The 57,671-nt window shown below is 41.0% G+C and carries 52 protein-coding genes and 2 pseudogenes (1 of these 54 running past the window's edge); 23 read left to right on the forward strand and 31 right to left on the reverse strand.

Annotation, left to right across the window (positions count from 1 at the left end):
* A partial coding sequence (locus V7K32_RS04120) for a Uma2 family endonuclease (RefSeq protein WP_334990585.1) occupies window positions 1–582 on the forward strand: 582 nt, incomplete at its 5' end.
* 284 nt (window positions 583–866) lie between these two features.
* Window positions 867–2,258: a malic enzyme-like NAD(P)-binding protein gene (locus V7K32_RS04125; RefSeq protein ID WP_334990587.1), complete on the forward strand. Its 1,392-nt coding sequence runs from the start codon at window positions 867–869 to the stop codon at window positions 2,256–2,258.
* 216 nt (window positions 2,259–2,474) lie between these two features.
* On the opposite strand, the gene V7K32_RS04130 is transcribed toward V7K32_RS04125, so the two are convergent.
* From V7K32_RS04130 to V7K32_RS04175, 10 genes are all read right to left on the reverse strand, one after another.
* A complete protein-coding gene (locus tag V7K32_RS04130) occupies window positions 2,475–3,221 on the reverse strand; it encodes a creatininase family protein (protein WP_334990589.1) in 747 nt (248 codons plus the stop codon).
* Window positions 3,222–3,654: 433 nt separating this feature from the next.
* A complete protein-coding gene (locus V7K32_RS04135; RefSeq protein WP_334990591.1) occupies window positions 3,655–3,927 on the reverse strand; it encodes a cupin domain-containing protein in 273 nt (90 codons plus the stop codon).
* Between the two features lie 22 nt (window positions 3,928–3,949).
* Window positions 3,950–4,309 (reverse strand): Mo-dependent nitrogenase C-terminal domain-containing protein, encoded by a 360-nt coding sequence (locus tag V7K32_RS04140; protein ID WP_334990593.1) that lies wholly within the window; start codon window positions 4,307–4,309, stop codon window positions 3,950–3,952.
* A 1,238-nt stretch (window positions 4,310–5,547) separates the two neighbouring features.
* Window positions 5,548–6,102, reverse strand: a complete 555-nt coding sequence (locus tag V7K32_RS04145) for a GIY-YIG nuclease family protein (protein WP_334990595.1) — start codon at window positions 6,100–6,102, stop codon at window positions 5,548–5,550.
* Window positions 6,103–6,287: 185 nt separating this feature from the next.
* The gene (locus tag V7K32_RS04150; protein WP_334990597.1) at window positions 6,288–6,617 is read right to left on the reverse strand and encodes a hypothetical protein; all 330 of its coding nucleotides are present in this window, start codon (window positions 6,615–6,617) and stop codon (window positions 6,288–6,290) included.
* A gap of 696 nt (window positions 6,618–7,313) precedes the next feature.
* Window positions 7,314–8,669 carry a hypothetical protein gene (locus V7K32_RS04155; protein ID WP_334990599.1) on the reverse strand — a complete coding sequence of 452 codons (1,356 nt, stop codon included), beginning with the start codon at window positions 8,667–8,669 and terminating at the stop codon, window positions 7,314–7,316.
* A 361-nt stretch (window positions 8,670–9,030) separates the two neighbouring features.
* On the reverse strand, window positions 9,031–9,909 hold the full coding sequence (locus V7K32_RS04160) for a hypothetical protein (protein ID WP_334990601.1): 879 nt from the start codon (window positions 9,907–9,909) through the stop codon (window positions 9,031–9,033).
* 533 nt (window positions 9,910–10,442) lie between these two features.
* Complete coding sequence (locus V7K32_RS04165) at window positions 10,443–12,698, reverse strand: pentapeptide repeat-containing protein (protein WP_334990603.1); 2,256 nt, start codon at window positions 12,696–12,698, stop codon at window positions 10,443–10,445.
* A gap of 9 nt (window positions 12,699–12,707) precedes the next feature.
* Complete coding sequence (locus tag V7K32_RS04170; protein ID WP_334990605.1) at window positions 12,708–13,712, reverse strand: zinc-dependent alcohol dehydrogenase family protein; 1,005 nt, start codon at window positions 13,710–13,712, stop codon at window positions 12,708–12,710.
* A gap of 42 nt (window positions 13,713–13,754) precedes the next feature.
* Window positions 13,755–13,907: a hypothetical protein gene (locus V7K32_RS04175; protein WP_334990607.1), complete on the reverse strand. Its 153-nt coding sequence runs from the start codon at window positions 13,905–13,907 to the stop codon at window positions 13,755–13,757.
* 20 nt (window positions 13,908–13,927) lie between these two features.
* Between V7K32_RS04175 and V7K32_RS04180 the strand changes: the two genes are divergently transcribed.
* The 4 genes from V7K32_RS04180 to V7K32_RS04195 all read left to right on the forward strand — a co-directional run bounded on the left by V7K32_RS04180 (window position 13,928) and on the right by V7K32_RS04195 (window position 17,280).
* Entirely contained in the window at window positions 13,928–14,191 is a 264-nt protein-coding gene (locus V7K32_RS04180) for a type II toxin-antitoxin system Phd/YefM family antitoxin (RefSeq protein ID WP_334990609.1), read from the forward strand.
* Between the two features lie 194 nt (window positions 14,192–14,385).
* A complete protein-coding gene (locus tag V7K32_RS04185) occupies window positions 14,386–14,640 on the forward strand; it encodes a type II toxin-antitoxin system RelE/ParE family toxin (RefSeq protein WP_334990785.1) in 255 nt (84 codons plus the stop codon).
* Between the two features lie 321 nt (window positions 14,641–14,961).
* Complete coding sequence (locus tag V7K32_RS04190; RefSeq protein WP_334990611.1) at window positions 14,962–15,540, forward strand: hypothetical protein; 579 nt, start codon at window positions 14,962–14,964, stop codon at window positions 15,538–15,540.
* 3 nt (window positions 15,541–15,543) lie between these two features.
* On the forward strand, window positions 15,544–17,280 hold the full coding sequence (locus V7K32_RS04195; RefSeq protein WP_334990613.1) for a hypothetical protein: 1,737 nt from the start codon (window positions 15,544–15,546) through the stop codon (window positions 17,278–17,280).
* A 334-nt stretch (window positions 17,281–17,614) separates the two neighbouring features.
* Here V7K32_RS04195 and arsS read toward each other — a convergent pair whose 3' ends face one another.
* From arsS to V7K32_RS04220, 5 genes are all read right to left on the reverse strand, one after another.
* Entirely contained in the window at window positions 17,615–18,604 is a 990-nt protein-coding gene (gene arsS / locus V7K32_RS04200; protein ID WP_334990615.1) for an arsenosugar biosynthesis radical SAM (seleno)protein ArsS, read from the reverse strand.
* A 49-nt stretch (window positions 18,605–18,653) separates the two neighbouring features.
* On the reverse strand, window positions 18,654–19,613 hold the full coding sequence (locus tag V7K32_RS04205) for an inorganic phosphate transporter (protein ID WP_334990617.1): 960 nt from the start codon (window positions 19,611–19,613) through the stop codon (window positions 18,654–18,656).
* Between the two features lie 15 nt (window positions 19,614–19,628).
* On the reverse strand, window positions 19,629–20,597 hold the full coding sequence (gene arsM, locus V7K32_RS04210) for an arsenosugar biosynthesis arsenite methyltransferase ArsM (protein ID WP_334990619.1): 969 nt from the start codon (window positions 20,595–20,597) through the stop codon (window positions 19,629–19,631).
* A 218-nt stretch (window positions 20,598–20,815) separates the two neighbouring features.
* Window positions 20,816–21,490 carry a response regulator transcription factor gene (locus tag V7K32_RS04215; protein WP_334990621.1) on the reverse strand — a complete coding sequence of 225 codons (675 nt, stop codon included), beginning with the start codon at window positions 21,488–21,490 and terminating at the stop codon, window positions 20,816–20,818.
* 196 nt (window positions 21,491–21,686) lie between these two features.
* Window positions 21,687–21,974 (reverse strand): Mo-dependent nitrogenase C-terminal domain-containing protein, encoded by a 288-nt coding sequence (locus V7K32_RS04220; RefSeq protein WP_334990623.1) that lies wholly within the window; start codon window positions 21,972–21,974, stop codon window positions 21,687–21,689.
* Between the two features lie 166 nt (window positions 21,975–22,140).
* Between V7K32_RS04220 and V7K32_RS04225 the strand changes: the two are divergent.
* Window positions 22,141–22,353, forward strand: a pseudogene (locus tag V7K32_RS04225) (SAM-dependent methyltransferase); the annotation flags it as partial.
* Window positions 22,354–22,607: 254 nt separating this feature from the next.
* On the opposite strand, the gene V7K32_RS04230 reads toward V7K32_RS04225, so the two are convergent.
* A complete protein-coding gene (locus V7K32_RS04230; protein ID WP_334990625.1) occupies window positions 22,608–23,129 on the reverse strand; it encodes a GNAT family N-acetyltransferase in 522 nt (173 codons plus the stop codon).
* A 328-nt stretch (window positions 23,130–23,457) separates the two neighbouring features.
* On the opposite strand from V7K32_RS04230, the gene V7K32_RS04235 reads away from it, so the two are divergent.
* Window positions 23,458–23,652 (forward strand): hypothetical protein, encoded by a 195-nt coding sequence (locus tag V7K32_RS04235; protein WP_334990627.1) that lies wholly within the window; start codon window positions 23,458–23,460, stop codon window positions 23,650–23,652.
* A gap of 427 nt (window positions 23,653–24,079) precedes the next feature.
* Here V7K32_RS04235 and ilvN read toward each other — a convergent pair whose 3' ends face one another.
* On the reverse strand, window positions 24,080–24,598 hold the full coding sequence (gene ilvN, locus V7K32_RS04240) for an acetolactate synthase small subunit (protein WP_109010042.1): 519 nt from the start codon (window positions 24,596–24,598) through the stop codon (window positions 24,080–24,082).
* 345 nt (window positions 24,599–24,943) lie between these two features.
* Here ilvN and V7K32_RS04245 point away from each other — a divergent pair, with 345 nt between their 5' ends.
* A complete protein-coding gene (locus tag V7K32_RS04245; RefSeq protein ID WP_334990629.1) occupies window positions 24,944–25,312 on the forward strand; it encodes a BON domain-containing protein in 369 nt (122 codons plus the stop codon).
* An 88-nt stretch (window positions 25,313–25,400) separates the two neighbouring features.
* Here the strand turns inward: V7K32_RS04245 and V7K32_RS04250 are convergent, their stop codons facing one another.
* Both V7K32_RS04250 and V7K32_RS04255 read right to left on the reverse strand, forming a co-directional pair.
* The gene (locus V7K32_RS04250; protein WP_334990631.1) at window positions 25,401–26,315 is read right to left on the reverse strand and encodes an alpha/beta fold hydrolase; all 915 of its coding nucleotides are present in this window, start codon (window positions 26,313–26,315) and stop codon (window positions 25,401–25,403) included.
* A 419-nt stretch (window positions 26,316–26,734) separates the two neighbouring features.
* Window positions 26,735–26,881 carry a hypothetical protein gene (locus V7K32_RS04255; RefSeq protein ID WP_334990633.1) on the reverse strand — a complete coding sequence of 49 codons (147 nt, stop codon included), beginning with the start codon at window positions 26,879–26,881 and terminating at the stop codon, window positions 26,735–26,737.
* A 213-nt stretch (window positions 26,882–27,094) separates the two neighbouring features.
* Between V7K32_RS04255 and infC the strand changes: the two genes are divergently transcribed.
* The 3 genes from infC to V7K32_RS04270 all read left to right on the forward strand — a co-directional run bounded on the left by infC (window position 27,095) and on the right by V7K32_RS04270 (window position 32,535).
* Complete coding sequence (gene infC, locus V7K32_RS04260) at window positions 27,095–27,628, forward strand: translation initiation factor IF-3 (RefSeq protein WP_334990635.1); 534 nt, start codon at window positions 27,095–27,097, stop codon at window positions 27,626–27,628.
* Window positions 27,629–27,929: 301 nt separating this feature from the next.
* A complete protein-coding gene (locus tag V7K32_RS04265; protein ID WP_334990637.1) occupies window positions 27,930–30,965 on the forward strand; it encodes an MFS transporter in 3,036 nt (1,011 codons plus the stop codon).
* Window positions 30,931–32,535 (forward strand): glycosyltransferase family 39 protein, encoded by a 1,605-nt coding sequence (locus V7K32_RS04270; protein WP_334990639.1) that lies wholly within the window; start codon window positions 30,931–30,933, stop codon window positions 32,533–32,535. Before V7K32_RS04265 ends, V7K32_RS04270 begins: the two co-directional genes overlap by 35 nt.
* A gap of 136 nt (window positions 32,536–32,671) precedes the next feature.
* Here the strand turns inward: V7K32_RS04270 and radC are convergent, their stop codons facing one another.
* On the reverse strand, window positions 32,672–33,403 hold the full coding sequence (gene radC / locus V7K32_RS04275) for a RadC family protein (RefSeq protein WP_334990641.1): 732 nt from the start codon (window positions 33,401–33,403) through the stop codon (window positions 32,672–32,674).
* An 821-nt stretch (window positions 33,404–34,224) separates the two neighbouring features.
* On the opposite strand from radC, the pseudogene V7K32_RS28660 reads away from it, so the two are divergent.
* Window positions 34,225–34,402 (forward strand): annotated as a pseudogene (locus tag V7K32_RS28660) (phosphopantetheine-binding protein); the annotation flags it as partial.
* Between the two features lie 235 nt (window positions 34,403–34,637).
* Here the strand turns inward: V7K32_RS28660 and V7K32_RS04285 are convergent.
* Window positions 34,638–35,576: a phosphoribulokinase gene (locus tag V7K32_RS04285; protein WP_334990787.1), complete on the reverse strand. Its 939-nt coding sequence runs from the start codon at window positions 35,574–35,576 to the stop codon at window positions 34,638–34,640.
* A 539-nt stretch (window positions 35,577–36,115) separates the two neighbouring features.
* On the opposite strand from V7K32_RS04285, the gene V7K32_RS04290 reads away from it, so the two are divergent.
* The 3 genes from V7K32_RS04290 to V7K32_RS04300 all read left to right on the forward strand — a co-directional run bounded on the left by V7K32_RS04290 (window position 36,116) and on the right by V7K32_RS04300 (window position 40,176).
* Window positions 36,116–36,778: a class I SAM-dependent methyltransferase gene (locus V7K32_RS04290; RefSeq protein WP_334990645.1), complete on the forward strand. Its 663-nt coding sequence runs from the start codon at window positions 36,116–36,118 to the stop codon at window positions 36,776–36,778.
* 154 nt (window positions 36,779–36,932) lie between these two features.
* Entirely contained in the window at window positions 36,933–38,303 is a 1,371-nt protein-coding gene (locus V7K32_RS04295; RefSeq protein ID WP_334990647.1) for an AAA-like domain-containing protein, read from the forward strand.
* 310 nt (window positions 38,304–38,613) lie between these two features.
* A complete protein-coding gene (locus tag V7K32_RS04300) occupies window positions 38,614–40,176 on the forward strand; it encodes an AAA-like domain-containing protein (RefSeq protein WP_334990649.1) in 1,563 nt (520 codons plus the stop codon).
* 189 nt (window positions 40,177–40,365) lie between these two features.
* Here V7K32_RS04300 and V7K32_RS04305 read toward each other — a convergent pair whose 3' ends face one another.
* Window positions 40,366–40,779 (reverse strand): helix-turn-helix domain-containing protein, encoded by a 414-nt coding sequence (locus V7K32_RS04305; protein ID WP_334990651.1) that lies wholly within the window; start codon window positions 40,777–40,779, stop codon window positions 40,366–40,368.
* Window positions 40,763–41,062: a type II toxin-antitoxin system HigB family toxin gene (locus V7K32_RS04310; protein WP_334990653.1), complete on the reverse strand. Its 300-nt coding sequence runs from the start codon at window positions 41,060–41,062 to the stop codon at window positions 40,763–40,765. The genes V7K32_RS04305 and V7K32_RS04310 overlap by 17 nt, the downstream gene beginning before the upstream one ends.
* 183 nt (window positions 41,063–41,245) lie before the next feature.
* Here V7K32_RS04310 and recQ point away from each other — a divergent pair, with 183 nt between their 5' ends.
* Entirely contained in the window at window positions 41,246–43,408 is a 2,163-nt protein-coding gene (gene recQ, locus V7K32_RS04315; protein WP_334990655.1) for a DNA helicase RecQ, read from the forward strand.
* A 321-nt stretch (window positions 43,409–43,729) separates the two neighbouring features.
* Here recQ and V7K32_RS04320 read toward each other — a convergent pair whose 3' ends face one another.
* Complete coding sequence (locus V7K32_RS04320) at window positions 43,730–44,254, reverse strand: pentapeptide repeat-containing protein (protein WP_334990657.1); 525 nt, start codon at window positions 44,252–44,254, stop codon at window positions 43,730–43,732.
* Window positions 44,255–44,414: 160 nt separating this feature from the next.
* Here V7K32_RS04320 and V7K32_RS04325 point away from each other — a divergent pair, with 160 nt between their 5' ends.
* The gene (locus V7K32_RS04325) at window positions 44,415–44,987 is read left to right on the forward strand and encodes a Uma2 family endonuclease (protein WP_334990659.1); all 573 of its coding nucleotides are present in this window, start codon (window positions 44,415–44,417) and stop codon (window positions 44,985–44,987) included.
* A gap of 12 nt (window positions 44,988–44,999) precedes the next feature.
* Window positions 45,000–46,190: an MFS transporter gene (locus V7K32_RS04330; RefSeq protein WP_334990661.1), complete on the forward strand. Its 1,191-nt coding sequence runs from the start codon at window positions 45,000–45,002 to the stop codon at window positions 46,188–46,190.
* 371 nt (window positions 46,191–46,561) lie between these two features.
* Here V7K32_RS04330 and V7K32_RS04335 read toward each other — a convergent pair whose 3' ends face one another.
* Window positions 46,562–46,993 carry an NUDIX hydrolase gene (locus V7K32_RS04335; protein WP_334990663.1) on the reverse strand — a complete coding sequence of 144 codons (432 nt, stop codon included), beginning with the start codon at window positions 46,991–46,993 and terminating at the stop codon, window positions 46,562–46,564.
* A 194-nt stretch (window positions 46,994–47,187) separates the two neighbouring features.
* On the opposite strand from V7K32_RS04335, the gene malQ reads away from it, so the two are divergent.
* Entirely contained in the window at window positions 47,188–48,696 is a 1,509-nt protein-coding gene (gene malQ, locus V7K32_RS04340; RefSeq protein WP_334990665.1) for a 4-alpha-glucanotransferase, read from the forward strand.
* Window positions 48,697–48,748: 52 nt separating this feature from the next.
* Here the strand turns inward: malQ and V7K32_RS04345 are convergent, their stop codons facing one another.
* Complete coding sequence (locus V7K32_RS04345) at window positions 48,749–49,567, reverse strand: helix-turn-helix domain-containing protein (RefSeq protein ID WP_334990667.1); 819 nt, start codon at window positions 49,565–49,567, stop codon at window positions 48,749–48,751.
* A 29-nt stretch (window positions 49,568–49,596) separates the two neighbouring features.
* Window positions 49,597–50,355, reverse strand: coding sequence for a pseudouridine synthase (locus V7K32_RS04350; protein ID WP_334990669.1), 759 nt, complete (start codon window positions 50,353–50,355; stop codon window positions 49,597–49,599).
* 133 nt (window positions 50,356–50,488) lie between these two features.
* On the opposite strand from V7K32_RS04350, the gene V7K32_RS04355 reads away from it, so the two are divergent.
* Window positions 50,489–51,199 carry an LmeA family phospholipid-binding protein gene (locus V7K32_RS04355; protein WP_334990671.1) on the forward strand — a complete coding sequence of 237 codons (711 nt, stop codon included), beginning with the start codon at window positions 50,489–50,491 and terminating at the stop codon, window positions 51,197–51,199.
* Window positions 51,200–51,438: 239 nt separating this feature from the next.
* Here the strand turns inward: V7K32_RS04355 and V7K32_RS04360 are convergent, their stop codons facing one another.
* The gene (locus V7K32_RS04360) at window positions 51,439–52,320 is read right to left on the reverse strand and encodes a phosphatidate cytidylyltransferase (RefSeq protein ID WP_334990673.1); all 882 of its coding nucleotides are present in this window, start codon (window positions 52,318–52,320) and stop codon (window positions 51,439–51,441) included.
* Window positions 52,321–52,469: 149 nt separating this feature from the next.
* Window positions 52,470–53,072, reverse strand: coding sequence for a precorrin-6Y C5,15-methyltransferase subunit CbiT (cbiT, locus tag V7K32_RS04365; protein WP_334990675.1), 603 nt, complete (start codon window positions 53,070–53,072; stop codon window positions 52,470–52,472).
* Window positions 53,073–53,166: 94 nt separating this feature from the next.
* Between cbiT and V7K32_RS04370 the strand changes: the two genes are divergently transcribed.
* On the forward strand, window positions 53,167–54,597 hold the full coding sequence (locus tag V7K32_RS04370; RefSeq protein ID WP_334990677.1) for a serine/threonine protein kinase: 1,431 nt from the start codon (window positions 53,167–53,169) through the stop codon (window positions 54,595–54,597).
* A gap of 146 nt (window positions 54,598–54,743) precedes the next feature.
* On the opposite strand, the gene V7K32_RS04375 is transcribed toward V7K32_RS04370, so the two are convergent.
* Window positions 54,744–55,799 (reverse strand): NAD(P)-dependent alcohol dehydrogenase, encoded by a 1,056-nt coding sequence (locus V7K32_RS04375; protein WP_334990679.1) that lies wholly within the window; start codon window positions 55,797–55,799, stop codon window positions 54,744–54,746.
* Window positions 55,800–56,485: 686 nt separating this feature from the next.
* On the opposite strand from V7K32_RS04375, the gene tatA reads away from it, so the two are divergent.
* A complete protein-coding gene (gene tatA, locus V7K32_RS04380; RefSeq protein WP_190894808.1) occupies window positions 56,486–56,659 on the forward strand; it encodes a twin-arginine translocase TatA/TatE family subunit in 174 nt (57 codons plus the stop codon).
* A 69-nt stretch (window positions 56,660–56,728) separates the two neighbouring features.
* Here the strand turns inward: tatA and cphA are convergent, their stop codons facing one another.
* On the reverse strand, window positions 56,729–57,671 hold the 3' portion of the coding sequence (cphA, locus tag V7K32_RS04385; protein WP_334990789.1) for a cyanophycin synthetase. The gene runs 1,763 nt beyond the window's last position; only the last 943 of its 2,706 coding nucleotides appear in the window; its start codon lies beyond the right edge, outside the window; its stop codon occupies window positions 56,729–56,731.

Raw genomic sequence — 57,671 nt, forward strand, 5'->3', positions numbered from 1 at the left:
CTACTTCTTGTGGGGTGGGCATCTTGCCCGCCTTTGTATATGGGCGGGCAAGATGCCCACCCCACAAGATTGGGTAAATTATTTGTTGGAAGTCCCTTAGGAGTTTATCAAGTTTGCACTCCAGGTTTAGCGCTAGGTGATAATGCTACCGTGCGCTTAGATTTAGACAATGAACCACAACCTGATGTTTTGCTGTTGATAGATAAACCAGCCAGAGGACAGGCGCAAATCAGCGAAGATGATTATGTAGAAGGCGCACCGGAATTAGTAGCAGAAGTAGCAGCCAGTAGTGCATCGATTGATTTGTACGACAAAAAACGTGCCTACCGCCGCAACGGAGTGCAGGAATACATTGTCTGGCAGACTTTAGAGAATAAACTCGACTGGTTCGGTTTGCAAAATGGTGAATATTTACCACTTATGGCAGATGCAGATGGTGTGATTAAAAGTAATATATTTCCAGGTTTGTGGTTAGCTGTAACCTCACTCCTTACAGGGGACATGACGACAGTTTTAGCAGTGCTGCAACAAGGATTAAATTCCAAAGACCACACGGAGTTTATTGAACGATTGTCTGGGTAAAAATTAGTACAAATATCTTCAAAAATACAAATATTTACACAGATAAAATATTAAAAAAATATCTGGTGTATTTGGGTACAATTACTAAATTGTTACTCATTTATATTACTAAATTCATTGGTATAAATAAAAATAATTATTAAAATTGTGAGCAGTGAGTAAACTAACTACTGACGGTTATCCCAAGAGTTTATATTCATTGTGTTTCCATTGACTACAAATCTGAGATTTTAGTTTTTGTCTCAATTCAATATAAAATCTAAAACTTAAAATCCAAAATCAACATGGCAGACCTAACTCCTAATTCTAGTTTTAGTTTGACACTGCGCTTGCAAATTCCCAATCGTGTAGGGATGTTAGCATCCGTAACCCAGGCGATCGCAACCTGTGGCGGTAATCTCGGTCAAATTGATTTAATCGAGCAAACCCGTAAAGAATCCACCCGCGATCTGACTGTGGATGCTGCTAGTACTGAACACGCTGAAACCATTGTGCAAGCAGTCAAAGCATTGCCAGACATCAAGTTACTCAGCGTCTACGATCGCACCTTTAATTTGCATCGTGGTGGCAAAATCAGCATTACCAGCAGAATTTCCTTAAAAAGTGTGTCTGATTTAGCAATGGCTTACACGCCTGGGGTTGGTCGAATTTGTACAGCGATCGCTCAAGATCCAGAGGAAGTTTACAAATTAACCATCAAACAAAACACTGTCGCCATTGTTACCGATGGTAGTGCCGTTTTAGGGTTGGGAAATCTCGGACCAGCAGCAGCCTTACCAGTAATGGAAGGCAAAGCAATGTTGTTCAAGGAATTTGCGGGGCTTGATGCTTTTCCTATTTGTCTGGCCACCCAAGATACAGAAGAAATTATCCAGACAGTCAAGAATATCGCGCCAGTTTTTGGGGGTGTGAATTTAGAGGATATCGCTGCACCTCGCTGCTTTGAAATTGAAAGAAGATTGCGCGAAGAGTTAGATATCCCCGTTTTTCACGATGACCAGCATGGTACAGCAATTGTCACCTTGGCAGCATTGTTTAATTCCCTAAAACTGGTACATAAATCCTTAGCAGAAATCAAGATTGTGATTAACGGTGCTGGGGCGGCTGGAGTAGCGATCGCTCGGTTACTGCGGAAAGCTGGGGCAGAAAAAATCTGGATGTGCGACTCTAAAGGGATTATCTCTACCAGTCGCAGCGATTTAACAGAAGAAAAACTCGAATTTGCCGTGAAAGCGCAGGGTACATTAGCGGGTGCAATGCAAGGGGCAGATGTATTTATTGGAGTCAGCGCGCCAGGAGTTTTGACACCAGAAATGGTGCAATCGATGGCGAAAGATCCAATTGTGTTTGCAATGGCAAATCCGATTCCAGAGATTCAGCCAGAATTAATCAGTAAAGATGTAGCTGTGATCGCTACCGGTCGCAGTGATTACCCGAATCAAATCAATAACGTTTTAGCTTTTCCTGGCGTATTCCGTGGTGCTTTAGATTGTCGGGCCCATACAATTACCACCACAATGTACCTAGAAGCCGCAAATGCGATCGCTTCTTTAGTCAAGCCTTCAGACTTAGATCGGGAACATATTATCCCTTCTGTGTTTGATGAGCGCGTCGTTACTGCTGTTGCTGCTGCTGTACAACAAGCAGCGCGTCAAGAAGGTATCGCTCGGAATTAAAAGAATAATTCTTGTAAGATGCACAAAAGTCTGAGCGCTGAAAGCCAGCGTTCAGAACTTTAAATTAAGGACTAGACATCTCCAGAAATTAAATATGCGTAACCTGAAACCCTTGTAGAGACGCGAAATGGCACTTCTCTACGAGACGCTCCGCGAACGTGCCGCTACGAAGAAAGCGTCTCTTTTTCGGAGATGTCTAATCTCTTTCCATGAGCTTTATTGTGCGTTTACAAATTCCAAATACCCACTGCTAAGTTCTTTCACCGCCAAGTCATAAAATTGCTTACCGTGTTCAGGCGTTGCTAAAGCCGGATTTGATCCCATGCGTCCATCTGGATAACGCACTCGAAAGTCAGCAGCGCTATAAATTCGATATCCGCTTGCAACTTCTGGTGAAAGAAGTGCTTGCTTAATCGCATTTGGATAAACGTACTGCGTGAGGGCTACTTCACTTGGCGTTGCATGAGAACCTTCTTGATCCCCATATAATTCTTTAGCTAGCTTATATACAGAACCGCACATAAACCAGTTTGCAACTTGACATTGCAGATGTTGAGCATTGGAAATCTGCAAATCTTCTAAATGCGCGTAAGTTTCGGAAAAAGCAGCTTTCAGGGTGGCGATATTACCGCCATGTCCGTTAATAAAGTAGAATTTGCTAAAACCAGCTTTGGCTAAACAAGTTACATAATCTCGCACTACTTGAATTAAAGTGCTGGGACGCAGACTGATTGAGCCAGGAAAAGCAGTATGATGCAGTGCCATTCCCACATTGATTGTAGGGCCAACGATCGCGCTCGTTGCATCACCTACACCAGCTGCGATCGCTTCTGCACAAATGGCATCAGTGCCTATTAACCCCGTTGGCCCATGTTGTTCTGTGGAACCAATAGGGAAAATAATCCCCTTTGACTGCTGTAAATAAGCTTCGACTTCTTGCCAAGTACTTAAATGCAGTAACATTTTTGATGATTTTCCTCAATAAAATTGCGGTGGGACGAAACCTTTCTCTGTTAAACTCCCACTAACCTGATTATGAACTTTCTAGATTTTCTGTGCTGGCGATCGCTATGATAAATTTCAATAATAAGATCCCCGACTACTCAAAATAGTCGGGGATCTATGGCATTCAGATTTTTAGTTATCAGCCACCAACATGGCAAGAACTTTCTGCAAAATTTGGAGGGAATGAGACTATTTATTTCTATCAATATTGTTTAGGAGATCAAGTAGCAACAAGTTTCGACAGATATGGATATGAGCAATTTATCGATTCTGCCACTTTATCCTACGACAATCGCTGCGAACCCCCTTATAGTAAAAATCGAAATTGAATTATGAGATGTGGGTACTGTGGATCATCAACTAGATAATGGGGATCAATCTTTTCTGTTGACTAATCAAAGTAATAATGTTTTTTCACGTCTTTTGTAATTTCCCAGGTGCAGGACATACCAGCAGGAAAAGTCACTAAATCGCCTTCACCCATTTGCACTGGCTGCCCACCATCAGAAGTAACAACAACATCACCTTCCAAAAAGTAGCAAGTTTCTTGAGAATCATAAGTCCAAGGGAATTTGGAAACTTCCTTTTTCCAAATTCCCCATTTAGAGACACCCAATTCATTGAGGCGTTCTTGCGTGGGTTTATGCTCAATTTTAATTTCCATATTGTGTTTTATCTAGTTATCTTCAGCAGTAGGATTGAATATCCTCTCCACACTGATCTACTAAATAACACAAGGCGCGAAAACGCAAGTAGACAAGTTCGTTATAAAGCGGATTCAACTTGCACATTGGCGGAATATGCCCTATTTTGCGACCAAAAAGCATCACATCGCGCTCGAATGGACATTGGGCAGGAATCACTTTAGCAATAAGTTTGGCTAATTTCCGATTCTGAATCTCAAATTTGTCCAGCCATTGACGTAATGGTTGCAGTAAATCTAATTTAGGTCTAGCAAATCGCTTTTTACTAGCCGTTTGATTCTTTTCTTCTAAAGGGCTAACAAAAACAGGCAGAAAAATACGCTGATTAATTGTTTTAAGCATAGTCGTAGGCAAGGTTTTCCTTGTGTAGATGAACTATTTGCTGATTGGGAATATTAACATGTAATCTGTTAAGCAATTTGCATTATGCTTGGAAATTCGGAAGGAAAAGAAGCACAAGGCAAATAATTTACATGGATCTTTGGGGGGAAATTGTTTAACTAATTGTTATTTAAGCCCACCAAATCAGGAAGAACTGTCCCGTTAAATACAAAATAACAAAGAAAATATAAAAATGGCATTTCTTTAACTTATCGATTGCTAATCTTAGAGATAGCAATTTTATATATTAAATGTAAATGCCTGGTTCTCAAACTGCCTAGTATCTAAAGATGGACTTTTGTAAAGACAGAACAGTTTAGCTCTGACTCCATATAGACTTCGCTAGGATTAGCCTCTAATATCTAGCGATTTTATGCTATTAAATCTCTAGTAATCTGTCTACTATCTTACACTAGCCAACCTAGATATTATCTAATAAGTAGCAAGAAATCCTTTGATAAGTTCAAGCTAATATACTTAGAACTTATACCATTTACAAGAATATTTTGCAATAAATGCATCGCGTGTAAGGACGTACAGCAGTATGCCCCTGGCAATATAACGCTTCTCACTTGGGCGTAATACAGTCTGAACCTCACCCCAGATTTGAGGACGTGCAAATACTCCCCTCTCTTTCGTAAGGAGAAGGGCTGCGGCTGAGGTTTAAAAAAGAAGTTTATGCAAAGGAGAACAGTTATAAGTAAGGGACTGACAAGAAATAAATTATTCCAATAAACGAACCACAAAGCCACAGAGAACGCAGAGAGAAGAAATAGAGAGAGTTTTTGCGTCAGTTTTGGAACATTTTTTTATTTGTCAGTCCCTAAGTGAGTCAAATTAAATATAAAACCTCACCCTGCCTCCGGCTTCCCCCGACAATATTAAGGAGAGGGATTGAGGGTGAGGTTTGATCTTATATTTTATTACGCCTACCTACTTATATATCAGATATTTTGTGAAATGCTTTAATTACCAAAAAATGGTACAATTACAAAAATCTTATTTCTGAAAATATATCAAGCCCTAACAATCTTGATATTTGCTGATATACTCTAGATTCTGTTGCTCTAATTTTGACAGTAATTTAGGTGTAAATGCCTTCGGTGAATATCATAGGGCGATACCAAGGTTGCTTATTTAACTCACAGAAATTAGTTACTATGTAGTAAATAGTTCCATTATTTTCTCTAAAACTAGCTTCATTTCAAATCCAGTAAACCTTCTTCTTTCAATTTCGGATTGAAGCGAATTTGCATTTGCAAACCACGCACTTCTAATAATTGCGTTGAAATTTCTGCTTCTACTCTCCGCGCAACATTTTTAAGAATTTTTATTTGTGCTAATTCATCATTAGCTGGATTTTGATAATTTGCCTGTTCTTCAGATGTCATTACAACTTTGACATCAATGGGATGAGTCCATTTTTCCTTTTGATCCCCATCCCCATTTCCCCAAGGGACACTGCCATTTTCAGCAATCCAAGCATTTTCGGTATTTTCTAAAATTGTGCGACTAGGGTGTTCAATAGTTTGAACTTTAACCCAATAGCATTGCTGTGGCTGACGCACTAAATGCTGTTTGAGGCTGAGGTAAACATCACGGGAGTATCCTACAAATTGCAGCACTTTTTCTTGATTAAAAATAGCATATACCCCGATTTTACCCTGAAATTGTTCGGGTAATTGGCCGCGATCGTCAATGTAAGGAATGTATTCCAGGGCTGTCAAAGAGGAAAGATTCGTTTCAAGAGCCATACATCAAATATTAAACTTACTATTTGTCTATTCCCAGGTGCATGAAGTACATCATATCAAAACCTCACCCCAACCCCTCTTTGTGAGTTCGGAGAGGGGAGATAAAGCACAGCTTTCTCAGGGTGAGGTTAAGCGATAGCTCATTATATTGAGAATTGCTAATTAGGGAAAAACTATCTTAAAAATTACCCGTTATCCACTTTTTGGTAAATTGCACATAGGCGACTGGGTTTAAAAATCTTAGCACTAAACATGAAATTTGGTGGTACGTTGATAATGGCATATTCATCAGATTCATGATATTTTTCAAATTCTGCTGGCATTCCTTTAGTGGTAGTTAAGCTGTAAGGAACTGGTTGGAAAATTAATTCTGTAAATTTAACTTGCTCACACTGCAACTGTTGACAAATTTGATTTAAGAAAGCAACGCTTGTTAATAAATTGAATAAAGTTTCTTGAGCTTGTGCTTCAAGAGTGAAACTGCTATCAAAAGTATGGACGATTTTAAGGGACATTTTCTGTATAGGTAGCTATTAACGACTAAGTGATGCTAGAAGATGGCAACAATCCAAAAATGCTGGATAAGGAAGCCTGCCTTTTCGTGCAGATGAGCTTTGTGAAAAATTACCACCTTAAGATCAGCCTATTGGATTGTGTGACTTCTGTCAGCCACAGGAGTAAGCTGGCATGATTAAGAATCGTGAAGTTTAGCAGATTTTCAGGGATAGGTGATTTTTCCTTAATGCTGTGCTGACAAACTTCAGATATTGTACTTACAAACATTAATATTAAATTTATATAAGTAGGTAGGCAAGATAAAACCAAACTATGTAACGAAAAGTAAAATCTCTGTATTTGGCTCGTAGTTGCGCTAAAGCGCAAGAGGGCGCAACTACGAGCCAGTCATGATTATTTGCGCCCACTTAAGTTAGCGGTTCCCATTCAGATGCGGTACAACATTATATCGCCAGGTGTAGGGGCATAGCAGTGCCATGCCCCTACCGATGTACCTTACATAAACGAGAACCGCTATAACGACTTCCAAATAAAAAATATTCAATTATTTATTGTGGGGTAGACCGAACTAACCCATGTCGCTACCCGATGCGCCAAATGGCAGTATTTTGAGATAAAAATTAGTATTATTATTTACCGAAATTAGTAGTATACTGCGTTGCGATCGCAATAAGCATAAAAGGATTGAATTTAGGTTAACAGTGTCGTTGTTTTTTGAACAGTGACAACAGCAAACACATAAGTCCCATTACTACTAACGACACTGAAGAAGCAGATTCTGGGACAGGCTGAGGGTTTTGCACAGGCTGATAATTGATGAAACTTCCTTCAATTGGGCTGAGTGATGCCAAAAGTTGCTGAATATCGTTAGATATATTAGTGTCATTACCAACACTTTTAGAAGAGATGAGGCGGTTAAAGGTTTGGCTACTTGATGCATCAAAATCTCCTGTTAACCCAAGAAAATTTTTGCCTATTTTACCTATAACAGAGTCAATCAGATTGTTAGCATCAGTCTTGATCCCTTCTGAGGATAACTTTAAACTGCTGATATTATTGACGTTTCCAATCTTTGTGTTGTCAGTATTTGCTAACCAATTGCCATTACCAATAATTTTATTTCCATTGGTAAAAACCCAGTTACCATTACCAATAATTGTGTTATCTGTACCAAAGTCCCAATTGCCGTTTCCAATAGTTGCGTTGTTACTGCCAAAGTGCCAATTACCATTACCTAATGTTGCATTATTACTTCCGTCGTCCCAATACCAATTGCCGTTACCAAGGGTTGTGTTATTCTTTCCAAATAGCCAGTTGCCATTACCGATGCTTGCGTTGTCATTATTAAAGTTCCAGTTCCCATTGCCAATGGTTGCGCTGTTACTGCCATAATTCGAGTTAAAGTTACCAATAGTTGCGTTATTACTACCAAGGTTCTTGTTACCATTATTAATCGGTGCGTTGCCCTTATTAAAGGTTTGGCTACCAGGATTAGATGTATTAAGAGCGTTGCTAAAGGGTATATTATTACCAAGGACTTCTTTCAAGGGATCGAAAGGCGATTGTTGAAGCAGACTACCAGCACCTGCCTTCGCATTACCACTGCCTGCAAATGGGTTACTAGCCCCACTTGGAATCGCATTACCACTCCCTGCAAATGGGTTACTAGCCCCACCTGCCTTCGCATTACCACTAGCTGCAAAGGGGTTACTAGCCCCACTTGGAATCGGATAACCACTGCTTGCAAAAGGGTTACTACCTCCTGCCAATGTGTTGTCAATACCTTTGAAAAAGTTATCACCTAAAATTAACTTTAATCGAGCAAATATTAATTGCTGAAGCTGACTGCCACCATCGCCTGCAAACGGGTTAATACCACCACCTGGAATGGGATTGTTACCGTTACCTAATAACAGATTGCTACCACCCTTCAACAGGCTGGCTTCAGCAGACAAACTGCCATTGGCAGCGAAGGAACTAACGCTGTTAGAACCACCTGCACTTAAGGGATTAACTCCACCATTAAGGGGATTGACAGCAGACGCTTCCATTGGCACTAATTCTCCTTTTTTTAGTTAAAAACTTATCGGGTTTTCAGTAATTCTTATACCAATTATGAATTTGCTAAACTCAAAATCTCTCTAAAATAAAGGCTTTGATAATCTTACCGTCAAAGTAACAGAAAATATTGCCTAAATCTTTACTTATAAATAGTTCTAGGGCGTAAAATAGCAAACTAGTACAATAAGGCAGAAGTCGCATCACCGATAATACACGTTTTTCAGCTTTATCAAATGGTATGTTTATTTCCGCCAAACTGTACTAGGATACTATGTACTGAAGAACTCATTATTGTTCCGCTCTATTTATTATCTGTTGATTTTTGCAAGGATTCTATTAAGCAAACGGGATTTATTGACCGCCAAATGAGGGGATTCCTCCACCACTACCACCAAATGAGGGGATTCCTCCACCACTACCACCAAATGAGGGGATTTCTCCACCACTACCACCAAATGAGGGCGTTTTTCCACCACTACCACCAAATGAGGGGATTCCTCCACCACTACTACCAAATGAGGGGGTTTTTCCACCACCCATTTGCTTGTCAACCTTTGAGTCAACTAGCTTGTCAATAGTAACCCTCAAATCGAACCCGTTCGGTATTTCACTTGTGCTAATACCATAGGTCTTGCTACCAGCAACAGTCAAAGGGTCGCTACCACTGCTTTGGTTACCACCACCTACGGATGGCTTACCACCAACTGCGAATGGGTTACTACTGCCACCAGCACCAGTCAAAGGGTCGCTACCACTGCTTTGGTTACCACCACCTACGGATGGGTTACTACCGCCTGCGAATGGGTTACCACCGCCTGTGGATGGCTTACCACCACCTACGGATGGGTTACTACCGCCTGCGAATGGGTTACCACCACCTGCGGATGGCTTACCACCACCGGCGGATGGGTTACCACCACCTGCGGATGGGTTACCACCAACTGCGGATGGGTTTACACCGCCTGCAAAGATATTCCAGAAGTTGTCGCCAGCGAAAGGATTACCACCATAGGCTAAATCAGGCTTACTGCCACCGCCAGCACCACCAGCAGCAGCACCGCCACCAAATGGGCTTTTGCCACCTTCTCCCTTACCAACACCACTGAATATATTGGTAAGGTCTTTATCACCAAGAACTTCTGTCAAGCGACCGAAGGGTGATTGTCCAAGCGGATTGTTCCCACTAGTAGAGGGGTTACTGCTACGACTATTACTTGAATTTTCTGCCATTAGAATTAATCCTCTTATTGTTTTGAGAAAAATCTTGCTAGCATCGCAACATAAAGTAGACAAAAATAAAGTCTATGTTATGACTTTTTTGTTGTCTTTTTGTTAGCAAAACTAGTTAGTAGCTATTAGATTATTTGGTTATCTTTGTTAAGTGGAGATAATGGATTTTTAATCAATGCTACTTACAATTACAATTTATATGATTTAATTTTGAAGGGCAATGAAAAATATTTTGATATATTTATCAAACTTGTAGATATTTTTAGACAAAGATTTAAAAAAATTAACTTATATTTTGTCTAATAAAATTAAATTTGGGTTAATCATTATATTGCAATGAACAATCCTTTGATAAATTTGCCAAATTTTTAGATATTTAATTAATTTGCGTTTAACCGGGGTTCTATCACTTTTATCCCACGTAATACCGCCAGACTGATAACAAGAAATAGCACGATTTCTGACACTCTGCAATACGTTGCATCATATTACCACTACTACGAAGTGCAGCGAAAAAAGGTTCGGTGCAGGGATTACTTCAAATAAATCAGCAAATTTAATCCCGGAATTGTGCGGGAAAGTGTCCACAAAACGAGGGTGATGTAAATTAAACCCAAACTCCATTGATACCAAGCGAGTGCAGAGATGATCCCAGGTAGGTGTTCGTCTCGCAAGCGAATGTCGTTAAATCCTAATTTCACTAGGTTGTTGAGACTAAAATCATAGTAGTTGAGCCAGTTCCAACGGCGATCGCCCAACAGAGGCATATATCGTTCTCGAAATGTCTCATTCCTTGGTATGACTGGTAGACGTCCAATCAATAATCGTAATTGGCGGAATGTCCCGTCTTCTGTGAAGTAAGAAACATCCATTAAATCATGATAACGACCTTGTTGGTAAAGTCGGATCAATAAAGCTATTGGGATGGGAACAATAATTATTAGAAGACACCCTAATGTTAGCCAAGGTTGTTGAGCATTACGAAAAATAGCTAATAAGCTTAAGAATTCTAAAACGCTAAAACTCACTAATATCGAAATGGTTTCGTAGTATGTGGGAATAATTGGTACAGGATGTAGCCGACGATAGCGATCCACTAACCAAAAGACTAAACCGAAATAAGCGATCGCAACTCCTCCCACGCCAAACACTAACCAAAAATTCGTACCATAGCCACTCAACAACAGCAGTACACTCAAGCCTAAGCAACTCCAAGCTTGCAGTAACCACCCAACGATAGAAAGAGGTTCACCAACAATTAAGCGCTCACTCAGTTGTGTGTACTTTTCTAAATCGATATCTGCTAAGGTGAGTAACTCACTGCTGTTGCGAAACGATTTTATCAGACGACGCTGGGCGATCGCTTCGGCTTGAGTTGCAGAAAAACCCAGATTAATCAAACTTGCAACACTTGCACTATTAATATTTATAGCCGTCAAACGGCGACTCATTTCTACTAATCGCAGTTGTTGTTTTGTGTATTCCAATTCATTAGCATCGCCTACTTGTTGTTGCTGACGAAAATTCTGCCCCAAATTCCGCAAGATGTTTTGATTACCTTGCAATGTAGGGATGCAGAACATCTTACCAATTTGACCGGGATTACCTAAAATTTTTGCTTGGTTAGAGTTAAAAGTTAAACCAGGTACGCTTAAACAAGCTTCTGTAGAAAACCTCGCATCACTAAAATCTGCTTGGTTAAGAATGCTCGCACCTTGCAAATTTACCGATTGATTAAACTCCACTTCTCGAAATGTGACAGCTTGTTCAAAAGTCGCTTCTGTTAAAAAGAGGGACTGATTAAAATTTGCTTTAGTAAACTGGGCTTGATTGGCAAAGCGGACATCAGAAAAATCAGCATTATCTCGCCACTGCCCACTATTGAATTTAGCCAACTCCTTAAAACTTGCTTGGTTGAAGTTAGCAACCTTTTCAAAGATACTACCTTGAAAATCAGCTATTTCTTGAAATTGAGTTTGTTTAAAATTAGCTTTTTCAAAAAAAATACTGCCCTGGAAATTGCTTGGTTGCTTGAATTTAACACCGCTAAAGTTGACGGAACGAGCAAATCTGGTTTCAACCCAATTAGTGGATTGGAGAAAAGTTGCACCTTGGGCATCCACGGACTGAAGAAAGAATGTATTAGAGAACTTCATTTCGCCATTGAAACGAGTTTGCATTAGTGTTAAGACACCACGAAAAACGGCGATTTCACTGGATGGAGTTGACTGTGTTCCCAAAAGCGATCGGCAATCTTTAGAGTTCGTGAGTGACTCCAGACAAACGAAGCGCAAACGTTCTAATTCTTGTTGTTCGGTGGCGGTGAAAATCGAAGCGTAGACGCCTCGCGGCTTGCCGCCAGACATCACTTGGGCGTATAAGGGGGTTCTTAAACCCAAATCGCTGCCGACAAAATCCCCTAAAATCAGGGTATAGCTGAGGTCTAAGCCCAGAGGTTTTGCACCTAGTCCTTTTCGCATGAGTTGGTAAAAAGCATCACGAAAGCTAGCATTTTCTGGGCGCAAATCAATCACCATCTTCTGCAAATCCACCGTCAAATTGCCTTCGCGGAGTGTGGGTGTGCGTAGACGTTCTTGTAATAATTCTAGGGTTAAGGGTGTGCGTTCTGGTTGCGTTTGTGCTGCCCAACTTGATAGGGGGAAGAAGAGGAGAATTGATAAAACGCAAAGGAACGCTAAGGAAAGCGCAGAGGGGCGCAGAGAAAACACTTTGCGTACCTTTGCGTTTAACCTCTGCGTACCTTTGCGTTTAAAAAATAAATTATGCAAATTGTTCGATCAATCGTCGCTAATCAGTAGAACAATTTTACCTGTGACAGAACCACTTTCAATTAGTTGGTGTGCCTTGGCTGCTTCTTTTAAAGGAAACTTGTGGCTAACATGAATTTTTAATTTGCTTTCATCGATCCAGGTGGCACATTGTTCGAGAATTTCTACCTGGTGCTGGAGGCTTTCTTCTAATCCTAGCAACGCTGGTGTAAGCATTAATTCTAAACCTATGCGGAGATTGCGTTGTCTAGCAGTTTTCCAAACAGTGTTGGCATCTGGTTCGAGAATTGTCACAATATCACCATATACTCGCACTGCGGGGAAGGTTTTGTGAAAGGTTTCACCGCCTACGGTATCAAAAGCCAAGTCTACGCCTTCGTTGTTAGTCCAATCTAATGCTGCTTGTACAAAGTCTGTTTGTTTGTAAAAAATTACATGATCGGCACTTAGTTGTTTGACAAAATCAGCTTTTTCTTCAGAACCCACTGTGGTGGAAACAGTAGCACCTTTGAGTTTCGCCAATTGAATTGCTACATGCCCGACACCACCAGCACCCGCATGAATCAAAACTCTTTCCCCAGGTTCCAATCGTCCCCGTTCGTATAAAGCTTCCCAGGCGGTGATTAAGACTAAAGGTGCTGCTGCTGCTTCGGCAAAGGAGATAGACGCGGGTTTACGTGCCACAAAGCGCTCATCCACAACCGTATATTCAGCGTAGTTACCTTGGTGTGCGCCCAATCCGCCGTAGCAAAAATATACCTCATCGCCTGAGTGAAAACGCTGAACATTAGCACCCACCGCTTCGACTATACCAGCACCATCACATCCTAAAATTGTCGGCGTGCGATCGGGGTAGAAACTGCCTCGGCTACGAAGTTTAGTGTCAATGGGGTTAATCCCAGCCGCCACCAAACGCACTAAAAGTTCAGTATTCCCTGGAACAGCAGGGTTTGGCACTTCTTGTATTTGCAGAACTTCGGGACTGCCAGCTGTTGTCATTAAGACTGCTTTCACAACTCTTTCCTCCTGGCTTTAGATGCACGTTCTTATGCAACTTTAGCGCAAGAGGGTGGACACAAAGTTATGTTTGAGGGAAAACTGCGATCGCCGATAGCGTAGCGGTAGCGAGTCCGCGTTCGCTTTTAGCGTCTCGTAGAGAGCGTCATAGCCCGTCGTAGACATCGCATTAAGGTTATAATAAATGTACATTTAAGTGTACACTTCTTTATATGGCAAAGTACTTAACCATTACCGAAGCTCGACGACAACTATTAGAGTTGCCGGATGAGTTAAAAGATGAGCCAGTGATCATCACCAAACATGGTAAGCCAGTAATGGCAGCACTTAGCTTTGAGCAATTTGAATCTTTGTTAGAAACCCTGGCAATCTTATCTGATCGGGAGTTTGCCCATCAGCTACAGGAGAGTATAAGCCAAGGGGAACGGCAAGAAACCATTAGCTGGAAGGAAGCAAAAGCCCAACTTGGACTCTGATATACCACAACCCGTTAACACGGAGTATGAAATTGAACTCACACCACTAGCTTTAGAAATGTTGGCTAATGTTAAGGATCAACGTCATCAGAAATCTTTGAGCGACAGAATCGACAAACTCAAAGCAGATCCACAAAAGCAGGGAAAACCTCTAGTTGAGAAGCTTAGGGACTTCCAAGAAATAAATTATTCCAATAAACGAACCACTCCAGACACAGAGAACGCAGAGAGAAGAAATAGAGAGAGTTTTTGCGTCAATTTTGGAACATTTTTTTATTTGGAAGTCCCTTAAGGGATATCGCAGTGTCAGGGCTGTCGGTCAACGCTACAGAATTATTTATAAAGTAGAGTTAGAAAAAGTCGTCGTTTTAGTGGTTGGGGTAGGACTACGGAAAGAGGGTGACAAAGGGGACATTTATACACTCTTGCAGAAATTGTTGGAGGAATGACTAATGTATGACGATAAGCTTCTTTGCATATAAGCACTTGTAGAAAAGTGATTTCGGATTTGGAACCGCGTCCCTTGTGCGTCTCGCAGCGAAGGGCGATCGCACTTTTGATTAGCAAATTATATAAGGGTCTATTACTTTTGGTAATGTTATTTGTATCCCCAAGATTAGTAATTTGGGGAATTTTGCATACTTACTCGTTGGTGAACTGACGCAATGTAACAAATACTATTTAAGTTAAAGTATTATATGTTACTTTGTTAAGATATTTATTTTCACCAAAGGAGTCTAAGTAAAATTGTTTAAGAGTAAGAGGAATTTATGACTAAACTCTCCATAGAGCAAATGCTTTACTTGCTTTATACAGTTGCCTACTCAAATGAGGGTACGGTAACTCAAGGTACTGTCAAAGAGCATTTGTCTAAAGAACTCAAAAAAAATGCTGCTGATATATATAACACTCTATACCAGCAAAATTTACTAGAATCACCCAAGAGAAGGCGGATTTCAGTCACAGAAGAGGGCAGGAAAGCGCTTGTCGCTAATCTACAAACTACAGACTACGAATTCGACTCTTCAAAAGGCCAAAAAGTTCTAAACACTCTTCTGCATTGCCTGAAGCTGACATCGTTGAAAGACTATGTTTCTTCTGTGACTATAGAAGATATGGACTTTGACACATTCGTAGAAAAGTTTAAAGAACTATATTTTGCGGAAAGAAAGCAACAAGAATTGCGTGGCGTTGTTGCTATTTACAGTCGAGATATTTGTCTGAAATTTAGGGAGAATCACCCTATTTCGCAATCTACATTAGATAACTACTTCAATACACTTAAATTAACTGGGAAAGTTTTTGCTGTTACCGAAAAAGAAGAAGAAATAATTCAGTGGGTGGAGTAAATAATGCCAGAAGATGCAGGTAAGAAAAAATTTATAAAAGACTTTTTGCAACAAGTTAAAGAAGGTGAAGGTTTTATAGAAGATATTTGGATTGAGCGTGTTGTTAGACCTCCAGGGTCAGATGGTGAGGGATCTACCGCTCTCAGTCTTTCTATGCGATCAATATCTAATATAACTCAGTTACTGGAAGACGATCTAAGATATACCTTTGATGAGGGCTACTTTGCCTTTAGATTTGTTGCAGCTGCGTTTGGTAGTGGTAAGACTTCACTTCTAACTTATTTACATGAATTAACCAAGACTCAACGTAATTACAGAAGTCTTTCTTTAGTAGTTCGATTCTCACTTTCTGACGTGTCAATAATGGGTGGAGATCATAACTTTGGGATTAAATTGTACTGTTGTATATTAGCTCACACTTTCTGGGAGTTACTACACAACCAAAACTTATCTGAGTCAGTTAAAGAAGTAGCAAAGCGTGTTCTTAGCGATTTATTAGAAAGAAGCCGAGTTGCTGAACTTGAATCGGCGAAAGATTTTGAAATTCAATTTTATCCTAAGTTTAATAAGTATCTTGTTGACAGTGGAGTTAATTTTGAATCTTTTTTCTTTTCTGTTATTTCTAAGATCGCAGCTTTAGAGCCAGCTTTTACCTTTGTATACCTTATAGATGAGCTAGATCATCTCCAAGAATATCAAAATTATATCCTAGACACCAGATCACTTTTTAAGGCATTAATTAAAAGAGTGCGCCAAAAGTTTAACTCAAAAGTCAATCTGCTAATCTATCTGGTAGGCACTACAGATAATGTAAAAGGTTTTATTGCTGGAGATATTATATTAGAAAGCATCGTAGATAGAGCGGTTATCAATCTACATAAAGGCTATAGCAACGAGCTTGAGATGATCAGAGCTAAGATTGATGAGCGGATTCAAGGTGCTTATCAGGGATATAAGAATTTTGCAAAAGCATGGGAAGAAATTAAAAATATCCGCTTGAACCCTACTAATAATTTAAGGAAGTTTTGCCAAGACTACGCATCATCAGTACTGGAAGTACACGAAAGATATTTTAACGAAGCACCTGAGCAAGTCTTTGAAGGCAATGCCCGCGAGTTAGTAGAAGCGCAGTGTAGAACAAAGTGGGCAAGTTATTTGAGTAAATCTGCATATACTTTATCGGCAGTTTCAACTACAACTGTGCTATCAGGTCATGCATTTGACTGCTACGTGGAATTGTTGCATAACGCTACAACTGTAGCTAGAGCTTTTGGTGAAGCAAAGAACTATGAGCTTTTGAGTGGACACTTGCAGACGTTTGAGAAATGGTTAAGTGATGTTAATTTCAAGCCAGACGCAAACCCACCTGATCTAGCTTTTATGATTGCTCCTTCATGCCCATCTTTGTTACACCGAAAGTTAGAGCTTAAAAATATTCAATTTATTGAATCTAAAAAAGTATCTCCCATACCGACACCAGCCTCAACGGCTACACCAACTCCTACACCGACATCAGACTCAACATCTACTGCTATCAATATTAATAAGGCTGACAAAGATAGACTTATTGTTGCTTTCAAGGGTACAGGTGTAAAACAAACAACTATCGATAAGCTAATAAATCTTAGACAACGTAAAAGCTATATTCAATTAAAAAGTCTGGCATCTGATCTAAAATTTACCGATGCAGTGAAAAAAAAACTTCAGGAAAAATTGAATAAAGGGGAGATTTGCTTTTGAAAAGAGTGATAATTCTTTAGAAGGGGTAGAAAGATGCGATCGCACCTCATCTCACAGCACGATTGCGCCAAGTGTATCATTCCTAAAAAAGAAAAAGCCGTAAAACATAATGTTTCACGGCTTTCAGTGTGGTGTGAGGAGTTTGACTATATATCATCATAAATTAGCTGCCCAACAACAACACACTCGTAACAATTTTGGTAACAGACTTTTTTTTGCGATGATACTCTCAAGTATGCGCTGTAGGGGCAATTCATGAATTGCCCCTACAGCGTATACCTTAAAATAAGGGTTTTGGCTATTCTATTGTTTGCGTCAGCCCTGTTATTTGTCTTTAAAGCAAAGCACCACCACAACTAGAACCACATCCAGCAGTACAACCATAGCAATAAGCAGCAGTTTGTATCTCATTAATCAAGTCTAAACTGTCAGCTTTTAAGAGTTTGCTAACTGTCAAAGTTTCACCATTGCGATTTTTCGCAGGTAAATTCATCATTTGGTTAAAGTCGCAATCATATACATTTCCTAGATAGTCAATTGAGAGTTCATCGCGGCACATCAAATGTTCAACTGTGCCGGGATTAAAATACGACTCTAAAAACTGCAAATAGCTGGTGTACAGTTTTCTCCGTTCTAAATGCATTTTAGTTCTACCAACTGGTAGGTTGGTAATGGTGAAGAGGTTGCTAAACACAATATTAAAATGTTCTTGTAAGAACATTTTGTAATCTCGTTCTAGGTTAGTCTGTTCGGGAGCCAAGGAAAATTTTTCATCCGTGGGTAGCTGGGGATTAAATACCAAGTCCAAAATTAAATTTGGCTCTTTACCATAGCCAAGTTTGTTAAGCCACTGCAAAGCTTTGACGGAACTATCAAAAACACCAACACCGCGCATTTTATCAACATTATCTGCTAGGTAGCAGGGTAGAGAAGCCACAACTCTTATTTGGTGTTGAGCAAAATATTCTGGTAAATCAGCAAATCCCTCTTCAAAATAAATGGTCAAATTAGACCGGACAATAACTTGCTTACCAGTTGCTCTTGCTGCTTCTACCAATGGCTTAAATCCATAATTCATTTCTGGTGCGCCACCAGTCAAATCCACAATTTTAATTTCGGGAAATTTATGGATTAGCGAAATCAATTGTTCGCAAACTTCAAAAGAAAGTTCTTCGGTACGTTTTGGCCCCGCTTCGACATGACAGTGTGTACAGGCAAGGTTACAACGCTTACCTAGATTAATTTGTAAAATACTAATTCCCTTTTTTATCAAAGGAGAATTGAGTTTGTTTTTAAATGATGTAATTTTTAATGGAGTTTGCATTAGTTATTACTCCTTAAATATGGCAGAAAAAATATATTCAATCAACTTTCTAACCTTGTAATAATCTGTAGGTTATTGCGCTAATAATTGCAGCAGTTGGTAAGGTTAAAATCCACGATAAGAATATCTGATAAAAAACACGCATATTGGCTTTTTGGGCAGTTAATCCTACTCCAAAAATAGAACCAACTGAAACGTGAGTGGTGGAAACCGGAAGCCCAAATCGACTAGCTGCAATTACCAGAATTCCAGTTACTATATTTGCTGATAAGCCTTGAGTATGATTCAATGAGGTAATCTTTTCACTCATGGTTACTGCAACTTTTTGGGAGTTGAGTAAACCGCCAAGTGCCATTGCGATAGCAATCGTGATCGTTCCCCCCTGAATCGAAAAATACTCAATAATTAGAATGAGTGATAAAATCTTGGGAGTATCATTTAATCCTCTAGCAAAACTGACAATTCCAGCGCTGATAAAATGGCAAGTATCAATCATTTTTTGATTAACTGGTAGATGCCATTTTGAAATTATATAGTTACATAAGCTGTAAATTCCTGCTCCCAAAGGAATAGCAATGATTGGACTGAGTAATAGAGGCAAAATAAAAGAAGTTCCCAAAGCTGCAAAATTAACTTGAAGTCCGATCGCAACTAATCCAGCGCCAACCAACGCACCTGTTAAACTGTGAGTTGTGGAAATGGGAAACCCCATGAAAGTGGCTATCAGTACAGTTAAGCCAGATGCGATCGCAACTGCCAAATGAAACTCTGGGGAATTAGCGATCGCATCAGGTACTAGTCCTTTTCCAGAGAAGTTTGTAATTAGTCTACTTGCCAATAAAGTTGCAGCAACCGCACCAGCGAAAGTTGTAAAAGTTGCCCACAAAATTGCTGTTTGATAGCTGCTAGTTCGGCTACCAAACAACGTTGCTACCCCTTTAAAGTTGTCATTTGCACCATTGGAATATGCTAAAAAAAGCGTGGCGATAAATAGACTAATTAACAACATGATGGGGGTTATAAATTAACAGCAACCACCACCGCTATAGTGCCAGGTTGAATTGGTGACAATTATTTCTTCTGGCTTGATAGTCGCAAGTTTAGCAGCAGTTTTATCACACACTGCGGCGGGAATTCCACGCTGGAGTAAATGCCCTGCTGAATCGTCGAAAAAGGGTTGCAAGCCAGCATAAACTGCCGTTTTTCCTGTAAAGATACAAGCACCATCTTCTGGAATAGCAACTTTAAAGGAAACGGAATCCAAACTTTCTAAAAGTAGATGTTCCTCTAAATTATAACTTTGCGAATCTAATAGACGGTAAGGACGACGGGCGCGAATTTCAACTTGACCAAAGCCAGCATTTGTAATCCGTTCAGTATACTCTTGATATGTGAGTGCGCCTGATAAACACATGGCTCTGAGTCCTTCATCTTGTTGAAGATGTGCTGGAATTTGACTAGTAGCAATTGGATCGCTCATCTGCAAACGTCCGCCAGGTTTTAATACCCGATAGGCTTCTTTTAAAGCACGGGTTAAATCTTCTGGTTCAAAGATGTTGAAAAGGCAATTTTGCGCCACGATATCGACGTGAAGATCAGCAACGGGTAAGTTAAAAGCATCGCCTTCGCGGATTTCTACAAAACTGGTATCAAACCACGGGTTTTCTTGAGCAGCAATTTCTAGATTGCGTGCAGCAGCTTCCCGCATCGCCCCAACCGGTTCAACGGCAATTACAGCACCTGCATGGCGGGAAAAATAAGCGAATTGCAAAGCTTCTAAGCCACCGCCAACACCGACATACAGCACAGTAGGTTGGTTTCCTAGTTCGGTGGGGTGAACGGTGGTGCCACAACCATAGTTCATTTCCTGCATTGGCAAAGGAATTTTCAACCCTGGTAGTTGCAGGGGTGTACTTTGCACACAACAAAGTCCAACTTGCGGGGTTTCGGCAACTTCGCGGTAAAATTGCGCTGCTGTTTCTAGATAGGTCATGCAGTTTTAGATTTTATATGATGACAGCTTTGTGCATCCTAATATAATTAACCCTAAGTTGGATGAGTTATTGCTCAGATTGCCAAAAACCCCAAATCTTCCTAGAATAGAAAACTTTGGGGTTTTAGGGTTGTTTAACACTGGAAAGGGAATAAGAAGGTAGGGGAGATGAGGAAGGGACAAGAATTAATAACCATTCGCCATTCCCCATCCCAAATTCAATCATGCAATGTGTAGCCAACACCACTCACAGTTTGAATGAGGCACTTTTCATTATTGGCTTCAAGTTTCAGACGTAGATAGCGCATCTGAAGTTCGATGATGTTGGCATCGCCGATGAAGCAGTAACCCCAGACATCCTCTAAAATGCGATCGCAGGTAATTACCTGTCGCGGATGGGCCAGTAAATATTCTAGTAAATCAAATTCCTTAGCAGTTAACTCAATTAACCTCTGATCTCGGTACACTTGACGCGTGCGACGATTTAAAGTCAGGTCTTTAAATTCTAAAACATCTGCTTTGTATACTTGCTGGCTTCTTCCCAGGTGAGCGCCAACTCTGGCTAATAATTCATCAACGCTGAAGGGTTTAACGAGGTAATCATTAGCACCAGCGTCTAAGCCTACAATGCGATCGCTCACTTCATCTTTGACGGTTAATAAGATTATCGGCACTTTCTCAGCAATATTTCGCAAACGGTGGCAAATTTCCAACCCCGATAAATCTGGCAACATCCAGTCTAAAATTACTAAATCTAGATGTAACTTACGCGCTGCGGTAAGTGCAGTTAATCCATCGTAGGCAATACTGACTTGATAGCCTTCATAATTCAATTCCAATTCGACAAATCGTGCCAGTTTGACTTCATCTTCAACCAGTAAGATGTGCGTCATGATAATGTTATTGATTTCAGCAGGGTACGGTAAGCAAAAATACTATCTGGAAACACTTTAGCGAGGTATCAGCTACTTAAAATAGCCAAACATCTAAAGTTGGGTGTACGTTAGCTTAGTATAAACCTAAGTAAGTAACAACCGTAAATCTACAATTACCGATCGCTGCTCGATCAAATAACGATCCAACTGGCTATTAGCAATAGGCTGTGACATCTTCACCGCATTCATCGGCAAGATAACAGAGCGCTTTAAAACGCAAACCAACCACTTCGTCGTATAGGGGATTTAATTTACACATCGGAGGAATGTGAAATAGCTTCCGGCTAAAGAGCGTGATGTCTCGCTCAAAGGGACACTGAGCAGGAATAGCTTTGCACAGTAAATGAGCCAATTTGGAGTTATGAATTTCTATCGTTTCCAACCACTGGCGGACTCGATGCAGTAAATCATTCTGTAACCGGGTTTGAATAAAGTTTGTCATAATTTTTCACCTTTACAATTTCAAACTAGATCAGTTGGTTGTATCTGAACCTATATAAATACATACGGTTAGATTCTATAGTTTTATGCACTGATTGCTCGTTCTTTGGTTCTCTACAGAGATTTAGCATCTTATGAGGATCTAAAGTCCTCACCCACCGGGTTTGTTAGTCACTCATGGGGGACGCTTTTACTTGGTTGATTTTACCTCCAAAAAAGAGACAGAACCTCAATTATTGCCAGTCTCTCCCCTTGGAATTAGACTCTATAGCCCTAATCAACGTCAACTTCTTGGCTCCTCGGCTGGGTTATTGTGTTTGAATCACCACTATTTACTAGGGCTTGTGTTGCTAACAATTTTTGCTAAACCTCAGATTTGAAAATGGAGAATGGGGAATGGGCGAAAGTAAAGGGTTGGAAACAGTTTGTATCAAGCCTTTTTCTGCGTATCTTAATTACGAATTACGAATTAAACCGCGTCTATCTTGAAACCTGTAGTTCTTCAGTGATGAAAAGGATTTGCCCTCATCCCCCAACCCCGAATCCCAAAATTGGGATTCGGGGAGCCAGAATTTCAAAGTCCCTCTCCCATATCTGGGAGAGGGATTTAGGGTGAGGGCAAAAACTACGGTTCTCAACTTAGATGAGGTTTACCTTGATATTCCATGAACACCACAGAAACTCTAAACAGGCTTTTAGCTAATTGCGAGAATCTAAATTTCCCCTTGAGCGAAGACTTACCTCTTGTCTTGGGAATTTGTGGCAAGTCTTCAAAAGATATCGGCACAAAACCAAAGCGGCTGTAAAACTGGGCTAGTCGCTGACCTAAACATTCAAGATAAAGTGGTTGCGTTGCTGTATTAATCAAATGCTGGGTTAGCAAAGTTCCCAAACCGCGACCTCTCCAAGCTGATGCAACGACCAAACTACCAAGTTCTTCTGCCCCTGAGAAATTACGTAGCTGTCCACAAGCTACCAGATCGCGTAGGCTTAGCCCGCCGTAGGCATCGCATTCAATTACCCAAAATTGCTGCCAATTTAATTGGGTTGGGTCGAGTTTCGCTGAAAATACCAGCAATCGAATCGACCACTGATCCGCAGAGGTTGCCTTGCGAAGCATACACCCAGATGGTAACGATAGATTGCTCTGATTCATTAATTACACAATGATTAGTTTGTATCACAATCATTAGATCATATTATTCACCTGGCCAGACTAAGATGCTTTTGCATCTTATAGGAGCCAACCACTTTTCAAACAACCTCTTAGACATAAAACCCATTCCAAGTTCTTTTTTAACCATAGAAAGCGTTGTAAGGTTAAAGCCCCCTACATTTCTGAATTTTTTTCAGCATACATGAGTAGTACTAAACAATACTTCCGATAGAGGTAGTAATCAGCCATAACTATATCTGGATAGATGCACTCACACTCCTAATCTTCTTAAGATAATACCAACAATAAAATTATTAGGAATGTCATAATGGCTGAACAACAAAAATCTGGTAGTCAAGAAACTACACCAGGTTCTTCTGGTAATTACGAAACCACTCTTGACGAAAGTCAGCGCAAAACTGGCAATAGTGAAAAGAGTGATGCTAAACCCACTGCTAAACCAGAAGCACCAGGAGAAGATGGTGTAGCAGGTAGCCCCAATCAGGGAACTGAGTCACGTTAATTGGTTTTAAGTTTGCCAAGTTCCTATAATCTACTTGGTTTTTTCTAGTAACCCCGATTTAGTTTTTGAGTGGATAGTTGTGGTTTATATCACGATTATCCACTTATTTTTGTTGTGTTGCTGCTGTCGATGCTGCTCGATTGGCAGAATGGGAATTTCACAATGCTGTACTCAGATAGCGAGCGAGAAAGCTCAAGCAATTGGACTAAAGAAAAGTCAAATCGCAAGCGTCCCAGTTGCAAGTTAATCAACGTGAACCCTATACAAACGGATTTTGAGATTACTACGTAAAACCTGCCCCTCTCCGATGCTTTGGAGAGGGATGTCCGATAGGACAGGGTGAGGTTTTTCTTTTGTTTTGCTAATTCGATAACTTGTGTGTACAGGGTAGACAAGCGAAGAGGGGGTGGGGTTCTTATGTTTCCAACTAAACTTTTGCTTCTAAAGACTTGAGTAATTCGGTATTCACACCCGATTCACGAGTCAGGGCAATTTTGCCAGTGCGGGCGACTTCTCTCAAACCAAATTTTTGCAACACCTGCACGATCGCTACCATTTTACCTGGATCTCCCACAACTTCTAAAGTGAGAGAATCTTCCGCTACATCCACGACTCGCGCCCGAAAAATCTGAGACAGTTCAATCACTTCTGAACGATTGCTAGTACTAGCATTCACCTTCAAAAGCATCAATTCCCGCTCTACGCAAGGGGTTTCGGTAATATCCTGTACTTTAAGGACATTGACTAACTTGTATAGTTGCTTGGTGAGTTGCTCGATAACGCGATCGTCACCAGGTACAACCATCGTAATTCGAGAGACTCCTCCTTGTTCAGCAGGGCCAACAGCAAGGCTTTCAATATTAAAGCCGCGACGGGCGAATAAACCAGAAATGCGGGAAAGAACACCCGCCTCATCTTCTACCAGAACTGAAAGGGTATGTTTCATCTTCGCCAACAGAGGCTAGCACAGGATTTGAGGAACGCAGACTCTAGTACAGCTTTGCAGAATTAACTCATTTAATCAAAATTCCTTGAGTTACAAACTCTTGACATTTTGTCAGATGTATGTTTTTTTCTGTCATAGCGTACTACTACACTAATTGTCAGTGCGACCTTTTATTGTAAACTCAATAGCTGCACTCATTGCATTCTGTAGAGATAAAAAATTAGGTACAAATGATCCTGCAAGGAGAAATTTCATTGAATGCATCTCTTTTCTTTGGCAGATGCGGCATTTTTGTGAAGCTTTTATACTCAGATTTGATAAACCAAGAATAGGAGAAAAATTTTTATGGGTTGGTTAAAAAGATTATTTGGGATGGAAAAACCTGAAAATGCCGAAGTAAATCCTGCTCCGCAGTCAATAGCGCAAACTCCTAGTACTGACGCTGCTCCTACTGATACTCAATCAATACCCCCAGAACGTGTAGGATTAAGCGGCGAATATGACCAAAGTGGTTTAGCAAAGCGGGTAGCATTGGCATTTGATCAAGACCCCCAGCTAGATGATGTTGATACCCTTTGGGTTGCTCAGACTGGTAGCACTGTGGTGTTGAAAGGTCAAGTTCCCAGTCAAGAAATTCTCAACAAGATGGTTTCTGTAGCTAGTTCTGTTAATGGGGCTACAGATGTTGACACTAACCAAGCTGCTATTGGCTAGGTGTTAAGCAATTCAAAATTCAATAGTTGCAAAGGTATTGGTTGGGGCGATCGCACTCATTGCATAATATTTACAGAGTAACCAACGGTTAGCGATCGCTAACCCACCTCCCAATCCAATCTAAAATAGCTTGGTTGACTTGTTCAGGGCATTCATCATGGGGACAATGACCCACATTTTCTAAATTCAGCACTTCCAACTTTTCGTTATATTGGGCAAATTGGCTAGCCAAGGCTGGCGGAACAAACCGATCCTTTTGTCCCCAAATTAACAACATCGGAATTGTTAAGGTTGGTAATACTGTCTTGACACTGGGACTAAAGTTAATTCCGAGCGTAGCTTTGAACAAAGCACTAAAAGCTCTAGCGGAACCTTTATCTTTGGGAGGCTCTGCTAAAATTTCTATGAGTTCATCGGTAATTGCTTCTGGGTTAGCGTAGGCGAGACTTGCCCAGCGACGCAGCACCCCAGGACGGCGCACGAAGTTAAATACAGGTTTAAGAATCAACGGCGAAGCGACAATATTTTTAATTGCTCTGACAAGCGGTTGCAGCACAAGCGGAATTGCTTCTTGTTCTAGTGAAGGGTCGGGTAAACTCATCATCACCATACCCAGCAGCATATCGGGGTGAGTGGCGGCCGCGGCCATCGAAATCAGTGAACCGTTGGAATTGCCCACCAAAATTGCTGGTTCACCGATAAATGTTTTCCAAAAATCGTAAACCTGCTCAACCCAGAGTTCGATGCTGTAATTAGCTGCGGCTTTTTCAGAAGCGCCAAAACCCAGCATATCGATGGCGTAAACTGTGTGATGCTCACCCAACACTTCTAAATTATGTCGCCAATGACCAATAGAAGCACCAAAGCCATGTAGCAATATCAAGGGTTTTGCCTTGTGCTGATTTTGGCTAGGGCGAATGTAAGTGTAGCGAGTTTGCCAGCCGCGCCAAACCCAATCTCTTTGATTACCAACCCGTTCTTGCCAGTGTAGTGTAGTCGTCACAGTCTCCTTTTATTCATCACCGTGGAAATACTATTATAAAACTTTGATTTTTCACCATTTGTGGAAAAACCAACGCGAAACCTAGCAAGAACAGCCCCAATACTGCGTAGGTTTTGAAGATTTGTAGGTTGGGTTGAACTTAAGTGTTACCCAACAAAGCTTTGATTATGTTGGGTTACCCTGCCTTAAGCCCCTTTGGGTCTATCTGACAATTCAGGTCATGTGGAAAACCTCACTTCTATTTCTCTTTTCCTTTTAGGAGAGAGACTTTGAATTTTCCCCCTTAGAGCGTCGGGAAGGGGGTTAGGTTTTTCGTGGGTTTTTCCACATGGCCTGAATTGTCAGTTGGGTCTATGTTCCTTACTGTTATAAACCATCAATTCAGTCCACTTGAGTGGACTTCAGCTATCAGCCCAGAACTAAAGTTCAAGGCGGGATGTCTGTCGGTCAGCATGACAGTTTCCCTCTGATAAAAATATTGTTGCACCACTAAATCTCCAGTTTAGAGATGTTGCTCCATGCGATCGCAAAAACCATTGCCAAATAATTGTAATAATATTTAACATAAGTCTAGGTTGTGTAATTTAGATTAACTATTGCAAAGAAATTCTCAGAGACTTAGTAGAATCGCAAATACAAGGACGCAACTCTTTTATGGATTAGTTACTCTAGAACTGTAGACTATGTTTTCAGTCCTGAGTTATTTTTGTATTTTGCCTCTGAGGCATACCAATTCAAAACCACACCAGATCCTTCATTAAGAGCTCCCACAAATCATAATGCCTGTGATTGAGAAGAAAAGAACTCGCGATCTGCCCCAAATTAACGAACGAATTCGCTACCCGAAGATTCGGGTAATTGATACTGATGGTGTCCAACTGGGAATTATGTTCCCACAGGAAGCACTACAACTAGCAGAAGAGAAAGAGTTAGATTTGGTGCTAATAAGTGACAAAGCTGACCCGCCAGTTTGTCGGATTATGGACTACGGGAAATACAAGTTTGAGCAGGAGAAAAAGGCGCGGGAAGCCCGGAAAAAGCAGCACACGGCTGATGTCAAAGAAGTTAAGATGCGTTACAAAATAGAAGAACACGACTACAACGTGCGTGTCAAGCAAGCAGAGCGCTTTTTGAAAGATGGCGATAAAGTTAAAGCTACTGTCATCTTCCGGGGTCGAGAAATTCAACACAGCGACCTAGCAGAAGATTTGCTCAAGCGAATGGCAACTGATTTGGAGCCTTATGGGGAGCTGCAACAAGCGCCTAAAAAAGAAGGGCGAAACATGATGATGCTCATCTCGCCTAAAAAATAATCCTCTAACTGTATTAATAGACTAAGTTTGAAAATCCCCTGCCTAAAAGGCAGGGGATTTTTTGATGTTTCGTTTCCATGCAACATACGCCCAAAACTGTGAGTTTGTATAAATTTATCTAAAATCGATAATCCTGAAGGCTAAGTGGGAAACATAATACTCAGTTGCTCAGGACTTTTGCTATTTCCAGGAGATGAGGGAGTGAGTGAGGGAGATGAGCAGGACAAGGAAGTATTTTCTTCCTCTGCTTCCTGCTCCCCCTGCCCCCGAGGTGATAGATACTACCAGAAAATAAAATTGCATGGAACTGAAAAATCACTGGTTGACTGCAAATAAAGTTGCTTTACCACGACTACGACTACTACAGTGGGTAAATCTCCGACCCGAGGAGAGCGAACGAACTCAACTCATGTTCTTTTTTTACACAACTGTATGTGTAGGATTACGCTGGGCAGAGGACAGCACCGTGGCGTTGTTTCTCGATGAATATGGAACTCAGCTACTACCGTGGATGTATATTGCTAGTGCCGCTATGAGTGCAGCACTCGTTTTTTTATACTCTTGGCTACAAAAGATTTTTCCTTTGCGGCGGGTGATTGTAGCGATCGCACCTTGCATGTTGATGCCATTAGTATTATTAGTTGTATTACGTTGGGGAGGGCATGTTTCATACCTAGCAGTTATTTCGGCATTTATGCTGCGGCTGTGGGTAGATGCACTTTATGTAGTCAATGACCTCAACACTTCCATCGTCGCCAACCAAATATTTAATATTCGGGAGATTAAACGGACTTACCCACTGGTGAGTAGTGGGCTTTTAGTAGCAGATGTACTCAGTGGCTTTAGTTTGCCTTGGCTAGTGCAATACACCACACTAAATAAGATCATCTTCATCGCCTGTATAGTAATTTTATTAGGATCGGGGATTTTATTCTATTTAACTCATCAATATCGAGCGGCTTTTCCTGAAACCCCACAAAGACTAGTTGCTGAAGAACAAGTTTCACGACAGCGTTTTATTAAAAGTCCCCTGAAGCGATATGTTTGGCAATTGTTTGCTTTTGTCGGTCTGTTGCAAGTCATTGGGTTGTTAATAGATTTTCAATATCTACGCGAACTCAAATCCAATTTGAGCGACCGAGAACTCGCCAGCTTCTTAGGTCTTTTTGGTGGGACGTTGGGACTGTGTGAGTTGTTGTTGCAGTGGTTTATTTCCAGCCGACTCATCGAACGAATGGGGGTATTTTTCACAGCGACGCTTTTACCAATCACCGTCGGCTTTTCACTACCAGGAGTGCTGGTATTATTTTATTTAATTCCCGCGATCCAATCGCAAAGCTTTTTTTGGGGTTTAGTAATTGTCAAATTCTTTGATGAACTGCTGCGCTACACCTTTGTTATGAGTAGCGGCCCCATCCTGTACCAACCGATTCCAGAGGCAATTCGCAGCCGGATGCAGACTTTATCTGGGGGAAGCGCCGAAGCGATCGCTACAGGTTTGACAGGAGCGCTAATTTTTGCAACTATATTTTTTTGTGGACGGTTTGTAGCCGTACCGTTGCAAAAGTGGGTGTTAGTAGCAGAAACAATGCTGATAGCTGGTACCTGTTTAAAAGTAGTTTGGGAATTGCGATCGCGCTATGTTGAACTGTTAGTCTTGAGTGTGGCACGGGGTCAATTGAGTGCAACCAATGTAGGCTTACGATTCTTCAAGCAAGGTGTAGTCAAAGCCTTGGGAGAAAAAGGCAGCGAGGCAGATAAACGCTCTTGCATTGAACTTTTAGCCCAAATTGATTCCCTTGGAGCTGCGGAAGTTTTAGCACCTCTGTTAGTCAAGTTAACCCCAGATTTGCAGCGCCAAAGTTTGGAAGTCATGCTGATAGCAGGTGCAAATCCCGCTTATCTATCCGCCATCCGTCCTTTGTTAGAACAATCCCAACAAACTAACTCCGAAGTTTTCGCCTTGGCGCTGCGCTATATTTGGCTGGCTGAACCAAATCCCAATTTAAGCATCCTCGAAGAATACCTGAACCCCCGGCATAACTCACTCATCCGCGCCACCGCCGCCGCTTTAGTCTTACGCCAAGGAACGCCTATGCAAAAGGTAGCAGCTACCCAAACCATGCGCCGGATGTTGACTCATAAGCAAGAACGGGAACGGGTAAATGGAGTTAGAGCGCTTAGAGAAGCAGTTTATTTGCAAGCGTTGCGGATTCACATCCCGAATTTGTTACAAGATGAGTCGTTACGGGTGCGCTGTGCCGTATTGGAAATGATTGCAGCAACCCATTTAGAAGAGTACTATTCGGCACTGATAGCAGCCCTTTATTACAAATCAACCCGCACTACAGCAATGTCAGCTTTAGTGCGATTAGAGAATGAAGCTATAGAGATGCTATTACGGTTAGCTACCAATATTTACAAACCAGAAATGGTGCGAATGTATGCTTGGCGGACTATTGCTCAAATTGGTACTCAAGAAGGATTGGAGACTTTATGGGAAAACTTGGAAACATCTTGGGGTACAACTAGGGATCATATTCTTCGCAGCTTACTAAAAATACATAAACAACCAGGAATTACAGGTTTAGCGGAGCGATTTTATGAAAGTCGGGTAGAAAATTTAATTGAGCAGGAATTAAAGTTTTTGGGCGAGATTTACGCCGCATATATAGATTTGAAAATATTAGACGAAAAAGAAAATCCTCAATCTAGGGAGAGGATTGTGATTGTCTCTGAATTACTGCAACGCGCCCTTTTAGAATTGGAATTGGATGTCAAAGAACGGCTGCTACTCTTACTGAAACTGCTTTACTCACCAGAAAAGATGCAGGCAGCAACATTTAATCTGCGATCGCTCTCAGTGGTAAACTTAGCACGAGGGTTAGAAATCCTAGAGCATACCATAACTTTGTCTTCAAAGTCTTTATTGCTGAATATTTTAGATAACCAACCAGTGCCAGAAAAATTGCAACATCTGGTAGAAGCTAAAATCGGAGAATATGAAAATATGGTAGTTAGCGATCGCCTCCACAGATTGCTGACATTGGGTAACTTCCTTTCTGACTGGTGTCTAGCCTGCTGTTTTCATTTTGCTCAAGTGACTCGCACGCCACTCACAAGTTCTGAGATATTAGTGAGTTTGCGTCATCCAACCGGCTTTGTTAGAGAAGCTGCGATCGCATATCTAAATATGGTTTCACATCGCGTCCTCCTGCAAATCCTCCCCCAGTTACAAAAAGATTCACATCCTTTGGTAGCTGCTCAAGTTAAAGAGTTAGTCAAAAAATACCAGGTTAAAAATGAACAGCCCAATAAAGAAGTATCTACATATTAGATACAACCCGTTGCAATTACTAGTAATAGTTTTATTACTCTTGGGTATCTTCTTCAGATTTGCCAATCTTGACAAAAAAATCTATTGGCATGACGAAACTTATACCTCATTGCGAATTGCCGGATATACAACTAAAGAAGTAGTCCAGGAAATTTTTACTGGACAGGAAATTACCATCGATAATGTCCAAAAATATCAGCATATCAATAATGAAAGAAAAATGGGTGAGACGATTAATTCTTTAGCTAAAGAAGATTCGCAACATCCACCTTTGTACTATATAATTGCCAGATATTGGGTACAATTATTCGGTAATTCGGTAACTGTAATCAGGAGTTTGTCCGCAGTAATTAGCTTGTTAATGTTTCCGGCTGTTTATTGGCTTTGTATAGAACTTTTTAAATCTTCACTCACAGGATGGATTGCGATCGCACTAATAACTGTCTCCCCATTTCAACTACTATATGCTCAAGAAGCTCGTGAGTATTGTTTATGGGGAGTTACTATTATGCTATCAAGTGCTGCATTTCTTAGAGCAATACAAAGTCAGAAAAATCAGAAATTATATTGGTTTATTTATAGTTTTACTATCGCCCTAGGACTCTATGTTTATCCATTAACAGCATTAGTTGCTATTGAACATGGAATTTACTTAATTGCTATCGAGCGACTGCGATTTACCAAGAGATTTATTGCTTACATCCTGGCATTTATTGGCGGGCATTTACCGTTTTTACCTTGGCTTTTTGTAATGCAACAAAATCAAATAAAAGGACTTGCTTGGACATCTGAAGAAGTCAGCAAATTCTCTTTAATTAAAACCTGGGTTGGTAACATTAGCAGAGTTTTTATTGATTTTAACTTAGATTCTAATGCACCCCTTATTTTGGCTATTCCTATTACTTTATTTACACTAATTATTGTCGGATATTCAATTTATTTACTTTATCGGAATACGCCTCAAGAAATTTGGTTATTTATCTTTATCCTCATAGGAGCAAATGCCCTATTATTGATTTTGCCAGATTTAATTTTTGGTGGTCGTCGCTCCGGTGTTAATCGATATTTAATTCCCTGTTATTTGTTTATTCAATTAGCTGTTGCTTATCTTTTTGCAACTCAGCTATTTAGTGTTAATTTATTAAAACGTAAGTTGTGGCAAATAGCACTGGTCATCTTGATTTCCTGTGGTATTGTTTCGTGCAGCATGATTGCTTCTGCGGAAACTTGGTGGACAAAAAAACCTAGTCATTACCATCCGCAAACAGCTAGGATAATTAACAAAGCTAATAGCCCACTTTTGATCAGTGATAATTCTTCCTTTAATATCGGTAATTTAATTTCTCTTACATATCTTTTGGAGCCAAAAGTTAAAATTCAGTTAGTAACTAACGAAAATATACCCAAAATTGCTGATAACTTTAGTGATGTGTTTTTATTAAATCCTTCTAGTAAATTAAGTTCTGAGATGAAAAAAACATATCACTACAAAATTAAGCCTGTTTATGAGCCTGGTATGCTCTGGCGTTTAGAGAAAAATGGCGCTTCAACAAGATCCCCGACTTCGTAAAACTTATCGGGGATCTGCGGGTTGTAATTCTCACGAGTCTTTAATTACGAATTACCAATTACGTGTAGCGTTAGTGAGTCTTCTCCCAAGGGCGTTAGCGAGTCATCGAGCGTCACGAGCGTCATTACGAATTATTTTAATCCCCCTGCGGATGCTCATCCCACAAGGTTGTCAGTTCCCGTAAACTCTGATGATTGCCATTACCCAAAATCAGATGATCTAGTACCGGAATGCCCAAAAGCTGCGCCCCTGCTAACAACTGATGCGTCAATTCTATATCTTCCTGGCTCGGTTCAAGGTTTCCAGAAGGATGGTTGTGGGCAACTATTACCCGCGTTGCACCTTGACGAATAACTTCCCGAAAAATATCACGGGGAGAGGCTAGGGTTTCGGTTGCTGTGCCAATGGTAATTACTTGCGTACCCAATAAGCGATTTTTAACATCTAATAGCACCACTGCAAAACGTTCTTGTATCTGCCACATCAAATCTTGACTGAGGGTAGCAGCAGCAGCAAGTGGGCTATCAATTAATGTGCCATCATTAGGACGAGATTGAAAAGCGCGTTTACCCAATTCAATTGCTGCTAAAATACTTGTCGCCTTCGCTGGACCAACACCAGAAATTTGCATCAACTCAGCAGGGCTAACTTCTCGCATAACTGCTAAAGGATCGCGTTGGTGTTTGCCTAATTCGCTCAAAATATATTGTCCCAAACCCACAGCCGATAGTTTTCCTGGGCCTTGACCGGTGCCTAGAAGAATTGCGATTAATTCTGCTGTGGCTAAAATTTTGGCACCATGCGTCATTAATCGTTCACGCGGACGCTCATTTGTAGGTAGATCGGCAATTCTGAGGCAATAGGTCATAAACTAAGATCCGACTTTCCGCACTTCATCGTGTAATATGCGTAGATTTCCCATAGGTGGAAAAAAATGGTTAAATCAACAACATAAATCGCCAATGGTATTCAATATTAATACTTAATAATTTGAACATTATTAGGAATTTTTATTGAAAAGATAGATAATACATTTTGAAGTGCGGAATGTGGGTAAGATAATCGTCACCACACATCAAACTATCCTTATTTATCCCTTGTTTGCTCTCAAAATCATCTTTATTTGACAAAATCTTTAATTTTGGTAAGTTTTTTTTCTTTCTGTATATTCCTCACTTAGGATGTATCTAAAATTACTATTAAGATTCCGAAAGCATAGCAAAAGGTCAACCGATGCCAGGTGTAAGAGAGGTTACAATGACTGCTGATGATAGAGCCTATGAGTTAGACATCCTGAAAAAAGTAATCAACACTTATTTAGATAAAACTGTATCAGTTACAGAAGAGGGTTTAAATTCCCTAGTGTCCAAACACGATGAGACTGTCTGGAAGATAGCTACAAAAATTTATAGCGATAGCGGACACAAGGTTGAATTTTCTCTAGTGCGTGATATATTAAACTCCTATATCGAAGTCTTGAAAATGCACCTAGCGACTGAGAAGGCAGCTGCCTACAAGCACTTACAGTACCAAAAAGTTGAGGAAGCTCGACGAGTGGCACAAGAAGCTCAACAAGCGACAGAGGCAGAGAATCGCAGGCATCAACAAGCGACAGAGGCAGAGAATCGCAGTCAAAATCGATTGACTGAGTTAGCTAAAAAGTTTGATGAGTCCGGTAGAGACAAGAGTATGTCCGATCTTTTTGTTAAAGTTCTAGATATAGTCAGTGAACAGTTGAGCGTTGAGTTGGATAAAGTACATTTGACTAGTCACATCTGTAACGATTTAGGGGCAGATGAGCTTGATACCGTTGAGCTTGCAATGGCACTTGAAGAGGCGTTTGATTTTAATATTGAAATACCTGAGGACATATTAGGGTCAGTTAAAAAATGGCCTCCGTCATATAGCAATGATTATTTCGGTGATTCAGATCCTGTAGCTTGCACTGTTGGAGAACTATTGGACTACATTCACAAGCAAATCTCTACCTGAAGATTAGCCGTTAGCAAAGTGCGTAGTTTACCGCCGTAGGCATCGCCCAATTCAGCAGCCCAACACTATAGGCGATCGCAAACCCATTAAACCCCTTCATCTTCACTTCTTTATTGATAAATTTGCGTTGCTTTGAGCATGTGGTAGGTAATAATTAGCTGGGTGAGAGCAAGAGGATAACTTTGCAGTGTTTCCCCAGTTGTACCAGCAATTTTACCCAGTTCGGGATTACTTTCGCGATCGCAAATACTTCGCAAATGGGGCATATCAGAACAAATAATATGCTCTAGCTTATTCACCTGTTCTAAGGTTGCATGGCCATCAACTTCTAAGACATCCACAGGCTTACTCATATCCCTGTCTAGCCCCAGGCGGATCGCTGAAGAGGAATTACCATCGCTAGAGTTGATAATCGGGGTAAAATCTGGGTGGGGAATTGTCGGACGTAGTACCAAACGCACATTTAAATGTCCATTGGTTTCATCAGCTTCCTCGGTGGGTGGATAGAAACTAATGACTATATCAGACCATTGTCGCTGCGGACGAATAAATTGTGCTGAGTCTGGTTCACGCTTTTCTAATTCTGCTAATACCTGTTCATCTGTGTAGCCCCGCTTTTGGGTATCCCGCTTAACTTTCCACTTAGCGCGTAGTGGTTCCGGGGGTGCAAGGTAAACTTTAACGTCGTAAGAATCACGGGCAGCACGGGTTGAATAACCGAGTAATCCCTCAATAATCACGAATTTATTGGGCTTGATATACTGCGGTGGCTCGAATGTGCCGGTTTTATGGCTGTAAACTGGTTTGAGAATTGGCTGTCCTGTGCGTAGCAACGACAGGTGTTGCTGCATAATATCTAGGTGGTTGCAGTCCGGGTGGAGAGCGGTGATCCCAATATCTGCACGTTCTTTGCGATCGTAACGGTGATAATCATCTGTGCATATCAGCGTCACATTTTCTGGGCCGAGTACCTGAGCGATTCCTCGCGTTAGTGTTGTTTTCCCAGCAGCGCTGTCGCCTACAATACCAAGAATTATTGGACGGCTCATCATACCTCCCAGAATAAAAACAAGTTTAGTAATAAAATTTCCCTACAATAGTTTTTATTTTAGAAGGGTTTAGGCAAGTAACTTAAACAAAGGGTTGGTATGCAATATCTCTACATATAGCGGTTCTCGTTTATGTGAGGTACATCGGTAGGGGCATGGCACTGCCATGCCCCTACACCTGGCGATAGAATGTTGTACCGCATCTGAATGGGAACCGCTATATATAGAATGTGCGATCGCTTTTGGCGCAATAATTACAATCTGCACTTTAGAGTTATCTATATGCATCATGAGCAATGTAAAAGTAGATTGTAATTTTAAAGGTTGTTTTAAAAGTAGTTTACTGTGATTTTAGGCACTTATCGATCCCCCCTAACCCACGCCAGTCGCTCCCCTTAAAAAAGGGGGGAACTGGAATTAAGGGACTTCCAAGAAATAAATTATTCAAATAAACGAACCTTATTAGACACGGAGAACACAGAGAGAGCAGAAATAGTCATCCACGAGTATCAAAGACTCGCCCACGAATCCCCAATCTTATGACAACTCAAACACTAGGACTCGAACAAAACCTCTATGACTATTTACTATCAGTCTCTTTGCGAGAACCAGAGATTTTAACTCAACTGAGACAGGAAACAGCCCAGTATCCAATAGGGAGAATGCAGATTGCTCCTGAACAGGGGCAATTTTTGGCGTTATTGGTGCAATTGTTGGGAGCTAAGAAAACTTTGGAAATTGGAGTATTTACAGGTTATAGTTCCCTGGTGGTGGCATTGGCGCTACCGAGGGACGGTAAAGTGGTAGCCTGTGATATTAGCGATGAATTTACAACGATCGCTCGGCGCTATTGGCAGCAAGCTGGAGTAGCAGATAAAATTCAACTGCACATTGCCCCAGCTTTGGAGACTTTGGATCGGCTACTGGCAACCAAAGAAGCTGAAACCTTTGATTTTGCTTTCATCGATGCAGATAAGAGCAACTATGATGGTTATTATGAGCGTTTGCTACAATTAGTGCGTCCGGGAGGACTGATTGCGATCGATAATGTCCTCTGGTCAGGTAAGGTTGCCAACCCCGAAGTGCAAGATAATAGAACTAAAAAGATTCGTGCCTTTAATCAAAAGCTCCATCAAGACCCGCGAGTTAGTCTTAGTTTAGTAGCGATCGCAGATGGCTTGACTCTGGCACTGAAGAAGTAATGTCTCTAAATCCCCATTTTTCTATTTGTTAAGAACCCAGAATTTTATTTAATTTTGAAATTTGAAATTTGAATTGTTAATCGGTTGTATATTATTACTAGACCAAAATCGATAAATACCTCTACTAACTGTTTAACCTTTAATATTAATATCCGTGGAAGATATTCTGCAAGCAGTAGAAAGAATTTTGCAAAATAAGCCTCTTGCTTCAATTCAATGGTTTGTACTCTCTCAATCATGGTTGGGCAAAACTTATGATGAAATGGCAGAGGTATCAGGCTACCGCAACAATTACATCAAGGAAGTTGGCTCTGAGTTGTGGCAAGACCTTTCTGTTGCACTTGGAAAAAAAATAACGAAAAAAAATCTGCATTTAGCCTTGGAGAAATACCTTCAAGAGAAGATAGGCGATCGGGAGAATCAGACCCAAGAAAAGTTAGAGCAAGAATCTAGCTTAGAAATGTCAAGAGACTTGTCAGCAAGCCAGATCGAATTTCCCAGCGGCCCTGTACCACTAGGTTCTCCTCTTTACATCAATCGCCCTCCTCTAGAAGAACTCGTTTGCAACGAGATTTTACACCCTGGTTGCTTAATCCGAATCAAAGCACCTAGAAAAACGGGAAAAAGTTCACTGCTAAACCGGATGATTGCTTATGCTAGAGAGCAAGGTTATCAAATTGTCTATTTGGACTTTCAAGAAGCTGACGAAGATATTTTTGCTTCTCTGGATAAATTTTTGCGTTGGTTTTGTGTCTATGTCAGCAGGCAATTAAATCTCTTTCCCTCTCTAGATGATTTTTGGGATACGGAAATGGGCAGCAAGGTAAGCTGCAAAATCTATTTTGAAGCATATCTGCTGCAATACATTGAGCAAAGTCCTGTAGTTTTGGCTTTGAATGAAGTCCATCGAGTTTTTGAACATCCCAATATTGCCCAAGACTTTCTACCAATGCTGCGATTTTGGCACGAACAAGCAAAGCAGGATCAAATCTGGCAAAAACTCCGAATGGTGGTAGTTCACACTACAGAAATTTATATTCCACTCAAGCTAAACCAATCGCCTTTCAATGTCGGCATAACAATTACGCTACCGCCGTTTACCCTGAATCAGGTACAGAAATTAGCATTAGCTTACGGGCTACATTGGGCAGCAGACTCCGAAGGGGCAAAACGCCTTGTACCCTTACAAGCAATGGTAGGAGGACATCCCTATTTGGTGAGCCTTGCGCTTTATCATCTATGTCATGAAGAAATAACATTAGAGGTGTTAGTAGAAAGCGCATCTACACAAGTAGGAATTTACAGTCAGCATTTACGAGAACTGTTGAGCTTGCTGCAAAAAGAACCAGAATTAATGTTAGCTATGGAAAAGGTAATCGCAACAGATGAAAAAGTGGAGCTAGACGCGATCGCTGCTTACAAGCTAGAAAGTATGGGTTTGGTTCAACTAAACGGCAATCAAGCCAACGTAATGTGTGAGTTATACCGATTTTATTTTAGCCAACAACTAAGACGCTCAGGGTAATAATAGTTCTGATATGTTGCAAGATAAATAATCAAAATACTTGTTCTCGTTCTTAAACCGCGTCTATCTTGAAACCTGTAGTTCTTCAGTGATGAAAAGGATTTGCCCTCATCCCCCAACCCCGAATCCCAATTTTGGGATTCGGGGAGCCAGAATTTCAAAGTCCCTCTCCCATATCTGGGAGAGGGATTTAGGGTGAGGGCAAAAACTACGGTTCTCAACTTAGATGAGGTTTAATATGAATTTTTTCACTTATTTTGATCCAGATTCATTTATTAAAAATGAGAACAAATTTAAAATTTTAAATCAGATGAACAATTATCGATATCAAGTTGGTGGAACCCTGACAACTGACGCTCCTAGCTATGTTGAGCGCAGAGCAGATGTGGAACTTTACGAAGCCTTGAAGCAGGGAGAATTTTGCTACATCCTCAGCAGTAGGCAAATGGGCAAATCTTCACTTATGGTAAAAACAAAGCATCGCTTTCAACAGGAGGGCTTTAAATGTGCCACCGTTGATATGACTAATATTGGTTGTGAAAATATAACTCCAGAGCAGTGGTATAAGGGAGTGGTAGGTGATTTATGGTTAGGCTTTAAACTGTTAGGTAAAGTCAATTTAAAAACCTGGTGGCAAGAACAAAATGATATTTCTTTAGTTCAGAAATTTAGCCGATTTATTTCGGAAATTCTGTTAGCTCAGTTTCCTAACGAAAGACTATTTATTTTTATTGATGAAATTGATAGTATTCTCGGTCTCAATTTCTCTGTTGATGACTTTTTTAGCTTGATTCGCTTCTGTTATAACCAACGAGCAATTGATCCAGAATATCATCGGATTACATTTGCAATTTTCGGTGTTGCGACACCTTCAGACTTAATTCGATATCGAAATAATACTACCCCGTTTAATATTGGTAAAGCCATCCAAATAAATGGATTCACATTTGAAGAAGCGGAACCCTTATCTTTGGGACTGAATATTAAAGATAATCATCCCCAGAAAGTTTTAAAAGAAGTATTAGCTTGGACAGAAGGACAACCATTTCTTACTCAAAAGCTGTGTCGGCTAATTGTCAGTTTATCTCAAAATGATCTGGGTAGAATGCTAAAAATCCCCCCTGGCGCAGAAGAATTTTGGATAGAAAATGTGGTGCGATCGCATATCATCGAAAAATGGGAATCACAAGATGAACCAGAGCATTTACGGACAATTCGCGATCGCATCCTTTCAAACGAACAAATTGCCGCCAGATTGCTGGGAATTTATCAACAAATTCTCCAAGGAGTGAAAGTACCAGCCGACGATAGCCGAGAACAGGTAGAACTGTTGCTGTCTGGTTTGGTAATCAAAAAGCAAGGTGTTCTAGAAATCAAAAACCGAATTTATCAAGAAGTTTTCAATTTAGAATGGGTTGGAAAAAAATTAGCTTATTTACGTCCCTACTACGAAACCTTCAATGCCTGGATAGCCTCTAATCAAAAGGATGAATCTCGCCTATTGCGGGGACAAGCCTTAATTGATGCTCAAACTTGGGCAAATGGTAAAAGCTTGAGCAATTTAGATTATCGATTTTTAGCTGCTAGTGAAGAATTAGATCGGCGAGAAATGCAGCAAGCCTTAGAAGCAGAACGCGCCAAAGAAGTTGAAGCACGACTTGAAGAACAACAAAAAAGGCTGATTCAACAAAAGAAAACTGCTACAATAGTCACACTTTTTCTCGTAGGTATGACAATCAAGTTGGTGATTTCTATAGTCTGGGGAGTGTCGCTTTTACGAAAAATTGATGCTTTAGAATCACAGTTAAAATGTACCCAAATAGGGCATCAAGGGAAAGTAATAACTGTAACTCCTCGGTTAGGTAGATGCTGAGGCGAGTTTGAGATTTTAATTTTTGCGATGTTAATTAAAAATTAAATTGTTTATTGTTGTTGTCCATAATGTTTTCAACTTGTTTGCGATCTACCTACTTTTACTTCAGCATGATTCCATGATAAAGGCTTTTAGATTATGTTGGTTAAAGTAGTGCGATGCCGATTGTGTAGCGACTGTCTTAAAAATTTAAAAGTCAAGAGCCGTTACAGAAAGCCCAGAATAATGGTCATTAAAAAACTTAGCTAGTGACTCAGCTTCAGATTGGCTAACTTTCCGTTGACCATTAAGCACTTCCTTAACAATCTTAACAGAGCCAAAAACCCCGACTAAAGAAGTTGGTTCCACATCAAACTCATGCATGAGGGATTCTAAAGTAGCCACAGGTTTTGATTCACCCATCGAATAATGAAGTAACTCGTAATTCTCAATCAGAAGAACCAACAACTCAAAAAGCGCAGTTTCAGCCTCTGTCAACTCACCAGACATCATCCCTTCTACTACTGTTAAAGCTTTGTTATAGTCCTGTTCTGTTTTAATTGGTTTAGGCTGATACTGAATTAGTAAGTCAGTGTAGGTTTGTTGACTAGAAGTAGGGGTCATCTTTCCACCTTTCTTTATCATATTCAGGATGGGTAAGAACGTATTTAATAAAAATTGTCTGACTAGAATATTTAATGTCTACAATCAAACGATAGTTATTACCTTTGATGTTAAACACTGTAAAGTTCCCAACCGCTTCTGCCTTTGGATATCTTTTTTGAACATCTACTAAATTAGACCAGTTCGCAATAGATGCAAACTTATACCAGTCATTTAGAGCATCTTCAGAATCAGCGTGTTGAACCCAGAATGCCCGCAATTTCACTTTGCTGATTACGTGCATCTCTAAAGTGAGAAATTTCTACTTATTATAGCATTAATTGAGCTAAAAGTCAGAGCAATAGTGCGTAGACGCAGCGCGCACGCTCATTAATGCAGCCCTTCCCAACACTGCCAGTGATGTGAGTTAAAATCCTGATATCTTCAATAACTACTCACGCAGACAGCCTCGGAAAAAGCGATCGCTATGCTTCAGTATCCCCATCTCGAACAAGCGCTAAAATATCACTTCGGTTACGACAGATTCCGCCCCGGACAACGGCAAATTATCGAAGATGCGCTGCAAAATCGAGATTTAATGGTTGTGATGCCGACTGGTGGGGGAAAATCTCTGTGCTTTCAGCTACCAGCATTGTTAAAAAATGGACTAACTGTGGTAGTGTCGCCGTTAATTGCTTTGATGCAAGACCAAGTAGAAGCACTGCGAAATAATAATATTAACGCGACATTTCTCAATAGCAGTTTGAATCCTTACCAGGTGCGATCGCGCGAAGAAGCCATCCTCACAGGTAAAGTAAAATTACTATACGTCGCCCCGGAACGCTTGCTAAGTGAAAGGTTTCTCCCGTTTCTCGATTTAGTTAAAGAAAAAATCGGTATTTCTAGCTTTGCTATTGATGAAGCGCACTGTGTTTCGGAATGGGGACACGATTTTCGTCCAGAATATCGCCAGTTAAAATCTCTCAGGAAACGCTATCCTGATATTCCTACCGTCGCCCTCACCGCCACAGCAACCGATCGCGTCCGTAGTGATATCATTCAACAATTAGGACTAAAGCAACCAAGCATCCATCTTGCTAGTTTTAACCGAGAAAATCTTTATTACGATGTTCGTCCTAAAACTAAATATGCTTACGCTGAGTTATTAGAACTAATTCGAGAAACTGAAGGTTCGACAATTATTTATTCTTTAACTCGTAAAAAAGTTGATGAACTCACTTTTAAACTGCAAAATGATAAAGTTGTTGTTCTGCCTTATCACGCCGGATTAACTGATGAGGAACGTAGTAGTAATCAAACGCGATTTATTCGAGATGATGTCCGGGTAATGGTGGCAACAGTCGCCTTTGGGATGGGAATTAATAAACCCGATGTGCGGCTGGTAGTTCACTTTGATATGCCCAGAAATATAGAAAGTTATTATCAAGAATCGGGTCGAGCCGGTAGAGATGGAGAACCATCTCGATGTACGATATTTTTCAGCTTTGGTGATGTTAAAACAATTGAATGGAGTATCGATCAAAAAACTGATCCTCAAGAACAGTTGATTGCCAAACAACAACTACGCCAGATGATCGATTACGCTGAAGGCACTGATTGTCGGCGAACAATTCAACTGGGTTATTTTGGAGAAAGGTTTCCTGGGAATTGCGGTAACTGTGACAATTGTCGTCATCCCAAACCGATGCAAGATTGGACAATTGAAGCTATGAAGTTTTTATCTTGTGTGGCGCGTTGCAAAGAAAGGTTTGGGATGCTGCACATAATTGATGTGTTGCGTGGAGCAAAAAAAGACAAAATTATCCAGTACGAACACGATAAACTTTCTACTTATGGTATTGGTAAAGATAGAACTCTAGATGAATGGCGAATGTTGGGGCGATCGCTTTTACATCAAGGGTTAATAGAACAAACTAGCGATGGTTACTCAGTTTTAAAGCTAAACCCCCTGAGTTGGGAAGTAATGCGAAAACAACGCACAGTTTCCCTAGCTGTAACCACAGTCCAAAAGATAACCTGGGAACAGGGGAGTGAAAAAGCAGAAGAAGCAGAGGTATTATTACAAAAGTTGCGATCGCTCCGTAAACAATTAGCTGATGAGCAATCTGTACCACCTTACGTAATCTTCCACGATTCCACTTTAAAGGTGATGGTACAGGTACAACCCCAAAACTTAGTTGAATTTGCCAAACTCTCTGGTGTAGGTAGTCATAAACTCGCTCAATATGGCGAAAAGTTTATTACAGAAATTCGCGCCTACCGCCAAGAAAAAGGTTTGCAAAATAAATCTGTCACTTCCGCTTCCCTATCTTCTTCAAACTCATCTTCTTACACCGAATTACAGACATTACAATTGCATCAACAAGGTTTAAATATCCCTCAAATTGCCCAAAAACGCAACCTAAGCCCGGCAACAGTTACCAATCATCTAGAAAAACTAATTGGTTTAAATCAGCCAGTTGATTTAAATCAATTAATACCTCTAGAACATCAACAAAAAATTTGGCAAGTTTTAGAAGTACTCGGTGATATTTCCCTCACTCCCATCAAAGAACAACTAGGTGAAAGCTACACTTTTGATGAAATTCGTTTAGTACGGGCTAAGTGGCGGCGTGAAAATCGCAAGTGATGATTGAATTTTAGAAGGTGTTTTAAAAGTATTGGATGAATATAATTCGCTCCTATAAAAAGCTTAGTCCACGTAGGTGGACTAACATAAAATCAAGGGTTTCAAACCCACGCCCGTGGGTTTCGTGTGTATAGCCGTGATTTATAATCGCCAGGATACATAAAAATTAGCTTTTCAAACATCCTCTTAAGCTAATCGTCATTCATTTTTCCAGACTGATTCGCTTGTAGTAAGGGCTTCAGCCCTGGTGTTATGCAACTTAAATGCTCATTAGCTTAACTTCTTCCGAATGCCCCCCTTATGGCTGCATCTGAGGATGAATTAAAACTCTCCGAAAAATGGGCCGCCTTTAATAGTCCCATCGGGCATTGTGGTCTTCCAAATTAAATTACCGAACCTACAAATATTGATCTGCGAAACGTCAGCCGAACGAAAGTTAGCATGAGCCAAAATAGCGTAGGAAAAACCACCGATGTTAGCTCCACAGAAGGTAGCACGACTAGCGTTTATATGATTCAAGTTGGTTCCCCGCAAATCGGCTTCAGTCAAATCACACCAACTCAAGTTGGCGGAATACAAATTAGCATCCCTGACAATAGCACGTTTCAACCAAGCGCCTTCCAAGGAAACACCAAACAAATCGGCTCCAGTCAAATCGGCTCCACACAAATCGGCTTGTCTCAAATAGGCTCCGCGCAAGTTGATATCTCTCAAAATAGCGCCTTCGAGGTCAATCGAACTGTCGAGGGGAACACCCTCAGATTGAATCAACTCAATCCCAGCAAAGTTTCGCTCTCCATGAGCATACCGAGTCAACAACTCCTCAGCAGTTATTTTCCAAGGCATGATTTAACCTCCAAGTTTTTTCTAATCTCAAATATATGGATGTCTAAGCCTTTTTGGGCAGTTTCCGTCTAGAAAAAATAGTCCTGTCTAGTATACTTTGTGAATTTTCAAATATCCTTTTATGATTAAAATACAAGAGCAAAATTAAAGGAGTTAACCGATGAGTCAGACCCTTAATACAGGAGTACGCTGGACAACTCACGATGTGGAACTTTTACCAGAAAATGAAGGGACACGCTACGAGATAGTTGATGGAGAATTATTTATGACCAGGGCACCTCACTTTAAACATCAGCAAACTTGTGGCATCATTTTCCAACAGCTTAACATTTGGTCAGAGTCTACTGGTTTAGGAGAAGCTGTAATCAACCCCGGCGTTTTGTTTTCAGAATCAGATAATGTGATTCCTGACGTGGTTTGGGTTACAAAGGAAACCTTGGCGATAACATTGGATGAAGCGGGACATTTAACTGGTGCACCAGATTTAGTAGTTGAAGTTTTATCTCTTAGCAAGTCAGACGAAAGACGGGATAAAGAAGCTAAACTTAAACTTTATTCTTCTAGAGGAGTAAAAGAATATTGCATTGCTGATTGGCGATCGCATAAACTAGAGGTTTATCGACGCGAACAAAATCAACTTAAATTGGTAGAAACCTTATTTAGTAGCGATAATATAATTTCTCCCCTATTACCTGGTTTTAGCTGTACTGTAAACCAGTTTTTTCCTCTATAAATTTTAGGTTGAATGGAAAAAAAAATCTTAAGTAACACATTAACTAAAGTCCAAGTAGTGATAATGGCGATCGCATCTGGTGTCTGTGTTGCTAACGTTTATTATAATCAGCCAATCCTCAAAGATATTGCATCATCTTTTCGAGTCAGTGAAGGCGAAGCGGGTAGCATATCTGTGCTTACGCAAGTTGGTTATGGTATTGGGCTTTTCTTTTTAATCCCCTTGGGCGATAAAATCAACAAGAAAAAATTAATTCTTTGCTTATTGGCATGTTTGTTCTGTTTGTTAATAGGTATAACGTTTTCACAAAATATCATCGAAGTTTGGATATTGAGCGTAGCAATTGGGATTGCGACAGTCTCCGCTCAGATTATTCTTCCTTTAGCAGCAAGTATAGATAGAGTAACTACAGGACAAACAGTAGGTAATATTTTTACTGGTATATTGATTGGAGTTTTAGGAGCAAGGGTTTTTAGTGGATATATTGCTGAATGGTTGAGCTGGCGTTATGTATATGGATTTTCGGCAGGAATGATTTTAATTGTTATTGTCTTGCTAAATATATATTTGCCTAATGTTAAAAATCAATTTGATGGTTACTATTTGGAATTATTAAAATCAACACTTCACCAATTAAAACGTTTTTCATTATTAAGAGAAGCGTCTTTAATTAGCGGGTTATTGTTTGGTGTCTTTTGCTCATTTTGGACAACCCTGACTTTCCATTTAAGCGGAGCGCCTTTTAATTTTCAATCTGACAAAATTGGGATGTATGGCTTTGTAGCGATCGCAGGTGCATTGATGGCACCAATTTTTGGTAAACTAGCCGATCAAGGTAACTCCCAACGTTCCTTGACTCTTGCTGTATCGATGGTGATTGTAAGTTTAGTAATTGCTAAAATTGCTTCTAATTCAGCACTGGCGATCGCACTTGCTGTATTATTACTAGATGTAGGTGTACAGGCAACCCAAGTTACTAATGTTGCAAGAATATACACTCTTGATGCTCAATCGAATAGTCGCATTAATACAGTTTACATGACTACCTATTTTATCGGCGGTTCTATAGGTACTAGCATTGGTCTATTATGCTGGAATTTTGGTGGCTGGAATTTGGTGACTTGGCAAATGTTATTTTTTAGTTTGCTCGCATTTTTTATTATCGTCAGACCGAAAACAACTACAGCAACAAATAATAAATAATAATTCAAAATTCAAAATTCAAACATTTTAGACAGGGATTTAAACCCCCACTAAAATGAGTGCTACATGTAATGGTTGGGGTCTTAAACCCTTTAATTTCCGATAATCAAACTTTCATTGCATATTACCCAGAGACATCGCCTTGCACCAATAACTAAATTTTCTCCTGATCAAGGCGATATCTATAGATATAGCAGTCCTAAATCATTTGTGAAAATTAGACATCTCCGAAAAAGAATGTAGAGACGCGAAATTTCGCGTCTCTACATGGGTTCTGAATAACGCATATTTAATTTTTGGAGATGTCTATTATATATCTCTTTTTTCTTTCTTCCCATTGCGGCGCAAAGCGTACTTTGCGGTTCGTCCCTCTACCCTAACCTGGGACGTATCCCATAATGCCGATATCGCCAATAATCCCGCAAAATGCGATCGTGGTCAAAACATAAATTACTAGGCACACGCCAATACTCAAAAACTCCTACACCTTTAGCATCATCCCCAGCCACAGGTTCACCCGTAGCTGTCGCCAAAAACACAATACTAATGGTATGCTGACGCGGATCGCGATCGGGGTCAGAATACACAAGTAATTGTTCAACTAACTCCACCTGTAAACCCGTTTCTTCCTCAGCTTCTCGTCGCGCCGCCACTTCCACTGCTTCGCCATAATCTACAAAACCACCAGGAATAGCCCAACCTAAGGGTAGATTATGTCTTTCAATTAACACTATTGGCCGATGAGGTCGATCTACTAGTTCAATGATGATATCAACTGTTGGTGCAGGATTTCGGTAAGTCATAGTTATTAGTCATTGGTCATTAGTCATTTGTCATTAGTTACAACTAAAGACAAAGGACAATCAAAATGAGTTTACTTGATTTCCTCTGCAAATACTGTTCCGTGATAAATTCGATGCGATTGGCTTTGCTACTGCCCCTTGGGCGATCAGCGTGTCCATCAGATAATTGCTCCCTCTCATAATTCAGGTTAAATATGCCTTTTCCTAGATCCAGTGGTATTTTGTTGCATCCTACCTCCTTTCCGAGCCGATTTGGCGTTGGAGATTTAGGCTTAGAAGCCTATCGCTTCATCGATTTTCTTAATGATACTCATCAACAATATTGGCAAGTTCTACCCTTAGGCCCCACTGGATACGGTAATTCCCCCTATATGTGCTACTCGGCAATGGCGGGAAATCCCTTGCTGGTTAGCCCAGAAAAACTGCGAGATGAGGGTTTGCTAAGTGAAGAAGACTTTGCTAACTTACCAGGATTTCCGGTAGAAAAGGTAGACTTTGACCAGGTTGTACCGATTAAGATTGGGCTACTCAAAAAAGCCTGTGAAAACTTTAAACTGAATGCTACCGACATCCAAAAAAACGAGTTTGCAGGTTTTTGCGACAGTAAAGCCTATTGGCTAGATAATTACGCCTTATTTATGGCGCTGAAAGATGCTCACGAAAATGCAAGCTGGCATACATGGGAGCCAGAATTTGTTAAGCGCGAACCCGAAGCATTAGCTCAGGTAAAGGATCGGCTCAATGGCGAGATTTTTTATTACAAGTTCGTCCAATTTGAATTTTTCCGGCAGTGGTCAGAGGTGAAAAGCTATGCCAATATGCGCGGCATTGACATTATCGGCGATATCCCCATCTATGTATCTCATGATAGTGCCGACGTGTGGGCGCATCCCGACATCTTTTGTTTAGACGAAGAGACAGGAGTTGCTGCCCAAATGGCAGGAGTTCCACCAGATTATTTTAGCGCCACCGGTCAATTGTGGGGCAACCCGGTTTATAACTGGGAGGAATTGCAAAAACAAGACTTTAAATGGTGGGTACAGCGCTTTGAGGCAATGCTGGATTATGTAGATATAATTCGCATTGACCACTTCCGGGGCTTCGAGGCTTATTGGTCAGTACCCAAAGGCGAAGAAACTGCCATGAATGGCAAATGGGTGGAAGCGCCTGGTGATGCTTTTTTTGAAGCGATTAGGCAGAAGTTGGGCAAGCTACCCGTCTTGGCGGAAGATTTGGGAGTAATAACACCAGAGGTAGAAGCGCTGCGAGATAAGTATGAATTTCCTGGGATGAAGGTTTTGCAGTTTGCCTTTGGTTCCGATCCCGGTAATCCGTTTTTACCATTCAATTACCCGCGCAATGCTGTAGTTTATACCGGCACTCACGATAACGACACAACTGTAGGCTGGTTTAATTCAGCCAACGACAACGAAAAGCAAAACCTATTGCTTTATTTAGGTTCTATCAGCTCTGAGGGCATCCATTGGGATTTAATTCGCCTAGCTTTAAGTTCCATAGCTAACCAAGCGATTATTCCCTTGCAAGATGTTTTGGGATTAGGAAACGAAGCGCGGATGAATTTTCCTAGTCTTGCTGAGGGTAACTGGGAGTGGCGCTATCAACCAGGAGCTTTGACACAAGAATTAGGCGATCGCTTGAAAGTTCTTACCAGACTGAATGGACGCGCCCGGGAAGCGCAGTGAGGCAGTTCTTGCAGGGGGCAGGGGGAGTCAATGCCTCCTTATCCCCCTCATCTCAAAACTTAGGTTTTGCAGCAATTCTAACTTCTTCCTCTTTCCCTGGTTCTCCCATTTCCTTGGCTTTCTCTTGATTGATGCTCATTAACACGCCACCAGCATTATCAGTTTTCACAGTGAGTTGCTCTTGGGCTTTCCAAATCCGGTGAGTTCCCTCTGGGAGAGTACCCTCAAACTCGGTTTTGCCATCGGCTACTACGCGAATCCAAGATGACGCTTTTAAAGTGACACCAATCTGTACAGCCTTTCCCTGTTGTCCGGCGCTAAGGGTATGGTTAACTGATTGAACCTCCACTGACTCTTTTATTTGGGCTATTTCTGGTTTAACAATGGACTTGTGTTTTGGAGATGGCTGATTTTGACTATTACTTGTAGTTGCTTGTAATACCGCGTTATTTAATAACTGAGATAAGCCATTTACCGAGCATACAATTAGCAATATGTAAAGAAAGTAAAGATGAATCGGACGTAGTTGATCGAGGGGGGAATTATTCCCTGTACCTTGAGGGTTCACTTGTGCAGAACTAATCGGAAAAGTGCCAGAAAATTCTACTCCATTCAAGCCTAGTGCGTCGGCAAATTGCCTGATTAAACCCTGTATATAAACTGGTTCTGGCAGATCGTTTAAATTACCTTCTTCGATCGCCTGCAATAATCGCCGGGGAATCCTAGTTAATGCAACCATTTGCTCTAGAGATAATCCCTGTTCTTGACGCAATGCCCAAAGTTGAGCGCCCATTTCTGCCAACTTTTCGGTTCGTTGTTGCTCTAATGAAAGTGATGGCTGCAAATTATTTTTCTTTCTTAGCCATTTCATGCCTACTGACACTCCTTAACTCCACAGAATCAATAATTAGGTTGGGTTATCTGATCTTGCAAAAAGTGAATTTCATGGTCTTTGAGGGAACGATATTTACCCTCTGACAAAAAAGGTTCTTTTGAAGTTTGTAATTGAATTAGGCCGATAGCAGTCCGATGCAGCTTGATTACTGGGTATCCTAACTGTTGAGCTATCCGGCGAATTTGGCGATTTCTTCCCTCCTGCAAGACTATTTCTAAAAAGCTTTGTTCGGCACGATGTTCTATTAGATGTACCTTAGCGGGTCTGGTTTTTCTACCCTCTAACATCACACCCTGACGCCACATTTTCAATACTGCTTCTGGAGGGTGTCCTTCTACCAAAACACGATATGTTTTGGAAATACTGTGGCGAGGATGGGTTAGTCCAAATGTCAGATTTCCGTCATTGGTCAAGATTAATGCTCCTGTAGAATCTGCATCTAAACGCCCAACTGGGTGAATACCTGTACCCTCCCGTAATTCTTTCGATAGTAGATCCAATACTGTTGGTCTGCGCTGAGGGTCGTAGCAAGTCGAAACCACACCCCTTGGTTTGTGCAGCAATAAATATATTAAAGCCGGACGCTGCTTTTTAGATACAGGCTTACCATCAATTGCGATCGCATCTTTTTCGGGATCAACTTTTTGACCTAAATGTGCCAATACCCCATTGATCCGCACCCGTGAGTGCCTAATCATTTCTTCGGCTTCACGACGTGAGGCGATACCCCATTGAGCGATAATTTTTTGTAACCGTACCTCCATCTGGAATTGCTTATTTCCTGTTAACAATTAAATGATATTTGCATTTTGTAGGGAGTAGGCATAAATGTTACATTTAAGACTTATTTAATTTATGTTCGGTTGTTAAGCAAATACTCATAAACAGATTGGTTAGATGCCAGAGCAAAATTTCCAAACAACAAATACAAATAAAATCCGCATAATTACGCAAGTACTCACAACAGCCCTAAAGCTCTGGTTGAGAGCGCAAGTCAGCCAAATATCGGAATTAGAAGTGGAGATTAAAGCGAGCGATCGCCAAATTCTCTCTGGGCGTATCCCGTCGGTATCTATTTTTGCTACTGATGCAATTTATCAAGGTCTCCTGATTACACAAATTAAATTAATAGCGGAAAATATTCGGATAAACATCGGCTCGGTACTCAAGGGAAAACCGCTAAAACTGTTAGAAATAGTACCAGTGGTTGGCGATTTGATCGTAGACGAGAAGGATCTTAATGCTTCTCTCTCATCTGATTTATTATCGACTGCTTTGAGCGATCTATTGGTTAAGGTTTTACCAACACATTGCCCAAAGTCACAACCAATAAATTGGCAAGAAGTTATCCTTGAGAACAACCAAATTATACTGCGAGGTCTGAGAGTAACCAATAGTGAAACAACACCTCTAGAGATTTGTCTAAGCTTACAGTTACTCAGTGGACATGAGTTGCAACTGGCACATATAAAAATCTTGCCCGACCAGGGAGATATCGAGGACAATCATGAGTACAATTTGCATCTTGGCTCAGATGTCGATATCCAAGAACTAACGCTGATCCCAGGCAAGCTAGTGTGTCGTGGGCGGATTAACGTTAACCCTTGATGATTAATTATAAAAATGCTAATACATTATTTTAAATGATATAGCACCTCTCAGGCGGACGATTCCTCGCTTCGTTGCGATCGCGCCTGGGGAATTCCTCTTGCTTATAGCGAAAGTCCTCTTGAGAGGACTAAAATTATTGTTTAGTCCACTTAAGTGGACTTTCGCTATTAGCCCAGAAGTTAAGTTCTGGGCGGGATGTGGGTCAATGCAATACTTTAACTCTCACGTGAAAACCGCTACAGTAGCGGCAACAGTAGTGTCACAAAATAATATACCAAAGGAGCAGTGAAAATATAACTATCAGTACGGTCTAAAATACCACCGTGACCGGGGATTAACTGCCCAGAATCTTTGACTCCAGCATCTCGCTTGAGCATAGACTCGGTAAGATCCCCCAAAAGGCTAGCAATGCCAATCAGTAAACCCAATGCTAAACCAGTGAAGGGGGATCTGGGCAAATGTAAATAATAGGCTCCTGCGATCGCTACAGCAACACTTGAAGTAATGCCAAAGACAGCACCTTCTACAGTTTTTTTCGGGCTAATATCAGACAGACGGGTTTTCCCAAAGAATTTGCCAATAGTGTAAGCGCCGATATCGGCCGCCCAAATACACAAAAAAGTTAGCAGTGTTGTTGTAAAACCTTGTGGTAATGAAGCAGAATTTGCCTTTTCCCAGAAATCTGTCCAGGTTGTAGGCCAATAACCTCCGAAAGGAAGATTGCTAAAAGCAGCAGTATCAATTGCTCGTAAGCGCACCCAGTAACTCGGCAAATAACCTACGTAAAATAGCCCCATAATAGAAGCGGAAACATCAGCGATCGTGGCAAATTTGGGCTGAAATAGCAGGTAAAAACAAATAAGTGTGCCAGCAATTGGCATTACAGCGTCAGCTAAACTGCCATCAAGAGTACAAATTACCAGCAAAATTTGACTAGCCAACATTGTGGTTTTAGCAGCGGGAGCGATACCTCTGGTTCGCACCAAATTAAAATATTCCTGTTGACCCAAAAAGATGATAACCGCAAAAATGATGGTAAAGTACCAACCCCCCAAAAGGGTTGCAGAAAGAGCAAGAGCGATCGCAACAATTCCACTAATAATCCGAGACCAAGGCATAAAAGTATTTTGGATTTTGGATTTTGGATTTTGGATTAGAGATTAGGTATTCGAGATTAGGGATTGGTAATTGTGGCTTGGTTTCTGATGACATATCACCTAAATCCCCAATCTAAAATCTAAAATCTAAAATCTAAAATCTTTTGGATTTAGTCTAGTTTCTCACCACTGAGGATAAAAATGGGATCAACGGCGGTAAAGGTTTGAGAAAAGCCACGCGTCTCTAAGCGGTTAACCGCGGACTGGACGACTTCGATATTTCTAGCTCTTAACAGAGAAAAGCTCTGGGAAATAGCATACAGACTTTCTAGATTAGCAGCTGTGGCTACAACCCGACCGGATGGGGGCAAATAATGCCATGCTGCTTGCAAAATCTCTTGAATGGGGCGTCCTCCCTCAATACAAACGCGGTGAGGTGTAACCTTGAGGTTATGTAAACACTCTGGGGCGCTACCTTCAATTACTTCGACGTTTTTCACATCAAAGCGATCGCAGTTACGCTTGATCAGATTAGCTACTTCTTCATCCCTTTCTATAGCGATAATCTTTCCGTCTGGACACAATAGCCCCACTTCTACCGGAATTGTACCTGTCCCTGCGCCAATATCCCACAACACAGAATCTGATTTTAGTCGCAGTTGGGCAATTAACAGCAGTCGGACTTCTCGCTGACTCAGGGGAATTCCTGGCAAATGTTCAAACAATTCATCGGGAATACCTGGGGTAATATAAGGCCAAAGTTGGGAGGGCATAGAACTACGCAATTATACTAAAGAGATACATTTGCCAAATTGAAAAGCTATAAGCTCTAAAAACTTTTCAACCGTAGCATTAGAAGAAACCATAATGATTGGCGAAATACTAGGCGATGTCCGAGGACAAGACGCTGGGCGTCTACGCTACGAAGTTCAGCAGCTACTAGGAAAAAAAGCAGGGCGGCGGACTTTGTTAGCTCGTGATTTGCAAACTCAGGAATTAGTTGTCATCAAGTTACTCTCTTTTGGTGGTGATTTTGAATGGGATGATTTAAAGCTGTTTGAGCGGGAAGCTGAAACTTTAAAATCTTTGTCACATCCCTTAATTCCTCAGTATTTAAACTATTTTGAGGTAAATTTACCAACTATTAAAGGATTTGCGCTGGTACAAACTTATATAAGAGCAAAAACTTTAGAGCAATATTTACAAAGTGGGCGAACTTTTACAGAAGCTGAAATCAAACAGATAGCCAAAGCGCTTTTAGAGATTCTTATTTACCTACATGGGCTGTATCCACCTGTAATTCACCGTGATATTAAGCCTAGCAATATTTTATTGGGGGAGCGTTCTGGTAATAGTGTTGGTCAAGTTTATTTAGTAGATTTTGGCTCAGTGCAGACAGTCCTCGCCACAGAAACCGGGACAAGAACTGTGGTAGGAACTTATGGCTATATGCCACCAGAGCAATTTGGCGGACGTACTGTTGCAGCATCTGACCTTTATAGTTTAGGCGCAACCTTAATTTATTTAATGACGGGTAATCACCCAGCCGATTTACCCCAAAAGGATTTTCGCATTCAGTTTGAACAAGCGGCTAATGTGAGTCCCAGCTTTAGCAATTGGCTAAAGTGGATGATTGAACCCAGTTTAGAAGGGCGTTTTAGTTCTGCGACCCAAGCAATCGCAGCTTTAGACAAACCACAAGCGACATTACCTGCTTTAGTTGTTAGCAAACCAGACGGGAGTAAGATTCAACTAACCAAAAATTGGGATTCTCTCGAAATTATCATTCCACCATCTGGTTTTCATCCATCAATAGTATTCACAGGTTTATTTGCGATCGCCTGGAATTCATTTATCCTATTTTGGACAATTGGCGCACTCTCAATAGTCCCTTTTCCTGCCAACATCCCCTTTGCCTTGTTCTCACTTCCTTTTTGGGGTGCTGGCTCTCTGATGATGTATAAATTTATCTTTAATTTGTTTGGACGCATCTACTTACGCCTGAATCCCAAACAAATTACCCTAACCTGGGAGTTGTTTAGTTGGAAGTTTGAGCGTCCCCGGCCATCCTCAAGGCAAAGTGTTAATAAGTTGGTTTACATTCCAAAACACTTTACTAAAGGCTCTGAAGACACTAGAATTGCCGTTCCAGCACAATTATATATTTACTCAGGATTACAAAAATATCAGATTAGTGGAAACGATGTCGGTATTAAATCCGAAGTAGAACTTGAATGGTTAGCTCATGAATTAAGTGAGTGGTTAGGTTTGCCAATTACCAATCCAATGGGAAGTTAGTTGAGCTAATCATTTAATTCTTAATTAAAAAGTCTGAGCGCCGAAAACCAACGCTCAGACTTTTTTGATTCGTTTTTCTTACACTCTAAACAAAGGCAAAGGATTCAGGACTTTTCATCAAAAGCGACAATGGCATTTTTTTACTATCATTCTTCCTTCAGCGATGCCATGTCAATCACAAAGCGGTACTTTACATCACTTTTGAGCATCCGCTCGTATGCTTGATTGATCTTCTGAATCGGGATAAGTTCGATGTCACTGACGATATTGTGTTCAGCGCAAAAGTCGAGCATTTCTTGTGTCTCCTGAATCCCGCCGATCAGCGAACCGGCAATTACTCGGCGCTTAAAAATCAAGTTACCGATGTTGGGTGATGGGTGCGGATTTTCCGGTACACCAAGCAAGCACATGGTACCACCACGCTTAAGCAACTCAGTGTATGCATCCAGGTTGTGCGATACCGAAACCGTGTTGAGAATGAAGTCGAAGCTGTTGATATGCTTGTTCATCTCATCGCTGTTTTTTGAAATAACAACCTCATCCGCTCCGAGCCGCTTGGCATCTTCGGTCTTCCCTGACGATGTTGTGAACAGCACAGTGTAAGCACCAAAAGCGTGGGCTAATTTTAGCCCCATGTGTCCCAACCCACCAAGCCCGACAATACCCACCTTATCGCCTTTGCCAACTTTCCAGTAGCGCAAAGGCGAGTATGTTGTGATCCCCGCGCACAACAGGGGGGCGACGCCAGCGAGATCCAGCTTTTCCGAAACCCGTAGCACGTAATTTTCATCCACGACTATCTGGTTTGAATAACCCCCATAAGTCATTTTCCCTGTCTGCTTCTCTGGGCTGTTGTAAGTGAAGATAATTTCGTTATCACAGTACTGCTCAAAACTCTCACGACAGTTTGGACAGGTGCGACAAGAATCGACCATACAACCAACGCCTGCAACCTCGCCTACCTTGAACTTGGAAACCTGCTCACCAATCTTCACTACACGACCAACGATTTCATGTCCAGGTACGACAGGGTAAACCGTGTTTTTCCATTCATTAGCGACTGTATGCAGATCCGAGTGACACACGCCACAGTAAAGGATCTCAATTTGTACGTCGTGCGACCCTAGCGATCGCCGCTCAAAAGTCAACAAGCCCAGTGGTGTAGTTGCACTTTGGGCTGCGTATCCAAGACTCTTAATCACAGATGATCTCCTTTTTGCTAAGTTATTTCATGGGTTTTATGAACTTTATTCAAAGTTTTCTGACTCAGTTCCTCGAAACTGCTCATATACTTCCCAATTAACAGACCAAGGTTGTTTTTACTCAGCATTAAATGCTAGGAAAAAGCAGTGACCCTCCTCTGCCCAGATTCGTCTTAATATTTCGCGAACAATGTCCCTGATGATTTCGCCTTTGATAGCTGCATGAAATGAGTATAAAGATATCAGGCTACTCTGAGTCAACCATCATAAGTATGAGGGAGTCGGGAGAGTAGGGGAAGCAGGGGAAGAAAATATCTACTAGTGGCCTGTCCCATTAATTTTGCGAGGCTGCGAGATCCCCGACTTCTTCAAGAAGTCGGGGATCTGAACACCACGAACCTCTGAAAACTTTTGGGACAGACTACTAGCTTGACAGACTACTAAGGGACTTCCAAATAAAATAAATGTTCCAAAACTGACGCAAAAACTCTCTCTATTTCTTCTCTCTGCGTTCTCTGTGGCTTTGTGGTTCGTTTATTGGAATAATTTATTTCTTGGAAGTCCGTAATTTGAATTTATTTATACCCTGTTTCTGCAAGAGGATAGAGCGCTTATCAATGGCGAACTCATCGGATTTGAGCCATCAATGTCTATATTTAATTACAGATGCCTTAGAGGAAATTTATATGTTTGGACTGGGATGGCCAGAAATAGCTGTAATTACCATAGTCGCTGTTCTAATTTTTGGCCCAAAAAAAATTCCCGAACTGGGAACCGCACTGGGCAAAACCCTACGAGGTTTTAAGGAGGAGATGAAAACTCCCAGTGACGAAACCAATTCGGAACAAGAAAAACAGTAATTAAAGTAGTCAGAATACAAAAGACAGGAGGAGGCTGTGCCTTGGGGAGCCAGCACGGTTTTCTCCTGACTACAGCAGGGTATTAACAACAGAAGAAGGTGCTATTCCATTTTGGGAATCGATGAGAGTTGTGCTGGGATTTTGTTGGTGTGTCTCTTCCTTTGCTAAACCACGCAGCTTAATTAACTTAATAGCTCGTGTAACGCTTTCTGGTAAGATTACCACCAGACTGTTATCAGGAGCCATGTCTAAGCCTTTATTGATCGCTTGGGTTTCATCCAGAATTGATTCATAGCGGCTATCAGGCTTAACTTCGTTGATGCCTTGAATAATCAACTGGGCGGCTGAACCCCGTAGGCGTCCGCGGGTGTCATCGTCTTCTTTGACGATGATGTAATCAAAAATTTGTGCTGCTAATTTGCCCAATGTAACAAAGTCTTCGTCGCGGCGATCGCCTGGCCCACCAATTACGCCAATCCGTTGCCCTGTAGTCCAATTTTGCACAAAGGAACCTACAGCTTCGTAACTGGCTGCGTTGTGGGCATAATCTACTAAAGCGTGGTAGTTCCCTAAATTAAATAAATTCATCCGTCCTGGCGTTTGACTAACTGAAGCCCGGAAGGTCTTCAAACCAGCCCGAATCTGCTCAATTGTGACGTTTTGCACGAATGCTGCCAAACTTCCTGCTAAAGCGTTGGCAATCATAAACGGCGCCCGCCCGCCCATTGTTAAAGGTATATTTTCTGCTCTTTCTATCCGGTGTGTCCAGTCACCTTTAACAATTGACAAATAGCCATTTTCATATACTGCTGCTACTCCGCCCTTTTGGATGTGCTTTCGCACCAATTCCGAGTCGGGGTTCATTGTGAAGTAAGCAATATTAGCCTTAGTTTTTTCTGACATGGCGGCGACGCGGCGATCGTCGGCATTAAGTACCGCGTAGCCATCGGGGAATACGGCTTCCGCTACTACACTCTTGAGGTTAGCTAACTGCTCAATGGTATCTATATCG

Origin of the sequence: Nostoc sp., assembly GCF_036917635.1 — a bacterium.
Lineage (GTDB): Bacteria > Cyanobacteriota > Cyanobacteriia > Cyanobacteriales > Nostocaceae > Nostoc.

Excerpts from the sequence above, each read along its gene's own strand:
- V7K32_RS04125 (WP_334990587.1), top strand. The coding sequence starts at position 867 with ATGGCAGACCTAACTCCTAATTCTAGTTTTAGTTTGACACTGCGCTTG.
- V7K32_RS04130 (WP_334990589.1), bottom strand. The coding sequence starts at position 3,221 with ATGTTACTGCATTTAAGTACTTGGCAAGAAGTCGAAGCTTATTTACAG.
- V7K32_RS04135 (WP_334990591.1), bottom strand. The coding sequence starts at position 3,927 with ATGGAAATTAAAATTGAGCATAAACCCACGCAAGAACGCCTCAATGAA.
- V7K32_RS04140 (WP_334990593.1), bottom strand. The coding sequence starts at position 4,309 with ATGCTTAAAACAATTAATCAGCGTATTTTTCTGCCTGTTTTTGTTAGC.
- V7K32_RS04145 (WP_334990595.1), bottom strand. The coding sequence starts at position 6,102 with ATGGCTCTTGAAACGAATCTTTCCTCTTTGACAGCCCTGGAATACATT.
- V7K32_RS04150 (WP_334990597.1), bottom strand. The coding sequence starts at position 6,617 with ATGTCCCTTAAAATCGTCCATACTTTTGATAGCAGTTTCACTCTTGAA.
- V7K32_RS04155 (WP_334990599.1), bottom strand. The coding sequence starts at position 8,669 with ATGGAAGCGTCTGCTGTCAATCCCCTTAATGGTGGAGTTAATCCCTTA.
- V7K32_RS04160 (WP_334990601.1), bottom strand. The coding sequence starts at position 9,909 with ATGGCAGAAAATTCAAGTAATAGTCGTAGCAGTAACCCCTCTACTAGT.
- V7K32_RS04175 (WP_334990607.1), bottom strand. The coding sequence starts at position 13,907 with ATGTACATTTATTATAACCTTAATGCGATGTCTACGACGGGCTATGAC.
- V7K32_RS04180 (WP_334990609.1), top strand. The coding sequence starts at position 13,928 with ATGGCAAAGTACTTAACCATTACCGAAGCTCGACGACAACTATTAGAG.
- V7K32_RS04190 (WP_334990611.1), top strand. The coding sequence starts at position 14,962 with ATGACTAAACTCTCCATAGAGCAAATGCTTTACTTGCTTTATACAGTT.
- V7K32_RS04195 (WP_334990613.1), top strand. The coding sequence starts at position 15,544 with ATGCCAGAAGATGCAGGTAAGAAAAAATTTATAAAAGACTTTTTGCAA.
- arsS (WP_334990615.1), bottom strand. The coding sequence starts at position 18,604 with ATGCAAACTCCATTAAAAATTACATCATTTAAAAACAAACTCAATTCT.
- V7K32_RS04205 (WP_334990617.1), bottom strand. The coding sequence starts at position 19,613 with ATGTTGTTAATTAGTCTATTTATCGCCACGCTTTTTTTAGCATATTCC.
- arsM (WP_334990619.1), bottom strand. The coding sequence starts at position 20,597 with ATGACCTATCTAGAAACAGCAGCGCAATTTTACCGCGAAGTTGCCGAA.
- V7K32_RS04215 (WP_334990621.1), bottom strand. The coding sequence starts at position 21,490 with ATGACGCACATCTTACTGGTTGAAGATGAAGTCAAACTGGCACGATTT.
- V7K32_RS04220 (WP_334990623.1), bottom strand. The coding sequence starts at position 21,974 with ATGACAAACTTTATTCAAACCCGGTTACAGAATGATTTACTGCATCGA.
- V7K32_RS04230 (WP_334990625.1), bottom strand. The coding sequence starts at position 23,129 with ATGAATCAGAGCAATCTATCGTTACCATCTGGGTGTATGCTTCGCAAG.
- V7K32_RS04235 (WP_334990627.1), top strand. The coding sequence starts at position 23,458 with ATGGCTGAACAACAAAAATCTGGTAGTCAAGAAACTACACCAGGTTCT.
- ilvN (WP_109010042.1), bottom strand. The coding sequence starts at position 24,598 with ATGAAACATACCCTTTCAGTTCTGGTAGAAGATGAGGCGGGTGTTCTT.
- V7K32_RS04245 (WP_334990629.1), top strand. The coding sequence starts at position 24,944 with ATGGGTTGGTTAAAAAGATTATTTGGGATGGAAAAACCTGAAAATGCC.
- V7K32_RS04255 (WP_334990633.1), bottom strand. The coding sequence starts at position 26,881 with ATGTTAAATATTATTACAATTATTTGGCAATGGTTTTTGCGATCGCAT.
- infC (WP_334990635.1), top strand. The coding sequence starts at position 27,095 with ATGCCTGTGATTGAGAAGAAAAGAACTCGCGATCTGCCCCAAATTAAC.
- V7K32_RS04265 (WP_334990637.1), top strand. The coding sequence starts at position 27,930 with ATGGAACTGAAAAATCACTGGTTGACTGCAAATAAAGTTGCTTTACCA.
- V7K32_RS04270 (WP_334990639.1), top strand. The coding sequence starts at position 30,931 with ATGAACAGCCCAATAAAGAAGTATCTACATATTAGATACAACCCGTTG.
- radC (WP_334990641.1), bottom strand. The coding sequence starts at position 33,403 with ATGACCTATTGCCTCAGAATTGCCGATCTACCTACAAATGAGCGTCCG.
- V7K32_RS04285 (WP_334990787.1), bottom strand. The coding sequence starts at position 35,576 with ATGAGCCGTCCAATAATTCTTGGTATTGTAGGCGACAGCGCTGCTGGG.
- V7K32_RS04290 (WP_334990645.1), top strand. The coding sequence starts at position 36,116 with ATGACAACTCAAACACTAGGACTCGAACAAAACCTCTATGACTATTTA.
- V7K32_RS04300 (WP_334990649.1), top strand. The coding sequence starts at position 38,614 with ATGAACAATTATCGATATCAAGTTGGTGGAACCCTGACAACTGACGCT.
- V7K32_RS04305 (WP_334990651.1), bottom strand. The coding sequence starts at position 40,779 with ATGACCCCTACTTCTAGTCAACAAACCTACACTGACTTACTAATTCAG.
- V7K32_RS04310 (WP_334990653.1), bottom strand. The coding sequence starts at position 41,062 with ATGCACGTAATCAGCAAAGTGAAATTGCGGGCATTCTGGGTTCAACAC.
- recQ (WP_334990655.1), top strand. The coding sequence starts at position 41,246 with ATGCTTCAGTATCCCCATCTCGAACAAGCGCTAAAATATCACTTCGGT.
- V7K32_RS04320 (WP_334990657.1), bottom strand. The coding sequence starts at position 44,254 with ATGCCTTGGAAAATAACTGCTGAGGAGTTGTTGACTCGGTATGCTCAT.
- V7K32_RS04325 (WP_334990659.1), top strand. The coding sequence starts at position 44,415 with ATGAGTCAGACCCTTAATACAGGAGTACGCTGGACAACTCACGATGTG.
- V7K32_RS04330 (WP_334990661.1), top strand. The coding sequence starts at position 45,000 with ATGGAAAAAAAAATCTTAAGTAACACATTAACTAAAGTCCAAGTAGTG.
- V7K32_RS04335 (WP_334990663.1), bottom strand. The coding sequence starts at position 46,993 with ATGACTTACCGAAATCCTGCACCAACAGTTGATATCATCATTGAACTA.
- malQ (WP_334990665.1), top strand. The coding sequence starts at position 47,188 with ATGCCTTTTCCTAGATCCAGTGGTATTTTGTTGCATCCTACCTCCTTT.
- V7K32_RS04345 (WP_334990667.1), bottom strand. The coding sequence starts at position 49,567 with ATGAAATGGCTAAGAAAGAAAAATAATTTGCAGCCATCACTTTCATTA.
- V7K32_RS04350 (WP_334990669.1), bottom strand. The coding sequence starts at position 50,355 with ATGGAGGTACGGTTACAAAAAATTATCGCTCAATGGGGTATCGCCTCA.
- V7K32_RS04355 (WP_334990671.1), top strand. The coding sequence starts at position 50,489 with ATGCCAGAGCAAAATTTCCAAACAACAAATACAAATAAAATCCGCATA.
- V7K32_RS04360 (WP_334990673.1), bottom strand. The coding sequence starts at position 52,320 with ATGCCTTGGTCTCGGATTATTAGTGGAATTGTTGCGATCGCTCTTGCT.
- cbiT (WP_334990675.1), bottom strand. The coding sequence starts at position 53,072 with ATGCCCTCCCAACTTTGGCCTTATATTACCCCAGGTATTCCCGATGAA.
- V7K32_RS04370 (WP_334990677.1), top strand. The coding sequence starts at position 53,167 with ATGATTGGCGAAATACTAGGCGATGTCCGAGGACAAGACGCTGGGCGT.
- tatA (WP_190894808.1), top strand. The coding sequence starts at position 56,486 with ATGTTTGGACTGGGATGGCCAGAAATAGCTGTAATTACCATAGTCGCT.